The 48,410-nt window shown below is 43.3% G+C and carries 35 protein-coding genes; 10 read left to right on the forward strand and 25 right to left on the reverse strand.

Going from position 1 to position 48,410, the window contains the following annotated elements; all coding sequences use genetic code 11:
- Positions 1-196: 196 nt before the first annotated feature.
- The 17 genes from P1X15_RS30750 to P1X15_RS30830 all read right to left on the reverse strand — a co-directional run bounded on the left by P1X15_RS30750 (position 197) and on the right by P1X15_RS30830 (position 27,788).
- Entirely contained in the window at positions 197-730 is a 534-nt protein-coding gene (locus P1X15_RS30750; RefSeq protein WP_277341939.1) for a hypothetical protein, read from the reverse strand.
- Positions 693-1,055, reverse strand: coding sequence for an RHS repeat-associated core domain-containing protein (locus tag P1X15_RS30755; protein ID WP_277341940.1), 363 nt, complete (start codon positions 1,053-1,055; stop codon positions 693-695). The genes P1X15_RS30750 and P1X15_RS30755 overlap by 38 nt, the downstream gene beginning before the upstream one ends.
- A gap of 338 nt (positions 1,056-1,393) precedes the next feature.
- A complete protein-coding gene (locus P1X15_RS30760; RefSeq protein ID WP_277341941.1) occupies positions 1,394-1,834 on the reverse strand; it encodes a hypothetical protein in 441 nt (146 codons plus the stop codon).
- 729 nt (positions 1,835-2,563) lie between these two features.
- Positions 2,564-3,751, reverse strand: a complete 1,188-nt coding sequence (locus tag P1X15_RS30765; RefSeq protein ID WP_277341942.1) for a DUF2911 domain-containing protein — start codon at positions 3,749-3,751, stop codon at positions 2,564-2,566.
- Between the two features lie 472 nt (positions 3,752-4,223).
- Positions 4,224-6,548 carry a glycosyl hydrolase family 28-related protein gene (locus tag P1X15_RS30770; protein ID WP_277341943.1) on the reverse strand — a complete coding sequence of 775 codons (2,325 nt, stop codon included), beginning with the start codon at positions 6,546-6,548 and terminating at the stop codon, positions 4,224-4,226.
- A 43-nt stretch (positions 6,549-6,591) separates the two neighbouring features.
- Complete coding sequence (locus P1X15_RS30775) at positions 6,592-7,989, reverse strand: hypothetical protein (protein ID WP_277341944.1); 1,398 nt, start codon at positions 7,987-7,989, stop codon at positions 6,592-6,594.
- Positions 7,990-8,030: 41 nt separating this feature from the next.
- Positions 8,031-9,359 carry an enolase C-terminal domain-like protein gene (locus P1X15_RS30780; protein ID WP_409049721.1) on the reverse strand — a complete coding sequence of 443 codons (1,329 nt, stop codon included), beginning with the start codon at positions 9,357-9,359 and terminating at the stop codon, positions 8,031-8,033.
- A gap of 138 nt (positions 9,360-9,497) precedes the next feature.
- Complete coding sequence (locus P1X15_RS30785; protein WP_277341946.1) at positions 9,498-11,858, reverse strand: GDSL-type esterase/lipase family protein; 2,361 nt, start codon at positions 11,856-11,858, stop codon at positions 9,498-9,500.
- Between the two features lie 10 nt (positions 11,859-11,868).
- Positions 11,869-14,211 carry a c-type cytochrome gene (locus tag P1X15_RS30790; RefSeq protein WP_277341947.1) on the reverse strand — a complete coding sequence of 781 codons (2,343 nt, stop codon included), beginning with the start codon at positions 14,209-14,211 and terminating at the stop codon, positions 11,869-11,871.
- Complete coding sequence (locus tag P1X15_RS30795; protein WP_277341948.1) at positions 14,196-15,152, reverse strand: sugar phosphate isomerase/epimerase family protein; 957 nt, start codon at positions 15,150-15,152, stop codon at positions 14,196-14,198. The genes P1X15_RS30790 and P1X15_RS30795 overlap by 16 nt, the downstream gene beginning before the upstream one ends.
- Before the next feature lie 31 nt (positions 15,153-15,183).
- Complete coding sequence (locus P1X15_RS30800; protein ID WP_277341949.1) at positions 15,184-16,596, reverse strand: alpha-L-fucosidase; 1,413 nt, start codon at positions 16,594-16,596, stop codon at positions 15,184-15,186.
- Positions 16,597-16,630: 34 nt separating this feature from the next.
- A complete protein-coding gene (locus P1X15_RS30805) occupies positions 16,631-18,652 on the reverse strand; it encodes an NPCBM/NEW2 domain-containing protein (RefSeq protein ID WP_277341950.1) in 2,022 nt (673 codons plus the stop codon).
- 3 nt (positions 18,653-18,655) lie between these two features.
- Positions 18,656-19,984 carry an SGNH/GDSL hydrolase family protein gene (locus P1X15_RS30810; RefSeq protein ID WP_277341951.1) on the reverse strand — a complete coding sequence of 443 codons (1,329 nt, stop codon included), beginning with the start codon at positions 19,982-19,984 and terminating at the stop codon, positions 18,656-18,658.
- Positions 19,985-20,150: 166 nt separating this feature from the next.
- Positions 20,151-20,705, reverse strand: coding sequence for an InlB B-repeat-containing protein (locus tag P1X15_RS30815; RefSeq protein WP_277341952.1), 555 nt, complete (start codon positions 20,703-20,705; stop codon positions 20,151-20,153).
- Positions 20,706-20,722: 17 nt separating this feature from the next.
- Positions 20,723-22,471, reverse strand: a complete 1,749-nt coding sequence (locus P1X15_RS30820) for a RagB/SusD family nutrient uptake outer membrane protein (RefSeq protein WP_277341953.1) — start codon at positions 22,469-22,471, stop codon at positions 20,723-20,725.
- Positions 22,472-22,485: 14 nt separating this feature from the next.
- On the reverse strand, positions 22,486-25,953 hold the full coding sequence (locus tag P1X15_RS30825; protein ID WP_277341954.1) for a TonB-dependent receptor: 3,468 nt from the start codon (positions 25,951-25,953) through the stop codon (positions 22,486-22,488).
- Positions 25,954-26,540: 587 nt separating this feature from the next.
- Complete coding sequence (locus tag P1X15_RS30830) at positions 26,541-27,788, reverse strand: FecR family protein (protein ID WP_277341955.1); 1,248 nt, start codon at positions 27,786-27,788, stop codon at positions 26,541-26,543.
- Between the two features lie 258 nt (positions 27,789-28,046).
- On the opposite strand from P1X15_RS30830, the gene P1X15_RS30835 reads away from it, so the two are divergent.
- Complete coding sequence (locus P1X15_RS30835) at positions 28,047-28,646, forward strand: RNA polymerase sigma factor (protein ID WP_277341956.1); 600 nt, start codon at positions 28,047-28,049, stop codon at positions 28,644-28,646.
- 800 nt (positions 28,647-29,446) lie between these two features.
- On the opposite strand, the gene P1X15_RS30840 is transcribed toward P1X15_RS30835, so the two are convergent.
- Positions 29,447-29,659, reverse strand: a complete 213-nt coding sequence (locus P1X15_RS30840; protein ID WP_277341957.1) for a hypothetical protein — start codon at positions 29,657-29,659, stop codon at positions 29,447-29,449.
- Between the two features lie 113 nt (positions 29,660-29,772).
- On the opposite strand from P1X15_RS30840, the gene P1X15_RS30845 reads away from it, so the two are divergent.
- The 8 genes from P1X15_RS30845 to P1X15_RS30880 all read left to right on the forward strand — a co-directional run bounded on the left by P1X15_RS30845 (position 29,773) and on the right by P1X15_RS30880 (position 39,805).
- The gene (locus tag P1X15_RS30845) at positions 29,773-30,366 is read left to right on the forward strand and encodes an RNA polymerase sigma factor (RefSeq protein ID WP_277341958.1); all 594 of its coding nucleotides are present in this window, start codon (positions 29,773-29,775) and stop codon (positions 30,364-30,366) included.
- A 42-nt stretch (positions 30,367-30,408) separates the two neighbouring features.
- On the forward strand, positions 30,409-31,497 hold the full coding sequence (locus tag P1X15_RS30850; protein ID WP_277341959.1) for a FecR family protein: 1,089 nt from the start codon (positions 30,409-30,411) through the stop codon (positions 31,495-31,497).
- 134 nt (positions 31,498-31,631) lie between these two features.
- The gene (locus P1X15_RS30855; protein WP_277341960.1) at positions 31,632-35,117 is read left to right on the forward strand and encodes a TonB-dependent receptor; all 3,486 of its coding nucleotides are present in this window, start codon (positions 31,632-31,634) and stop codon (positions 35,115-35,117) included.
- A gap of 19 nt (positions 35,118-35,136) precedes the next feature.
- Complete coding sequence (locus P1X15_RS30860) at positions 35,137-36,570, forward strand: RagB/SusD family nutrient uptake outer membrane protein (RefSeq protein WP_277341961.1); 1,434 nt, start codon at positions 35,137-35,139, stop codon at positions 36,568-36,570.
- A 267-nt stretch (positions 36,571-36,837) separates the two neighbouring features.
- Positions 36,838-37,392, forward strand: coding sequence for a hypothetical protein (locus P1X15_RS30865; protein WP_277341962.1), 555 nt, complete (start codon positions 36,838-36,840; stop codon positions 37,390-37,392).
- Positions 37,393-37,563: 171 nt separating this feature from the next.
- The gene (locus P1X15_RS30870) at positions 37,564-38,142 is read left to right on the forward strand and encodes a hypothetical protein (protein ID WP_277341963.1); all 579 of its coding nucleotides are present in this window, start codon (positions 37,564-37,566) and stop codon (positions 38,140-38,142) included.
- A 164-nt stretch (positions 38,143-38,306) separates the two neighbouring features.
- Entirely contained in the window at positions 38,307-38,930 is a 624-nt protein-coding gene (locus P1X15_RS30875; RefSeq protein ID WP_277341964.1) for a hypothetical protein, read from the forward strand.
- A 335-nt stretch (positions 38,931-39,265) separates the two neighbouring features.
- Entirely contained in the window at positions 39,266-39,805 is a 540-nt protein-coding gene (locus P1X15_RS30880) for a hypothetical protein (RefSeq protein WP_277341965.1), read from the forward strand.
- Between the two features lie 410 nt (positions 39,806-40,215).
- Here the strand turns inward: P1X15_RS30880 and P1X15_RS30885 are convergent, their stop codons facing one another.
- The 6 genes from P1X15_RS30885 to murA form a co-directional block, all read right to left on the reverse strand.
- Positions 40,216-40,950, reverse strand: a complete 735-nt coding sequence (locus tag P1X15_RS30885) for a PLDc N-terminal domain-containing protein (RefSeq protein WP_277341966.1) — start codon at positions 40,948-40,950, stop codon at positions 40,216-40,218.
- A gap of 78 nt (positions 40,951-41,028) precedes the next feature.
- Positions 41,029-41,253, reverse strand: coding sequence for a hypothetical protein (locus tag P1X15_RS30890; RefSeq protein WP_277341967.1), 225 nt, complete (start codon positions 41,251-41,253; stop codon positions 41,029-41,031).
- 55 nt (positions 41,254-41,308) lie between these two features.
- Positions 41,309-42,556 (reverse strand): MFS transporter, encoded by a 1,248-nt coding sequence (locus P1X15_RS30895; RefSeq protein ID WP_277341968.1) that lies wholly within the window; start codon positions 42,554-42,556, stop codon positions 41,309-41,311.
- Between the two features lie 13 nt (positions 42,557-42,569).
- The gene (locus P1X15_RS30900) at positions 42,570-44,360 is read right to left on the reverse strand and encodes a DUF1080 domain-containing protein (protein WP_277341969.1); all 1,791 of its coding nucleotides are present in this window, start codon (positions 44,358-44,360) and stop codon (positions 42,570-42,572) included.
- Positions 44,361-44,550: 190 nt separating this feature from the next.
- Positions 44,551-45,408: a hypothetical protein gene (locus tag P1X15_RS30905; RefSeq protein ID WP_277341970.1), complete on the reverse strand. Its 858-nt coding sequence runs from the start codon at positions 45,406-45,408 to the stop codon at positions 44,551-44,553.
- A gap of 15 nt (positions 45,409-45,423) precedes the next feature.
- Positions 45,424-46,731, reverse strand: coding sequence for a UDP-N-acetylglucosamine 1-carboxyvinyltransferase (gene murA, locus P1X15_RS30910; protein ID WP_277341971.1), 1,308 nt, complete (start codon positions 46,729-46,731; stop codon positions 45,424-45,426).
- A 165-nt stretch (positions 46,732-46,896) separates the two neighbouring features.
- Between murA and P1X15_RS30915 the strand changes: the two genes are divergently transcribed.
- Entirely contained in the window at positions 46,897-47,493 is a 597-nt protein-coding gene (locus tag P1X15_RS30915; protein ID WP_277341972.1) for a pseudouridine synthase, read from the forward strand.
- Between the two features lie 177 nt (positions 47,494-47,670).
- Here the strand turns inward: P1X15_RS30915 and P1X15_RS30920 are convergent, their stop codons facing one another.
- Positions 47,671-48,126, reverse strand: a complete 456-nt coding sequence (locus tag P1X15_RS30920; RefSeq protein ID WP_277341973.1) for a GNAT family N-acetyltransferase — start codon at positions 48,124-48,126, stop codon at positions 47,671-47,673.
- Between the last annotated feature and the right edge of the window lie 284 nt (positions 48,127-48,410).

A 48,410-nucleotide genomic window follows, 5' to 3' on the forward strand; every position in this document is an offset into this window, starting at 1 on the left:
CTTCCTTGAAGCGCTCGAAATTAAAGGATTCGTCAGTTTTCATTGTGTCTATAAGTTAAAACTAAGTTACTTATTTTCCCCCTTTGATTCAATTTGGGGTGACACAGTTTAGTTTACAATCTCAAATGAGTTCATAGAAAAATTTGTTTGATTATTCGTGCCTTTTATTTGAATCTCCTCCACTATCTAATTTTTGCTAGTTATTATATTTATAAAAATCAATCTTTCTCCCTCCATATGAAGTTCTTTTTTGGTTTTTTGGGCGAACTCTATTTTCATTAATCACAGCTCGAATTTCAAGTGGATCCCTAGAAGTACCTTGTAACCCTGACGCTTTTGTTGGTCTATCCTTTGTGTTACCCATATCTAAATCATACTGATGTCTCATCTCATGAACAATTATTTCATAGGGACTAAATGGCACTTTTTCAGTTTCTTCAACGCTTTTCAAGCGTTTTGATGATAAATTCAAAAAAGTATATGAACCTATTTGTAGACTGCCAAATTCTTTGGGAATTCCAAAAGGCTGTACACTACTAGAACCATCTTGATTTTTATTTTCTTCAATAAAATGCTCTAATTCACTATTTCCTAATTTCTTCAATTGATCTTTCAAAACTTCATCATTTGACTTTAATATCTTTTGATAAGACTTCAAAAGCATCCCTAATGTATAATTCCCCCCTCTCCAATTATACTTTTTTTGTATCATCCCAATAAAAGTTCCCATCTTTGTAAGCTAGTGTTCTTGATACATTCACATTTTCATTTCTTATTACAAAAATAATTTTTCTTCCATCGGAATCAACAGCTCTAAGAGGCATGTTAGCGACATAAGCATAGGGAGAGATAGAGTAATATTTCTCGGCCAACGGATCCACCCCAAACCATCTCCCCACTGCCGCATCATACTGCCTTGCTCCATAATCTAGCAAACCCGTCTGAGGCTGTAGCTCCTTGCCATTGTACAAATACTTATTCACCAATTGTAACGAGTCACTCGTAGTGGGTAAAAGTGGTATTTGCAGCCCAAATCGGAACGCCGAAGCGAGCATAGTAATCGCTTCTTTGTAGTACTTTGTCTGAGTCTGTTACAACAATCCTGGTATTGCCTAAGCGGTGCGACGTTTCGCTGGTCATTCAAGTAGTATTGATATTCCCCCGTGCTACTTGTTTTATAGATGTATTGGCCTTCTCCAGTTGCTAGCTTTGGAAAATAGATCTTTTATGTCAATGAACGCTTTGCCTCGCTTTGAGGCGGTAAATACTTAAGCTACGGGCTAGAAACCCTTCTCAATATCTCTCACTCGTCAGAGCCGAGCGAGAACAGGGGACTACCACAATGGGGGAATGCTACGACGAACTATGGGAAATTCTGGCCAACGGAAAAGTATTATTCACTTACAATTAAGACAGTTCCTTTTTCGCAACAATTTATATATTCTATATTTTCTAGCTGTCTGGCAATTAATTTAATAGGGTTACCTTTTTTTTCTAAACCATATCCGTGATTGAGTATAATAGTATCATTGGAGCAAAAAGCCTTTATACTAAATATGGAATCAAACCCGGAAAAATCTCTTAGTTCATACGCATCCTTAGGAATCTGCTTTTCTTCACAAAAACCGTAAACAAAGAAAAGTTCTCTATCAAATTTCATTCCTTCGTCAAATCTGTATCCCTTAAATTCTATTTTGGTTAATTCTATTTGGCACCCTGGTAATTTGTAATGAGTAAAAATATATTCTGGTATAAGAATAATATATAAAATGAATAAACTTAAAAAAGCAAAAAAAACAATCGTTGTATTTTTTAAATTAAAGAACTGTTTCATTTTTATTTTATTTTTTATTGTCCCACATAGAACCTCAAAAATAATTAATCCTATTTTTTGTACCGGATTGTATGGCTTTATAGCTAAGAGGATCTTCTCCGTGTGTAGGTAACGAATTTAATAAATTACCACTAAATGCCCATATCAAAGCGGCTCTCCAAACAGTATTTTTCCCAAGGTTATAAGCACCAAATCCATTCAGCATAGTGTTCGTTGAAATATATCTATGGTCAGTTTTTTAATATTTCATACTCCTCCTCCCCTTGCTTTAAAAGCATATTCAATTGCAGTAGGATTTACATTTAAAATGTTGTTAATGCTGATAGGGGCAATCCATCGTCCACGGTTTAACGTTTGTGACGAGAAACACGAAGGATTTTCAAAACCTCGACCGTATCCAATTAGAAAATTGGATAGATGTTTGACAGCTTTTCTTTCATACCGACTCAACAAGTTTAGCTTCTATTCTCTATTATTAATGCCAGGAAAATCTTAAGATAAGCATAAGGGAGAACAAAGCGGCTTTATAAAAAGTTTTAACATGCACCTATTTCAGGTAAGATTAAAAACAGAAATCAGAGGCGCAAAATTAAGACACATATCATCACCATCGAAACACAGAGCGCGAATGATTTTTCCTAGTTAAAGAGCTTGGACTACGTGAAATTAATCTTCGCCATTTCATTTACCATCCCTGCCTAATCCCTAAGAAGTCAGGGAGTTAATTTTCTATTGCCTGACGATTTCAAAATCTGCTGTGGCAACAACATCATCCCACATAAATATAAGTTGACCTCCTTTTTGAGTTTCTTTCAGCTCAATTGTAAACTGTTGCTTGATATCGCTTGATTTTTGGATGGGGATACGTACCGCTAAGAGCTCTTTTGTCCGATCCGGATCGGTGGGCCAATTTTTGAGATCAGTACTAAAAATAAGTACCCATTCTCTCATTTTGGGAATGCTATATATACTATAGACGCCTTTGGGGAGCACTCTTTTTTCGATTTTTATGTCGTTTCCCAGCGTGATCGTTGTTCGACCATTGGCTCCGGTTCGCCATAAAGAATCGTAAGGAACCACGCCCCCAAAAATGGGTCTGCCTCGTTTATAGGGCCGTCCATAGGTCAGCGTAATTTTTGACTGCTGGATGCTAGCCTGTAGGGATTCGGTCGGCGAGGGAATCCCAATACCTGGTGTTTTGCTCATTCGTTTGGCCATCGCATCGATGTCAATTGGAGGATGTTTAGTTACATAATAATTCCAGGGTGTTCCTATACCATCCAGGCTTTCTATTCGACTATCCTGGTTCACACTAATGGTAGTATATTCCAAAAAGGGACCACCAAATATTATTTTATTCTTGGCTCGGTAACGAACCCCAATATCGTAGACGCCGATGTTATGATTGATCATTTTCAAAGGGAGTGTTTGCAATCCAGACCTCGCTAGACGTTGACACTGCCATTCCATGAGGGAGATTAAGGGAACCCAACCACCAACAAAATCTATTTTTCGAGTTGGGTGGTGAATCAATTTTTCCGAATTTCTACCAACTTCCGAATTATAATAGGTGCAGGTATCATTCCGGCAATTCATGTTTAGTCGATACTCAAAAGCACCCGACTTTGCTTCAAAGGGAAGTGAGCTGTTAATTGGGCTCATGGCGTTTATATTGAATTCGCGGATGCTGCCGTCGGGGTAAAAGTGTATACTGAACTCACCGATGTAATCTTCGGGAACCCGGATAAATGCTTTACCGTACAAGTGATTATTCATCATCGTGTAGGTTTCCACCAAAACCGTATCCACACCCATTCGTCCAATAAATGAGGCTGTATAGGGCCGGTTGTTCTGCCCAATACAGGCTAAAGCGGCTAGAAGTGCCCATAGACTTAGATATATTCGTTTGTAGTTCATATTGAAATTAAATTCATGTGGTGTTCAACTGTCATTCAGTTAAAGTCGTTACGATCAAAAGTAGCGATTCTCATAGTAGAAAGATTGTAAAAATGCGACATTGAGTACTATAAAATCTGGTAGACCGAATACGAAATACCGCCCGAATCAGCTTCACCGACACCTACCCTCAGCGTCTTGTTCAGCCAGGCGCAGGTGGTCTTTTAAATTAATTAAGTACATAATTTTTTGCGTAATTTCATTAAATTTGTCTAAGAATTAAGTTTTGCTAGATTGATCTTAATGCATATTCCCCTTTTTTAATTTACTAGATTTCCATTTAATCCTAAGAGCTTTGTTGAGAGCTTGTAGTTAACAAGCTATAATCAAACAAATAAGCGGGTACGTACATCTGGACCGGGCCATTCATTGACGCGTTTTGCAGGATTACCTTAACGTAATCGATCGCAAAGCTCCCCTGTATGTTGCGACTTCATTTTAAAACGGGGCTAATACCATCATTCAGAATTAGATACGCTTTTGAATTAAGGTTTACATTGGCCTCCACCCGTTGCTCCACATCACTATAATGGTTATTGTGAATAAGTACATTGGATGTTTGACTGCCAGTTCCGCCAAGTGATATGGCATTTTTGGCGATACGTATTGTGTTATCGTCAATAATGACGTCGGTTACGGAGTTCGGGTTTCCACCGGGAGAGGTACGGATATAGCTAAAGTCGCTGAGATGATTGCGCCTGAGAAGCGTACCGATGTTCATTCCCGAATTTCCGTTGCCGATTATATTAATGCTTTGAAAACCCGAGTGCCGATCATTCGTCCCAAACCAATGGCTATAATTCCCTTCCGAGAGTTGGCAATTGACAATATCAACATACCATTCTGGCTGTTTTCCATGATATAGCAACGACCCTCGTCCCACGATTCCATTACAGCGTCGCATCTTTAACCCTGAGATGACAGCGTTTTGCACGGACCCGTAAAACTGAAAGGCTCCGGCATCACTGACCTCATTGTTGATATAAAACAAGTTTTTTCGGATGGTAGTAATGCTAATTATAGAACCAGCATCCGGCTCAACCAGAAATGGCTGATTCAGTCGAATGGAATCCAGACTATGACTGACGATACGTCTGTATTGTCCGGTACCTTTGCCATCAATAATAAACACGCCACCCCCAATCCATTTATTCGGTGTCCACTGATAGGTATCGGCTCCATGGGGTAATGTAATAATATCTTTGTAGACACTTTTTATCGGCCCCGCATAACCGCCACTACCGCCATCCAGAGTCATGGCCTCGCGGTCGTTTGTGTAATTAAAGGGAATCACATTGCGGGCTTCATATAGATTGCGGCTTTCGTCGATACTGGCCGCATAGCCATATCCATCGGCTTGTTTATAGCAATCTTCAAAAATCAGCCCTTTCGGATGAATGAGCATATACGGTTGATTGATACCTGTGCCTTCGCGGGTAAATTTACAATGCTGGATAAAACCACTCACCGCAAAAAAGGTATACATCCCGCTCGAATTGAAATCGCAGTTTCGCAGTTTAATGTTCTCCCCCCTTAAAATGATACCCGTCTGGCTCCACCGGCTCTGGATCTCCGCTTCTACAATGTCCCGATTGGCTTTAATCTGGTAAAGCATGCCACTCATTTCGGCCGACTGTCTGACGATTAAATTTTCCAGGGTGATATTCCCCTGTTCATTCGGAGGGCCTGTAAGCAGTATAATTCCCCAGGCTCTGGATGCCCATATATTCAAGTCCTTAACAGCAAAATGGTGCGTGCCAGTAATTAGACTGTTGGGTAGTTCGCCTGTATCCCAGTTTAGTGGATTAAAAAAGAGTTGGGTAAGCTCTTTTGATTCTCCTTTCAGCATCGTGTAAGGCGACAAAATCAGTTCTCCGGTTAGCTTGTAACGCCCTCTGGGAACATATACCGTACCTCCCCCGTTTTTTTCTGCCGCATCTAGGGCGGCCCGAAAGGCAGCCGTTTCGTTGTTTTCGCCATTGCCTTTCGCGCCGTAATCGGTTACGTTAAAAACCTGTTTATCCCATGCATTCGTCGGTTGATTCCCGACGGTTAGCGTAAGTGGTTCGCTCCAGGCCGTTTTGCCTCCCTGACCGTTATGGTAATACAGCCAATATTCGCCAACGGGTGTATTTTTCGGGATCGTAACACTTACCGAATAGGGATCGAAAACCTTCTCTACATCCATCCGAACTACCTGACGGGTATCCATTGATAGTAAGACAACCTGTCCCTGATAGCCTTTTCGCCATAGGTTTTTGCCCTGAATGCGCAGATAATCGCCAATAACGGCCTTCTGGCCAGCTTCGCTGATCACCCAGTTTACTTTGGGAGCATTCAGGTAGAAGCCAGTCGTACCGTTGTTGTCATCCGTTAGCCGGACGCTATATACGCCTTCTCTCTCCTTATCAGGAATAATGAATTTGACCGATTGGGCATGTTGCTGAAGCTTATCGACTTCGGTTACATTGTTTTCCATAAGTCCATTTACTTTTCCTTTGATTTCTGCTATCAACCCATCTTCTCGGGGTAATGGAACATAAGACGGCATATCCTGATTAACCGGGTCATCGGTAAGTCGGCTTACTTGTATGGTTTTGATATGATCCAGGTATTCTCCTCGTATCAAAACGGCATCGCCCGGTAAGGTTTCGGCCGTCGTTACCTGGAATAATTTAGGAGATATATTGGCTGTTACTGTCTGCGCCTTGGCATACATCGTAAAACAACAGGCGACAAGGGTCACTAGGCCCTTCATTTTATAAGCAATGGTTGTTCTCATGGCTGAGATAGAATAAGGTTTAGTAGCCATACTTTTTCAAGTAAGCGGGTAGCGGTGTGTCGAAATAATCCAGTAAATAATTATCAGCAGAGCCGTTGACAAGATCGTTGATCTGAATCACCTCCAGATTATCCAGATCAACATCCGCGTTGGTAAACTTTAATGCCAGGCTTCCGTAGGTGATTGGGTTTTTGACATCAGTCCCCTTGATCAACGATGCGTTGTCATAAACCACATCAAAATCCCTGTCTAATAGCCTGATTTTCAGTGTATGCTTTTTGCCGTCTATGAAATTCGGTATGGTTACCGACTGCGTATAGGTAACGGTTCCTGATTCGTATTTCTCAAAAAATAGTTTGTTTTTATCGCGAAGCGATACGGCATAATACCTACCCAGGTGCGTATAAGCGGAAATTTGCTGATTCCGTACCTGGATCATTACTTCTTCAGGTAATTGATTGCCGACATGAAATGTAAACTCAACACTAGTTTCATAGTCGGCCCATTTTTTGTCGCCCAGAGCATACAGGCCATCGCCTGTTTTTCGCCAGTAACGGCCTCCCGCTTTAGCATAGGGCAGGTAGGCAAGTTTTATCCCGTTCCACACTGGATTATGACTACTGGCGGGTATATTCGAGAGGCTGCCGTCATCAAAATTTTCTCGCAAAAGGGTTCCTGGCTTTATGGGCGTTTTATCCGTCCAGTTTTTCTCCGGCGGGATATACGTTTCTTGGTACTGGTAGGTCCAGTTCTCAAACGTGGCCTGCATTTGTCCGTTAGCCCCTTCTGAATAGCCAATCTGAGACTTACTCCCCGAACAGGCATAGACGCCCACTAGTGATTCGGTACCGACCTCAGCGATAACCGAGCCCCCTTTTATCCAGTTGCCATCCGAATTTTTAGAATACCCAGTAAATACCGACCCCTGTCTTACCAATTTCACCTCAATTGGAAAAGGGAGATTTCCCATACGGGTGTAGGAAGTGGCTGTGCCGTCGGTTTTACGAGACATGAGTAATAAATCGCCCGTTGAACTGACTTCTAAATGAGCGTTTGCTGCGGATGGGCTGATACTTGAGCGTATCATAATCCCTGTCGTGCCAGAGGCAAAGGATTTAATTTTTACCGTTATGGTCGCTTTCGAGCAGTCGTCAAACGGGAAAGCCTGTTTTTGGTACGCAAAACTGTACGAATCAGCTTCGCCAAAACAGTGCAGGGTATTTTGGGTACTGATTGATAGCGTAGTTTGACTAAGGTTTAGGGTTCCGTCGGCCTTTTCGCCGAAACTACCGAATGACCATTGCGGGGTGGTTTTTGTACTACTGTTTTTGCCCGAAGGTATTTTCTGGCCAGCAATCGGCGAATAAGCCGCAATGGCCATTGCCATCCCCAGCCAATAAAGAGCGATTGGTCGCATAAGTAAAGTCGTAAGGTTTATTGAACGCACTTGATTAGCTATCATCCAAACAATGTTTCATAGTGTGGCGACGGTAGAAATATGCCCCCGCTTCCGTCAAAGAATGAGTGTGGTGTGAGATAGACACCGTTCACCGACCTTGTCCAGACAGCGCCCGCCCTAGGATGATAGCCTGTAAGTTTGTCCCAGTTTTTGAAGTACTGATATCCATTTGTTTCCTGAAGCCCCACCGTCATGCCAGGGAAAGGGGGTAAACGGGCCGCCACATTTTTATTCCAATCGACCAGAATTGGGTTTACGGTCAGGTCGGCGCAAAAACAGGGAATCTTTTTTTCGAAGGCCAATTGCGTAATTTTCATGGTCATGCTCAACGTTTTGGCAATCGCTTTTACGGCAATGGCCGAATAGCCAAGCTCGATCCGGTGGGCTACATCGTCTACCGTATGCGCACTTTCATCAGCCGCCACCCGCACGCCTAAATCGCCAACGTAGGTTTCATTACGCTCCTCAAAAGGCTCTTCGATAACCGCAATCTGATCAAAGGCACCGATTTTTCGGGCGTGATCCAGAAAGCGTAAAAGTGTTTCTTTTTTTTCATACCGTCCGTTTGCATCAAAATAGTAGGGTATTTTTCCGTTTTTTGTAAAGGGCGTTTCATAATGGCCAATGGCTTTATGCACAGCTTCCAGAAAAGCAATGTCTTTTTCAATCATTTCCTGCTGCGTACCTGCCGACCCTGTTTTGAGTTTCAGAATAAAGTACCCCTGATCGGCAGCCTGCTTAATGGTTTGTGCCGAAGTGCCGACACTGAACGACGGGATACTGGCTACCTTTTGATGTCGGTACGAGAGACCAGACCGGTACGTCGGAGGAATCATCTCGTCGAAGTTGGTAATACCGTTTTCGGCGGCATACAGCAGCCAGGCTGCGTTGTCGACCGAAACCAATGCGTTAAGGGCAAAGGTTTTGCGGAGATCCGGATTACCCGTGATTTTTTTGCCATACTCCAGTACATCAGGCAAGAGCCAGTCAAGTAGTTGCAAAGGATTATGAAAGGTCTGGCCTTTAAGGCGTTGCAGGGCATGTTCAGTCATGGCATACATCAACGCATTCCCGGCACTTTCTGAATGAGCAGCAAATACGCTGGAGTCCGACCAAAGTACGCCCTGTGTACCCAGTCCAATTTTTCGGATACCAGAGTCACTTTCCAGAAGGCTGGCAACCTGCCAGCTATCGCTAATGGCACTGCCTTTAAAGCGGTATGGAGTTAGGGGTTCACGCTCAAAATTCGAACTGACATTTTTGATTTTTATCTTTCCAGTCGTCGGTTTAGGATTTTCTACATCGGCCAGAATACGGTCATGGCTCATTCCTGAACCGACCACGCCCAGAACGCTACTGGTCCTGATAAAATCCCGGCGATTCATGTTGTTGGTTAGCATGGATAGAAACAAGATTTCGGGGGTTGATTAGAATTTTTTTGTATGCAAAGCAACTGTATCCACTACTTATCGGCTGGCCTTTACGGCTTTCAGAATAAAATCAACAATGGGTTCTGGATTGACCAAACTGTGCGGATGATGACCGATGCCTGGTTTGTGAATGACCGTTATGGTACCGCCTAATGCCTTTATTTTTTGTTCGAACAAAGCCGTATTTTCATCCACAGGCACAATATCATCGGCATCCCCTACAACGTGTAGCATCGGGAATCTCCCGTTTACAAGAGTGGCTACCTGATCCAGCGGATTGTTCTTAAACGACAGTGTTTCTTCCTCGGTCGTGTAGCCATAGTCCTTCTTGAATTTTTCCCAATCGCCCAGACTGCCTTTGCTTTTCCCTTTGCCTCCCGGCCAGCTTCGCACATCGAGCACCGGGGCATCTGCGTATACACAAACCACTTTGTCCGGATTTCTAGCGGCCCTGTTATAGCTGTATAATCCCCCTCGACTCATGCATTCCAGCACCGCTTTTGGAGCCAGACCAGCGGTTGTCAAAAGCGAATAGTAGGTATTCCAAAGGCGCACAGCCTCCTCGTTGCCGTACAATTCGGCCACATCGAGGTAAACGATATGGTAGCCCCGATCCAGCAATGCGATGTCTGTTTGAGGCTCATGCCCCCAGAACCTTGCCCGCCAAACCCAGGGCCTGCCTTCGGCCACTATCCGAGGTTTTACCACTTTCGCAGTGCGATTTTCAACCGTAAACTCAGCACAATCGTATCCATAAAACGAAGTGACTTTGTAGGGGACGTTCAGCTTCGGGAAGATGTCAAAATCCCGGATGGCTTTGCTGGTAATGGCTTCATACAGCCGATTGGCAATGATCGTCTGGCCTTGTGCCGACGGATGGAGCTGATCAAAAAACACTGAGTCACGATTGAGCGTAATCGAATGTAAATCAATCATTTCCAGTTTTTCATCAAAAGCAATCTGCCGAATACGCGGAATGATTTGTTTGGTAATGACAGCATCAGGTTGCCGGGTCGTATCGGTTAGATATGACGCTACAGGCATCAGCAGGATAATTCGTGGATGTGATGGCAGGTCACGAAACGACCGGATAAGGGTCTTATAATCGGTAATAAAACTATCGGCTATCGATGCGCGATAAACCAGTCGACTATCGTTGGTGCCCAGCTTAATCGTCACAATATCCGGGTTGCTTTTGAGGGCTTCCTGATACCGGACGGTGGCCATGTAGGAATTATCTTTGGTTTTCATGACTGTTTTCCCGTTCATGCCCGCGTTTATTACCTCATAATCGTACCCTAGTAAACGCTGTAATTGGGCAGGGTACGATTCGGCGTGTCGGTATTTCAGCCCTACTCCTTCGGTAATACTGTTACCTACGCAAACAATCCGAATGCGCTGGGGGGCTTTGTTGCTAATGACACTGTATATACGTCGTTCGATATTGTCGTATACCTGTCTTGCTTTGTCCATGGGTAAACCCTGATGCCTGGCAGGCCGATTAGGATCGGTGGCGCTCAACCAGGCATCCTTCATGATGTCTTTTCGTTGAGTCACCAAACACAGAATTTCTTCCCCTCGTGGGTGGACGGTAAGGGCCGCCTGTACATCGGGCGCATCACCTACCTGTTGACCTAAATACGCAAGCACCGATCTAGCCATGAGCCAATGGCCCAATTCGGTGGGATGGATTCCGTCATTGGCCAATTTGAAGCCGGGATCGCTTTTTCGCTTGTCTTCCAGATAGTTCTTCATGGGAAAATGAAGATCGGCCACTTCCCATTTCAGGGAATCCCGTTGTGCCAGTAACCAGTCAGCATAGCGATCCAATACCAGATTATAGCCCTGTGTACCCAGTTTTTTGTCGTCATGAACCGGGGGCGTAAGGAAAATTATCCGTTTGGCCCCCGCTTTTTCCAATTCACGATGAAGCCATTTCATTCCTTCCCGGAACGCCTTGAAGCGAGTTTCATCGAAGGGTAAATAAATACCATCATTCATGCCATAACAGGCAAATACGACATCGGGTTTAGTCTGAGCCAATACGCGGGTCAGCCGATTATGCAAATCGGGGCGGATAAATTTTTCACTGGCGGGGTTAGGTTCACTAAGCCCCGAAACGGTTTCGCCCGACAAACCCGCAGGAATAAATTCGTAGTGTTGTTTTGGATAATGTGCAATAATAAAGGACTCTATATCAGCCATATAACTACCGGCATACGTAATACTATTGCCCAAAAACAGGATACGTTTCGTCCCTTTCGGAAAAGGTGGTTTCTGTTGCCCTAAAGCATACGAACTCAGGATGATCGCTAGCCACAGCAGGGCGGTACGAACGAGACAAAGTAACTTCATCCTTGTTAGCTTGGTAATTTTTTGATGGTCATGATAAGTCATTTTCAACATTTTATTCAGGAATAGCATTTAGTGTATACCAGGCTTCTGTTGACCAGAGTTGTTTCCCCTTGTTGTTCCGCAAACGGTCTGACAACCGAAAATAAACTACATGCTCTTTCTTTAAACCGGGTATTTGCAGGGATAACCGGGTTCTATCGTTGGAAAGGATGATGTGTTTGACCACCATTTCTTCCTGATCCAACTTAGGGCCACCGTAGGATGATGTGGGTAAATACCGCCATTGCTCAATGTGAAAATCGGCTAAGCTGACATTAAGGTCGGCGCTGAGTGGCTCCGTCAGTTCAATCTCAAAACCATTGGGTTTAGCCCGGACAGCCAGCATGTCAAACGTGGTCTGGCCGTTATACGTCATCCGTTGCAGGCCGTATTTTCGTTCTTTCCAGCTCCATCCGCCACCTTCCATTCCTAGCTCGCCTACGTACAGGGCACCATCAGGACCCCAGCGTAGGCGGTTGACGCCCGCTTCAAATCCCTGACTGAACCGGAAAACAGCGCCCTGATAAGACCCGTTTATTTTTTCCAGAAAATCCCGTTTAATACCGCCATGCGTCACATCGCCGTGCAGCATCTGGCCTTTATACGGACCGTCCTTTATGAGGGTAGGTTCGGATGGGGAATTGGCAATTTCATTCTGAGGAAGCCAAAGGGTGGGTGGGGTCATAACCGGCAATTCCTTCCCATCGGGAGGAATTGCCCACCCCATTCCATGAAATTCGCCCTGTTTAAGATGAATGAGTTTGTTGCCAGGTAACCATTGCCCCTGATTATCCGTGATGAAGATTTCATTGTCGATCCCCATGCCAATACCATTGGGTGTGCGCAAGCCAAAGTTGACCCATTGATAGCGTCCATCCGGGCTGATTCGGATTGTCCGACCGCGATCGGGGGTTTGCTTTACGCCTGGTTTGAGCCGCATGGCCATCGACAGGGTTACGTAAAAATATCCCTCCTTATAAACCAACCCGAACGCAAACTCATGAAAATCGGCGGTTACCTGCCACGTATTACAAATAGCCCGATATTCGTCGATAACCTCATCACCATCGTGGTCGATAAGCTGGGTGAGTTCGTGTTTTTGTAAAACATAAATCTGCCCGTTAACCACCTCAAGACCCAGTGGCTCGGCCAGCCCGGCTGCTATTCGCTTAATGCTTACCTTCGACGAATCGCCTTGTAGATGGTCGAGGAGATAAACGCCCCCAACCGAATCCCAGGTCGAGACCAGCAATCGGCCGTCTGGAAGAAATGCCAGTCCACCCACACGAGGGCGAAAATCCGGTCTGTGTAAGGTCGTCAGGTTATAACTCGGATGTACGCCCTCTACATCAGCGCCATCGCCGGGTCTGGTTGGTTTTCGTACATTCACTTCGTTCGCCACAGTGGGTGTTGAAACCTCTGTTTTGGTTGCAGGCTTTAAGCTGAAAACATAATCCAGAATGGTTTTTAGCTCATCGTCGGAAAGCTGCGGATGTGGGTTCATGACCCCAGTACCCCAAGCTCCCGTCCCCCCTTCTTTGATCTTTTTGACCAGGCGTTGTAGATCCTGCTTAGCCTCATACCGCTGGGCGATATGAACAAACGAAGGGCCTACATTGTCTTCAGTCAGTTCATGACAGGTAAAACAGTCGCTTTTTCCCATGTAATACTGTCCCTTATGATCAAACTGTTCTTCGATAATGGGGCGTTTCTGGGCAGGAAGTTTTCCGAAGAAGATCGTCGTCCGGGTAGTGCCGTTGGCGTTTAATCGAATAACCTTATCCGGCGACTTTAGCATCACGGAAGTTCTCTCAGGCAAACCCGATACCCGGAATACTCTTTCCAGACCCGGCTTCCCTGAACTACCGGTTATGAATTCGGGACGCTCTTCTACCGTTACCGTATCGGACGAAACCAGCACCAGCGCATAGGTCAGATAAACCTGGTTTTTTACAAAGTGGTAGCCCTTGCTGATAACCTGCGTCAGTACGTTCTTCCCGGCCGATTCAACGCTCCATGTTGTAGCATGCTGCGTATCCGAAAAATAAGCCGTTCCAAAAGAGGAAGGTTGTATGGTTTTTTTATCGGTATAGGCTGCCCCATCCATTGATACTCCGCCTTTCCACGCTTTATAAACGGTGCAGGTAGTGAGATCGTAGGCCAGATACATCTCCAGGTTAAGCGCCAGCGTGAGCATTCGTGGCTTTTTGTCCAATACAGAACGGAACACCCAAGGGTCACGTGGTCGGTTTATGGCGTTTTCAGTACGTGAGCTACCCGCCCAAAACAAAGCAAGGGCAAGCCCGGCCAACGCTACTACGCTACGTTTTCTGCTAACAGTTAGGATTGTTGCCATAGCTCTTGGATTTTACGGACATCCCGGTTAAGAACAGGAATGATTTTTTTCATCTTTTCGGTGACGCTCAAGTCCTTATCAGCTTCATTGAGTAACGGATACTCGAAATGGAGCGAAAAGGGTCGGACAAGGTTTGCCTCCTTTATGCGTTGAAAAAAAGTTTTAAAATTGACCATTCCTTCGCCAATGGGCGCGTATTTTGTCCGAAGCCTGCCATCCACTACTTCCCATTTGTAATCTTTCAGCGGCAGAGAACCAATCTGGGGAGAAACGACGCGGAGCGTATTCGCCCAGGAGTTAACGCCCTCGGCCTGAGCATGGGCGGTATCATATTGCAGACTAACCAGCCTGTTGTCCAACTCCTGAACAAGATACCAGATGTCCCAGACAGACGCCCCCAGATTGGTGCCCTGATGATTTTGATACCCGGCCTGGATGCCGTATGTATGATTCAGGTCGGCTAGCCGCTGAAGGGTACTTTTGTGTTTCTGAAACGTTTCCTGTATGCTCAGTTTAGGGTCATACGACAAATATCCCATACGATAATGCTTGATACCCGCTTGGGAAGCGGTTTTTAGGATTCGTTCGGTCATCGGGTTGCCCGGATCAACAATAGAGGTAACCATCATCGGTATGGCAAGCCCTTTTGCTTTGGCGATCTCAACGATTTTTGGGAGATCCCGCTCCACATTTTCCGGTAGAACATGGCCTCCTCCCCGTACTGTGAGGTCTATCCCGTTGAAGCCAGCAGCGACTAACGTATCGGTTAACGCGTCGTAGTCCATCCACTCCAACCCTTTCGAAAACATGTTGATGTTAATAGTTGCATGGGGCATGGCTGCTGCCGAATCGGGAGTCGAAACAGGCCGCCGATAGCGGGCGGTGGTACCGGTTGCCAGCAGCATAGCCGTAAAGTCCCGGCGGTTGATTGTTATGGACATAGTTTTGGGGTATAAACTTGCGCTCTTTCGCTCAAGATAATTTCAGGACCCATACGGGCTCACCGGCGAGCTGTTTTATAATCTGCTTAGGAATAGTCACGTCAATCTGATCGCCGTTTTTGTTCCATTTAAGGGGCTTTTCAACACCCAATAGGTGTATAATTGTCCCCTTGGTCACCGCTGTTGCGGGAACCATCAGTTTTTCCGGCAGCTCATTTTCCTGGTCATCGGGCAAATACGATACGTACCGAATAGAACCTTTCCCGGTGTAAGCCCATTTATCCTGCCGATAAGGCGCAACAGGCTTGGTACCATAAATCGACTCCCCGTTGACGGCTATCCATTTGCCAATGTCGGCCAGTCGATCATATACTTCCTTGTGCCATTCGCCATCTGGTCCAGGGCCGATGCCTAACAGCAGATTCCCGTTTTTAGCGGTAATATCCACCAGGAGTTGGACGAGCTTTCGGGCGGGTTTAAACTGTTCATCCGGTATATACGACCAGGATTTGCCCATCGTCATACAGGTTTCCCACGGATAAGGAATGTAATGATCCGGTACTTTTTGCTCAGGCGTCAGGTAGTTGACATAGTCCGGCTTGCCGTGTCGATCAACGATAATCACACCGGGCTGATCATTGCGGGCCATCGTCACAATGGGAGCCATATCCATATTTGCCCAGCTCCCATCGAACCACAACAGATCAACGGTTCCATACCCCGTCATCAGTTCCTCAATCTGGTTGTAGGTAAAATCAGTAAAGCGTTTCCAGCGATCCGGGTATTTGGTTCGGTCATAGCTCTCGTTCCGATCTTTAGGCGGAAAGTAAGACCACCAATAGTCTTCCGAATGCCAGTCTGGTTTCGAGAAGTAGGCACCTATCATGAAATTTTCCTTCCGAAAGGCGTTGAAAATCTCTTTGGTGATATCCCTTTTGGGGTTTTTAGAGAAAGGCGTTCGGGGACTGGTAATTTTATAATCGGTGTATTTGGTGTCATACATCGAAAAACCGTCATGATGTTTGGTGGTAAACACCATATATTTCATGCCAGCATCTTTTGCGGCCGCTACCCATTTAGTCGGGTCAAACCGTGTCGGATTAAACTGGGTCTGAAGGTTTTCATAGGCTTGCTTATAGGTATACCAGTTAGCGGAATGAGGCCCCTTTCGCTGCGTGAAGGCTCTGTCTTCCGGGCAAAGTGACCAGGATTCCACAATGCCCCATTGGCTGTAGGTGCCCCAGTGCATAAAAAGACCGAATTTGAGATCCTGCCAGCTCGCTATTTTCTTCTGAACAAGTATATCCTTAGGAGTCTTGTAAGTTTTTTCGGCATCATAGGCTTGCGTTCCCTGTGCGTCTACAGGTTGAAAAGCGAGGAGTCCCCAGGTCAAGAGCGTACCTAAGCCCAGAAATAAGGATTGGTGTAAGCGTATGTTTTTCAACGAAACGTGTGTTTAGTGTTCTTGTCTGGACAGTTTACTGAATGCGAATTAGGGCCACGCCGTGCGACGGAACCGCCATCGACAGTGAGCCGTTAACCTTGCCCAACTCCTTCCGGAGCCAGAGATCTCTTACCGAATGCGCACCGGTCAATCCGATGTCGGCCCATGTAAGGGTCATCTCGCCTGTCTGGGATGATTTATTGAAAAGAGCCACTGTCTTCGAGCCATCTTCCATCTCCTTTACCCAAATCTCCTGTTCACCTGAACCCCCAACTCGTTTTGGGAAATTACCCAGTGGGTCCTGGTTCACCTCGATCACTTCGGGGTTTGTCAGGATTTCGAGCGATGCCTGGCTGATTCGTCTGATGTCGGCTGTAATGAACAGGGGGGCACTCATGAGCGCCCATAAGCTCATTTGGCTCTGATATTCAGTATCGGTACAGCCTCGGGAGTCTGTTTTGTCATTTCCAGAATTGCCTTTTCCGTAAATGCCGATAACCAGCATATCGGGATCGACCCAGCCACCTGGCTGCTGTGTACTAGCATTTACAATGGCTTTCTCAAAGCTTTGGATGATCCCCACATCCCGTCCTTCTATGTACCATTGGTCGCGTAGGTCGCCACCGATCCGCCACAAATGAGCCCCCGAATCTTTTCGGCCGGAGTAAACAATGGAGCGACCTGATTCTTTCAACAGCTTGCCCATCAATCCATACAGTTCTTTCGCCCGCTCGCCCGGAACCGAGCAGCCATCGTATTTTACATAATCGATTCCCCAGCTCGCCCAGGTTCTAGCATCTGACTCCTCGAAGTTGAGCGTACCTGGATAACCTGCGCAGGTGGTTGGGCCGGGGCTGGAATAAATGCCGAACTTAAACCCTTTGGTATGGAGATAGTCGCCAACAACTTTCATCCCGTTCGGAAACCGGAATCGGTCTGGTGTAATGTTGCCACTAGAATCCCGGCTTCCCTGCCAGCAGTCGTCCATATTAATGTATTGGTAGCCCACATCCCGGAGGCCGAACTGTTCCATGGCATCGGCCAGTTCACGGATAAATGGTTCGCTAATTAAGCCTTCCACGACATTCCAGGAGAGATAACCCATGGGAGGTGTGAGGGCCAATTGATCCCCAACCAGGAGTTTAAGAGACCGCTGCGCTTTGCCATGTTTGTTGGTAACCGTTAACTGCAAGGTATAATCGCCTGCTTTTTGAACCTGGCCACGAATGATACCCGTGTTTTTGTCCAGCACAAGTCCCGGTGGCATTCCCGTCACCTGAAACGTCATTGGTCGCATGCCGGTGACTGCCACTGGGTAATACAGGGGCGTATTCGGGCGAATGCCCACCTTCATGGCTCCATTGATACGAGGCTGAGGGTAGCGTTCATTCTGTTGACGTATAAACGCCAGGTTCTTCACAATGGCGGCCTTGTCTTCCGGCGACCAGATGGTTTTGGGCATCGCACCCGAATAGGTCAATTTGGCATCCACCCAATCAACGTGCGTATTACCGGGGCCGCCAGTCACTTTCAGAAGTAATTCTTTGATACCTGCAAGCTGTACATGCACCGGTTTGGCGTTTTCGCCATACTTCATTAGTCCGCTTTCCCAAAGGACTTTCCCGTCGCCAATCACATAAAAGTTAGCCGTGGATTTTGTCTTATCGACCGTATCGACCCGGAAAGCGGTACTGCGATCATCAATGCCCACCTCTGCCGAAAATTCATCCACCTTCCCATCCAGTTCCAGATACAATCGACTTTCGGTACGGGTATGGATGCCATACATAAACTGGCGTTTATTGATTTTCAAATCGGCGCGTTCGCCCGTAACCTGGGGTCTACCTATCGTCTGTGTCAGTTTATTGAGATCCAGATAGTCCAGCAAAATAGTTCGCTTATGGTCTTTTGTCTGTGCGCCCACGCCCAAACTCATCAGTAGACAAAGCATCAATAATCCGGTTTTCAGAACGAACAATAAGGGTGTATGTGAATGCATTGGAAGATAGTTAATAGGCTGATTATACATTTGTATTGTCATGGGTATACTGTTCATTGTTTATTTGTTTAGGAGCTTTCCGGTTATCAGGATACCAATTGGATACCAGTCATAGTTTGCATACTTGGCAGGATCGTCATCGGGTTTCATAACCAGCTTTTTCTCCAACTCTTTATTGGTGACTTTTATCTCTACTGTGTGAACACCCTGGGGCAGCTTATTCAGAAAAATATTGTGCCGATGCCAGAAGCTGCAGTTATGATTGAAGCGCTTTACTTCCTGAAGCTGACCGTCAATCGTTACGTCAATAATTCCCGTTCCAGGGCCTATGATGTCATAAATACCCAGCTCGTTTCCCTCAAATCGAAAACGTGAAATCGCCCCGGGTTTGCCTTTATACAGGCTTGGAACCGGCCCCGCCAATTTGTCTTTTTGCTCATCCGAAAATTTTTCCCAGTTGCCTTTATGTTCGGTCTGGGCGGGGGTTAATAGATGACTTTCCTGCCAATTGTCGGGTCGATAGGGCATCAGAAGTGTATGCGGTTTCGGTAGCGATTTTTTGTTCATTTTCTGTAATTCCCGAATGACCGATCCAGCATATACGATATGCCCGCTTTCGATGGGATGGTAGTCATCACCTTTCTTCAGAAAAACGTTGGCATGAGGATGCTCCAGAGGATTGGCCGAAAGGATCAGTTTGCCAGCTAAGGCTAATCGGACTACGTCCAGCCCCATATCGATAGACGGAATACCGTAATGGCTAGCGATTTTCTCATGGTCGATCACAGCTTCCATTCGTTTACCCGTCAACATCAATGTATCGCAAAATCGCAGGGCGGTGGTGTAAACGAAGCATATATCCGTATTGGGAAGCGCCTGCCAAGTTTTCCGTACGATTCCTTCCATAGCCAGTATCCTCCGGTCTATCGACATTTCGTTTTCGTCATTCACGGCAAATTCAACAAACAAGAGGTCGGGCTTTTCGTTCAGCAAGTCGTCGAGCCGGAATACACCGAGTACCGAGCCTGTCCCTCCAACGGCGTAATTGGCCTGATGGAAAACGGTATTTGGATACGTAAGTCTAAACCAGTTGAACGTTAGGTCGCGCCAACCGTTTTGTGCGCCGGTAATGCTTCCACCCAGATACGCTATTTTTACTTCCTGCTGGGTGTCAATTTTGTAAAAAATGTTTGGCAGGCCTCCCCGCCTATGGAAAACCTCTCTGTTTCGAATCTGAGCGTCTATCGCTTTAGAGGCTGTTTTGACGGGCTGAGCCAGTACCACCAGGGTGTTCAACATAAGCGTACTCAGTAACGCCAAGGTGGTACTGAAAAATGCCCATGAATGGCTCGCCCGAAAGCTTGCCAGAGAATTTTTAGAATCAGTCATTCACGTATCTGTAATAAGTTTTGGCAATAGTCAGACAGTCCAACCCAAACCGTTTTTAAGACGGCGGTTTTGAGAAATGCTCCTGCCTGAATTTGGACGAACGGGATTGAGAATCTGGTTTGGCAACTGGGAATATGCCAGTCAATGCTACCGACAGCAAGCGCTATCAGACGTCATTGTTCCATTTTGCATATAAAGTAATATCTCCAGATACTTTATCCTTAGTAAAATTAAACGGGATAGTCAGCGCCTTATCCTTATACCATCCTTTGAAGGCATTAACCACTTTAGGGTCCATCCAGAAAGGTTCCAGCGGGTTTCTGGCGTAGTTGTCGGCAATAACAGATTGGGGGCTCGGAACGGGTTGTCCGCCCCGAGAATCGAATGTTACCGTGTATCGTTTGCCCGTTCCGGGTGCCCATTTGGCAATGAGTTCGATGTTGGCATTGACCCGGGCATATTCATAGTCGAACAGTAACGAAGGGTCTTTTGCCCAATACCAGCCTATAAGGTCATAGCCACTTTTTGTCGGATAATCGGGCAGTTTCACCCGGTCGTTCAGGGCCGTTTCGACGGTTAAAACGGCGGGGGTTCCTCCATCGCTATTGAAGGTGACAACGACAGTTTTTGGCGTCAGCGTCTTTTCTTTGCAGGAACCCAGTAAGCCGATAGCTATGAGTACTACTATAAAAGGTGCAGTAAATTTTAGTATTTTTTTCATGTGAGTTAATGTCTTAGTTAGTTCCATCCTGGGTTATAATCGCCCTTAAATCCTGGATTTAGCAGGTATTCTGTTGCTGGGATCGGAAACAGCAACCATTTCTCATTCCAGCCCGCAGGAACCTGCAACACATTTAATCGGACTCCTTCCCACTGGTTGGTAGTCGTATTAAATTCCAGGGATTTATTATTGCCTTCGGCCATCAAACGGGGGTAGACATCCTGAATAATGTACTGTAAAATCGTACGACTGTTGTCTTTGTATCGCATACGTCGGACATCGAAAAAATTCCGCCCTTCACCATATAATTCGACTACTCGTTCATCATAGATTTTAAGTCGGAAGTCTTCTTTGGAATTTACCTCGCTGATAGCCAGATTTTTAGGAACAGCACTAACGAAAATGGCCGATGTCCTAGCTCTGGCTCTCACTTGGTTGAAGGCATCTATGGCTTCGGCAACAGGCCCTCCTAGCTCGTTCATGGCTTCGGCTTTAATCAGATAGATTTCAGCCAGACGGATGTAAAAATAATCGTTGCCATTGTTGCTCAGCGTAAGCCCACGGGAATCAATGTATTTAGTAGTATTCGCAAAAAAACGACTTGGATTTACATCGGTTGCCGAATTTCTGATTTGCGGATAGGTGGTCATTTCTACGCTTTTACCGGCTGTTCGAGAAGCCACATCATTGACGTAGCGGGTAGGAATCATGGTGTTGCCCATCCGAAAATCAAGCGTGCCGTCAGTGCCTTTGTAGTTGCCCTGTGTGTATAAATCATATACCCAGGGGGTAATGCCGTAGGTGGCACTAGCCAAACCGTCTGGGGCAACACCACATACTTTGAAACGGTTGGCTGGGGCAAAAAACGTAGCAAAACTGGCTCCGTTCGAGCCCAGTGATCCAGCCGAGGCATCGGCGGTATACTGAATCCCGAATATTACCTCCTTATAGGCGTCATTTTCTTTTGTGTTGTCAAACAGATCAGCATACTTAGGAACCAATTGATAGCTGCCACTCAGAATGACACTATCGGCATAGTTTTTTGCCAGTTGGTAATAAGCAGAGGATTCGCTGGTTCGTTTCGCCAAATCCAGATAATTAGCGTAGGTCAGGTAGGCTTCGGCCAGTAAGGCCTGTGCTGCTCCTTTGGTCACACGCCCACGCTCAGCGGTCGACATCCCATTGGCCTTTGGGCAGGTTGCTGAGGCCAGCTTAAAACCGTCAAATACCAATTTATAGACATCATCGACCGACGAACGCGGGGCGTTGTAGTCGCCAGAGGAAGTCGTTGATTTCGTGACAATTGGGACTTTGCCAAAAAAGCGTACCAGATGAAAGTAGGAAAACGCCCGCAGGAAACTGACCTCACCGCGATACCGGTCTGCATTCGCTGTATTCTGAAAGCTGATTTTCTCCAGATTTTCAAGCAAGCTGTTGGCATTGTTAATTACTTTGTAATTTCTGGAGTATAAACTTTTGACATAGTTGCTCGAAGCATCGTATTTATACGTTCTTTCGGCATCTACACTTCCCAGACCTACGATTTCAGTGCCATTGGTTAGGGGCAGATAAATGCCCCCTTCCGCAAAAATATCGGCCATCGCCCCGTACAACCCGTACAAAACCACAGGTACATCACTTTCCTTGGTAAGCACCTGATTGGGTACAGGTGTATCGAATATTTCCTCTTTAAGGGAGCAGCCAACGCTCAATAGGGTTAAGGCAAGCACAATCCCAGCTAAGGATGCTTTAGTATTGGTTTTCATTTCTGTTCGTTTTTTTAAAATCCGAGTGTCACACCTGCCGAATACGATCTAATCTGGGGCATAGAGCCCAAGTCAAACCCTTGTGCCATTGAATTAAATCCATAACTATTGATTTCAGGATCGAAACCAGTGTATTTAGTAATTACAAATAGATTAGTACCAGTAACGTAGACTCTCAGTTTCTGGATACCCTTAATCATACGAGTTGGTAATTCATAGGATAATGTAACCGTTTTCAGCTTGATAAAAGAGCCGTCTTCTACGATGGTATTGTTCGGACGTTGATAGAATCGGTTATTGACAAATAGCGGTTTGGGGTATTTATTGCTAGTGCCTGGTCCTGTCCAGCGGTTATTGTAAACTTCCCGGGTAGTATTGGGAGGATTAGTAGTTACTGTCAGGGCATCCGTCTGGATACGATACATATTTAGAATATCATTGCCCTGACTACCCATGATGAATACAGAAAGAGACAGTCCTTTGAAGGCTAAATCATTCGTTAAACCATAGGTAAATTTGGGATACGGATTACCCATGATGGTCATGTCGTCGGTCGTAATTTTGTTGTCCTTAACGCCATCTGGCCCACTGATATCCAGGAATTTCCATCCGCCTTGCACCTTGTTTGGATCGGCCGGGCCAGCATCCACTTCGGCGGGTGTCTGGTAAATTCCGTCAACTTTATAGCCATAAAAAACACCAATGGGATTGCCTACCCGCGCAATGGTCCAGAATTGGTTTTTACCCATACTAGCGTTAAAGATTGGGCCAAACAGGTCGTTCATACCTCCCAGGTCAAGCACTTTATTCCGGTTGATAGACAGATTGCCCGAAATATTCCAGGTTACCGCCTTTTGCATGGCGATGGCTTTTGCTTCAAATTCGACCCCACGGTTCTCGATAATCCCCCCATTCGTCTGTAAATAACTAAAGCCTGTATAATCTGGAATTGCCCGGTTAAACAGTAAGTTTGTGGTTCGCTTTTTGTACAAATCAACGTTGAACATAAAGCGGTTGTTGACGAACCCGCTTTCAAGACCAATGTTCACCTGCGCTGTATTTTCCCATCCGAGTTCCGGATTGCCAATGGTGCTCAGGTTATAGCCAGTGGTTACCGACTGGTTAAATGAGTATTTAGAATAGGTGTACTTATACTGAGAAGCTCCAATTGGAACCGATTGATTTCCAGAAATGCCCCAGCTTCCCCGTAGTTTCAGGTTGCTGATGCTGCTGACGGATTTCATAAACTTTTCATTGTGAATATTCCAGCCTACGCCCACCGATGGGAACGTTGCCCATTTATGACCTGCGGCCAGCCTGGACGAACCATCAGAACGGCCGGTGAGGGTGAGCAAAAAACGTTCATCATAACTGTAGGCAATTCTGGCCAGAAATGAATTCAAGGCACTTTTCTCGAACTTGCCAACTGGTGTTTGAACTGTATTGGCCGATTGAGGTGCATAATATGTCAGTTGGTCGCTGGCAAATCCTGTTGTTACGCTGGCGTAATTTCGAAGTTGCCAATCCTGATGTGAAAAACCGCCTACGGCATTCAGTCGGTGTTTGCCAATTGTATTGGAGTAATTCAGGGTCAGATCACTCAAATAACTCAGCTGATCGCCTTCGCCACTATAGGCATATCCTTTACTGGCAAGACCAATTCGGGTATCCATAGGCTGATACATGTTCCGCTGAATACGCTTGTAATCCAACCCAACTCGGGCGTTGGCAGTTAAGCCATTAAGAATCTGAAACGTAGCATTATTGTTAATGTTGAAATGGTAGGTGTTGGTTATATCCTTGACATTCATAATCAGCGTAAGCGGATTACCACCTCCATTCGCCCCTCTTAAATTGACGAGATCACCATACGCATCATAGGGATTGTTCAGTGGAGCGGTCAGTAAGGCATTAATGATTGAACCATTCACATTTCCATTCGAATTGGACTGCCCAACGGCCTGATTCTTAATCATTTCCCCGGACACACTTACCCCAAACTTAAATCGTGTACTTACTTCTCGATCCAGATTTAAGCGCATGGTGCCCCGTTTGAAATTTGAGGCATACTTTACCGACCCATCCAGATCAGCGTAGCTTCCAAACACTGAATATTTCATTTTGGGATTTCCGCCTGATAAGGTCAGTGAGTGCGTCTGACCAAACGATTTTTGAAGCACCAGATCTTGCCAGTTAATGTCGGGCATGGTGGCATAGTCCAAGGCCGTAAAATAAGGCTTAGTAGCATTGGGATTCGTGTTTCGGTAGGCTTCATTCCAAAGATCCATAAATTCCCGGGTACTTAACAGACCCATATCCCTGGGCTTATCTCCAAAATCCATTCTGGAACTGTATTCCACCTTATCCCGACCGTTCTTCCCACGTTTGGTAGTGATCATAATAACCCCATTGGCACCCCGTGAACCATAAATAGCCGTTGCCGACGCATCTTTTAGAACTTCTATGGATTCGATATCATTGGGATTGATAATGGATAGCCCACTGGCACCCCGTATATCTGTAATCGTACCTTCACTACCAGCCGTAATCATGGAATTATCGGTGACCAGCGGGAATCCATCTACGACAATTAAAGGCTGGTTATCACCTGTCGTAGAGGTACTTCCACGTACTCTGAATGTCATTTCTCCCCCTGGTGTCCCAGTATTGGCCGTAATCTGGACACCAGCAACCCGACCCTGCAAAGCACCATCAAAAGAGGCATAGGGTCTTTCCTGAGCACCTTCCAGACTTACTTTAGAGGCTGCCCCAGTAAAATCGCTTTTTTTCAGTTCTCCATATCCTACTACCACCACTTCATCCAGTACCTTATTGTCTACGACCATTTTAAGGTCGATGCGGCTCTTATTGCCTACCTGAACTTCCTGACTTTGGAAGCCAACAGAGCTAAATTTTAAGATACTGTTTCTGTTGGGTACATTTATCTTAAAATTGCCGCCAGCATCGGTCGTTGTTCCAGTTTGGGTTCCTTTTACCACCACATTGACCCCAGGCAATGCTTCTTCTTTTTCATCAATCACTTTTCCCGTAATGGAAATATCGGCATTCTGAACAAGCTGTATCTTATCCAGAGAAAGCGTTAGCCCTGGTCTGTCAATTGTTGAATAAGACGAAGGCTGCGGTTGTTTATAAAAGCTCTCTGGATTGCTTATCGACGATTCTGGCTCTCTTTTCTTTACGATAATCGTTTTGTCAACTAATTGATAGGTAAGCAATTGATTAGCAAAACATTCATCCAAAACATCCTTAATCGATGCATTTTTCACATCTAAACTTACTTTCTGGGCCTTTTTCAGCATTTCCAAATCGCAGACGTATAAATAGCCCGTTTGCGTCCGAATAGTCTGTAGAACTTCCAGCAGGGTGGCGTTTTTTTTCTGAATGGATATCTGCTGCGCAAACGATGCTTCTGCAACGACTTGCAAGGTAGCCACCAGAAAAATCAGTACGGTCAGTTTCATGATTCGGATCAGTGAACTTCGATATACTCTAGTGCCTTGGGAATGTAACACCTTATAGTTATGTATATACGTTTCCCAAAGGCCAGCTTTGACCTTGTATAAAAATTTCATACTTTTGTATGATTGGGTTAATGGTTTACGTTCGTTTTATCAAATGATGTCAAGATTAATCCAATATCTACCAGGTACGTCGCGAGCGTACCTGGTTATCCTTAGGATTTTTCGGAGGGAGTACGAGTGATTTTCAGTGCTTCATGCTAGCTATAATTTAAGGGTTATGGAATTATTGTAATGTCATGCCCAGTGGTTGTTAGCCCGACCTTTATGGGAACGACCTTTATGTACGACTGAGTAAAAGCTCAATCAGTTAAGAATTACATCAATCTATTGCCGTCTGGAACAAAAATTATGGAAGCTGAGCAATAGTGAACGATTTCTTCCCTTTTTTGCCGTGTTAGTATCAGCTTTATAATGTTTGTTCAATAAGTGGTTGAGTACCTAAAAAAGCAGGTAATAGATTAAACATTAGCCAGTTAAATCTCAGACACTTATACCTATTTATTGCTTACTAAAGAGTCCGTAAATCCTCAATTAGAAGGTTTTATAATAATTTTCCTATCAACTACGGTAAACTTAATTCCTCCGGTTAGTTCAAGCATTTTCAGAACTTCAGCTACGTTATTCTTCCGTGAAATAGCCCCTATGTAAGATTTGTTACCTACATCGCCATCAAACTGCACTTCCACATTATACCACCGGGCAATCTGGCGCATAATGTCTTTTAGATTGCCGTTAAATTCAAACCGCCCTTCTTTCCAAGCAACCATACTTTCTGCATCTACGTTTCTGACCTGTATTTCAGGCTTTTCTTTACCTCTCAATACCTGCGCTTGCTGACCAGGAGTGATTATTTTAGAAGCATTTCCCTGAGTCAGTTCCACCGATCCCTCCAGCAGTGTGGTGCGAATGGTTAGCTCATCGGAATAGGAGGATACGTTAAAATGAGTACCTAATACATTGATTTCTAAATTTTCACCATTTACTTTCTTTTCTGCGAGTTGTACCGTAAATGGCCTGCTTTTATCAGGATGTACTTCAAAGTACACTTCTCCACTCATTTCTACCTGTCTTTTAGTACCCGAAAACGTTGTCGGAAATCTCAGACTGGAGCCCGCGTTAAGCCAGGCCCGGGAGCCATCGGGTAATACGACTTTATATTGTCCGCCCAAGGGAGTGATTAGTGTATTATACTCAACCTTTTCCGCGTTTTTAGTATAAATTAATTCTCCCTTGCTCGTGTTGATTTCTATTCCTGATGCCCTTAGTAACTGTCCGCTACTAACGGCGTCAAGCTCCAGAATCCGTCCATCCCCAAGTGTTAGCTGTGCTTTATCTTTCCCCGGAAGTAACTCTTTCCCGGCTTCGATGGTAGCTAATGCAGTGTCTTTCTGAATAAACTTACCCTCATACCAACGGTATCCCGCAAAGCACATAATACCTATGAGACAGGCCGCGGCCACTGTAGATGCCCATGCGCTAAATGACCTAAAAATCGTTGTCTGCTTCGTAACGAAAACATCCTGACCAATTTGGGGTACTAAGCGTTTGCTAGCCTCTGAGGTGGCACCAAAGATTGATGACAATATATCATCCGCTACTTCTTTGGAGAGCTGATGCGAATAATCTTCTTCTCGAATCGCTTTACTAATTAACTGCTGTATCTGCTCATTGTTCTCGTTTGCACGGAGCACCTCCATTAGCTCTTCTCGTTCAGCAGGAGTAGCCGTCTTTTTATAGTAGCGTAGGAAAAGATAATCAAGTCGATCGTTTTGCATTGATGGGGCGCTAAATTCTGATTCCACTTATAAAGACTCCGCCAGAATGATTATGGGGGACAACAAGAGTAAAAAAAGTTGATTAAATATGAGGATACTAAGGGGAGTCTAAGAAACAGCCTATAAGGGTGAAATCAGTTTAATCGGGAAAATCCCATTTGGTCGGTATAAGTCGACACTATAGCACTATTTTTTATTAAAATTATTATATTTGCAAGCTAATGATAATAAACACTAATTTAATTTTCCAGCTCGACCTTGGAAGCGAAGGAATCAAATGTATCAGAAGACCAACTAGCCCTTATAGCAAATGGAGATGAGCAGGCCTTTACTCGACTGTTTCATCAATACAGGAATAAAATTTATTCCGTAGCATTACGGCTAACCGAATCTACTTTCATGGCGGAAGAAGTGGTGCAGGAGGTATTTCTCAGGATTTGGATAAAACGGGTCAGTTTACTCGAAATAAAGGACTTTGAAGCTTATCTGTTCATTGTAGCACGTAATTACGTTTTTTCAGCTATAAAGCGGACAGCTCGTCAGAAAAACATTGAAGAAGTCTGGATAAATGATTCCCCTACCTTCGAAAACAGCGCAGATTGTGTAATCTTGACAAAAGAATATGAGGAGGTGATTCGGCAAGCAATAGATCTTTTGCCTGCTCAACAAAAACAGGTTTATCTGCTTAGTAAAGAACAAGAGCTGAAACGAGAAGAAATAGCCCGCCTTTTACAAATATCTAATGAAACGGTAAAAACTCATCTTTCCCGTGCAATGCGACATATTCGTGCCTACAGCATTGCAAAACTTGAGATTCAGTACTTTTGGCTTCTTCTTTCTATACTCTTGAAGGATTGACGACCAAATCCAATTATCCTTAAGGCTCTATGCAAGCCAAATTAATGTATTTATCTCATTGACTTTCTTGATACGTGCCGTTTCGGCCTTTAGATTTGAGCAATCGTAAAACTCCAAGAATATTTGCGAAGCCACTCAAAGAAACCCAAATAAAATAGTAGTTTCTCTTGACTTACACCCTGGAAGCGTAACCAACTACGCAGAAGCGCTCCAATACTTTCGAGTGTGTGCAATGAACTTCATAATTTAACGTGAGTTATGGATATAGGTGCTTTTTGAGGGGGCTTAGTGTGATAAAAACAATATCCTGTTCGTTGGTTTTGAGCACAAAGCCATGTGAGTAACAGAAACAACCCTGGTAACAGCCCAGGCATTCGGGCCACAAAACACTCATAGCTTATCAAAGTTGGGAAATAACTTCTTAACTGCGCCAGTACCCAATCTTGATAATAGTAGCGAAAACATTTAGAGCCGGACCGGAGTAGTGATAGAAGATTACAATGGTTAACATTTCACTGTCACTTAGTTCACTTGAACGAACTTTAACAAGTTTACCCTCTTGAAGTTACCATTGGGTAAGAGCCTTACAAAAATCATCACAGACCATGAATAGTTCGATGAGTTTTAATGCTTTAGATTCGCAGAGCATAGGAGTAGAAAAAGGGTAATTTGTGAGGTAGCACCACAAACATCTTTATTACTCCGAGTCTACACTCTTATTATCCGATATTTACAAATTAGTCTATCTATAATTCACGCTAAGTTATAAATTTAAGTAGCTATCCAGTTAGTGGGGAGTATTATATCTGTTGTGCGTCGGAGACGCGGTACCGTTTTTTGCCCCAAATGATAGTTTGGGGCAAGCGATTCAAGTATCTTTTGCTCGTCCGTTTTGCGTCGGAGACGCGGTACCGTTTTTTGCCCCAAATCATAGTTTGGGGCAAGCGATTCAAGTATCTTTTGCTCGTCCGTTGTGCGTCGGAGACGCAGTACCGTTTTTTGCCCCAAATCATAGTTTGGGACAAGCTATGGAATTTTATTTAAAATTTTTATAAAAAAAATCATAATCTAAAGGTTAGGTTTATTGGTTTGATGTCTCGTGTCATTAAAGGTCCTATTTGAACGCATGAAACCCAGACCCAAAGACGAACTCACCCAACAGCTCTGGCAAGATTACCGCGCAGGTGCTCCCTCTGCGTTGGCACAGTTGATGCAATTACACTACACTGATTTATTTCATTGGGGTATGCGTCTTTGTCCTGAGCGCGAAATAGTGAAGGATTGTATTCAAGAGCTTTTTTTGAGTCTCTGGCAAATTCACGCTACCATTGGAGAAGTCGAAAATGTGAGGGCTTATTTACTAAAATCCCTCAAAACCAAACTATTAAGAGAGCTCTCTAAACAGCACAACCATTTGTATGAGCTTAACGACGAATACGACTTCGACGTACTGTTTTCGCCAGATATGCGCATGATTGAAGATGAGTATGAAGTATATCAACTCAAACGATTACAGCAAGTATTGGATCAACTTCCACAGCGTCAAAAAGAACTCATCTATCTACGATTCTACCAAGACCTAAGCTACGACCAAATTGCCGAAACCATGCAAATAGGCCGACAATCGCTGTATAATTTACTTCAAAAGGCTCTCACAAGTTTAAGAAAGCACTGGCAAGTGGGCCTCAACTTATTATTATTAGCGATGTGGGTTAGATAGTAGGCCTTTTGGTATCTTATTGATAAGCATTACACCACTCAAATGAAAAAATACGAAGAATATACCGCCTTAGATTTCGTCAAAGACGACTCTTTCCGAGATTGGGTTCGGGGCAAAGGGCGTGATGAAAGTTTTTGGATGCACTTTTTACAACAGCATCCCGAAAAAAAGGCGGACATTCGCCAGGCCGAGTTGCTCATTAGAGCCATGAATGTGGCGCCCGAATCACTTTCTGAAAAAGAAGTGCGCCAGGAAGTCAGCCAATTTTTAGAGAAAATCACTAAATCTTCTGACCAAAACGTAACGGTATCTACTCGTTTTTGGTGGCAACGCCCTTGGTATCGATTTGCAGCAGTGGTAGCGTTAGTCATTGTGGCCTCAGGTACTTGGTGGATTATGAATAAGAATCAAAAAACTGAGTTAAGTAGTCTATCTCTCCCTCTCAGCAATTCGCTGGCCGAAACGGTAAATGAAACCGAAGGCTCCTTAATGTTGACACTAGATGATGGCTCCACTGTAAAACTCAGCCCGCATAGTCGGTTAAAATACGCCCCCAAATTCACGGGCGAAATCCGCGAAGTGTTTCTGACGGGCGAGGCGCTTTTTGAGGTAGTGAAAAAAAAGGAACCTTTTTTGGTACAAACAGGAAAGCTAACTACCAAAGTATTAGGAACAATTTTTACCGTAAGAGCTTATGAATCAGACAATCGCGTCACTGTCCAAGTACGATCGGGCAAAGTCTCGGTCTATTCAAATGATAAGAAGACTCCTACCGCAATAACCACTACTAAGGGCGTAATTTTGACGGCTAATCAAGCAGCGGTTTTTGAAGAAAAAGAAAAACAACTTAGCAAAACATTGGTGGTAGAACCTATTGTACTGCGCCCAGAGGTGATTATCAATCACTTTTCTTATGACGAAACCCCGCTTTCACAAGTTCTGAAACAATTAGAACAAGCTTACGGTATTCATTTTCAGTTTGACAATGAAAACCTTAAAAACTGTAAAATCACTGCAACACTTTCCAATGAATCTCTATATGATAAACTTCATTTACTCTGCAAAATCACGGGGGCAACCTATGAGATTGTGGACGGACAAATCATCTTTGACGCCCAAGGATGTATCTAAAAGAAAAATCGGCAGTGGTACCAGCACCGCCGATTTGGATTTAACTTTTTTCAAATGTGTGTCTAAGCTATCTAAAAAAAGATGGTAGTGAAGATTAATGTCTCAAAACCAATGTTATAAACCCAGACAAATTTATGCAAAACCTTTTTACTGGTCAATTTTGGCTTCGAATTATGAGGTTTACTTTGACGCAACTAATAGTTGCTGTGCTATTTTTGAGTATATCCCATGCCCACAAAATGCACGCTCAGGAACTCCTGAACCAACGACTCACGCTAAGTTTTGAAAGCGCTGAAATCAAAAAAGTACTACAGCGAATCGAAAAAACGACGAATGTGCAGTTTATGTACAGTTCTAATGTGCTCCAAAATACTCGACGAGTATCCCTCGCGGCTCACAATGAACGCTTAGCAGATGTACTTGAGAGCTTACTCACGCCACTAGAAGTGGCCTATGAAGTAGCAGGAAATCGCATCTTACTCAAAAAAGTAAAAGCCGAAAAAACCACCAACTCCCCCCAAACATCTATCCACCCAAACGTCTTCGCCCCCATCGACCGACAAATATCAGGAAAAGTAATCGATGAAAACGGGGGAGGACTGCCCGGAGTAAGTGTGGTAGTAAAAGGGACATCTAAAGGTGCCATCACCGACGGCGACGGAAAGTACAACCTCAGTATCCCAGAAGGGAGCGTTACCTTGGTGTATAGTTTTGTGGGATACGAAGCGCAAGAAGTCGCAGTGGGAAGTCGCACTACTGTAGATGTTACTTTGAAAGTGGACGTAAAAGCCCTGAGCGAAGTCGTGGTGGTGGGCTATGGTACCCAAAATCGGAAAGATGTAACAGGCTCTATCGCTTCTATCAGCTCACAAGACATCAAAGATATGCCCGTCACCAACGTCGCTGAAGGAATGGCAGGTAAATTGCCCGGTGTTTTGATTCAACAAACCACTGGCGCACCTGGCAATAGCCCGTCGGTCAAAATCAGAGGATTTGGGTCAATCAGTGCCGGAAATGGCCCTTTGATTGTGGTAGATGGCCAACCCCTCAACTCAGGCGACCTTACCAACGGTAGCGGCCTTAACCTCATGAATCCCAACGATATAGAAAGCGTGGATGTATTGAAAGATGCCTCCGCGACTGCTATTTTTGGTTCAAGAGGAGCCAACGGTGTAATGATGATTACGACCAAGCGCGGTAAAGCGGGGCGCAGCCGTATCAACTTTGATTATTATACAGGTATCCAAGAAATCAGCAAAAAAATGGATATGCTAAATGCCCAGCAATTTGCGGAATTTAGCAAAGAAGCTTCCAACAACGCTTATTTAGAGCGCGTAGCGGGTGCGCAAGCTTCGGATCCCAACAGCGTACGCGCTGCAGGAAACCGATATCGTTATCCACGTGGTGAATACCCCGGTATCGACTTTGACAACCCTGCCGCTTTGACATCCTACGACTACCAAAGCCTGATTTTTAGACAAGCGCCTATCAGTAGTTATCAGCTTTCGGGCTCTGGCGGAACCGACAAAATCCAATACATGGTTTCGGGAAACTATCTAAAACAAGACGGTATCATCAATACTTCGGGACTGAAACGCTATACGTTTCGTTCTAATATCGACGCCCAATTGTCACCTAAACTGAAAATTGGAATGAGCGTTAGTCCTTCTTTTACTACCGAGCGCCGCGTCAATTCGGATGGTCACTGGGCAAGCAATGGCGTCATCAACGCCGCTTTATCACAAGCGCCTATCATTCCTATTTACCAAGCGGATGGCGTGACTTACAACTCCCAAGCTTCGATTGCAGGGGCTTATGACTGGGCAGGCGTTACCAATCCCGTGGCCAACATCACCGAACTTGACAATACCGCAAGCACTTTGCGTTTGTTAGGTAATACTTACGCAGATTTGACCATTTGGAAAACTCTCAAATACCGCGCTACGTTTGGCGCTGACTTAAATTATTTCCGTCAAAATCAATTCCAGACATCGGCCATTCCTCTGAACCAATTGTTGCCCCCCAACGCCAATTCAGGCTCTTCAGCTACGCGTCAATCAATCAACTGGGTCACGAGTCATACGTTAGGTTATAATGTCAGCTTTATGGCCGACCACTACCTTGATGCTTTGGTGGGTTTTGAAGCACAAAAAAATGACTTTGAGTCCAATAGCGTCAACGCTAACCGTTTCCCTAATGATATTGTACGTACTGTCAATGCAGGTGTTATTATCGGTGGTAGTTCTCTGCGCGATCAGTGGTCGTTGGCCTCTTATTTTGCACGGGTAGGTTATACTTACAAAGACCGCTATTTGGTCAATGCCTCCATTCGTCGCGATGGTTCATCCCGTTTTGGAGCCAATCAGCGCTACGGTATTTTCCCTTCAGCCTCTGTTGGTTGGCGCGTCACGGAAGAGCCATTCATGAAAAACATTCCGACCATATCAGAAATGAAACTCAAGGTAAGCTATGGTTTAGCAGGAAATAATGCTTTCTCCAATTATGGCTCTATCGGGATTTTGGGGGCAGATAACTACGTGTTCGGAAATGCCCTCGTCAATGGTTTGGCTACTTCTACCATCGGTAATGACAACCTAACTTGGGAAAAAAGCCGTCAAACTGACATTGGTTTGGAGTTAGGTTTATGGAAAAATCGAATCTTTTTCACCGCCGATTATTATTCAAGAATCACCACCGATTTGTTGCTGTCGGTACAAGTTCCCACCCTTACAGGTTTCTCAACGGCTAGCCGTAATATTGGTAAAGTCGAAAATAAGGGAATGGAATTTGGCCTTGTGACTCGTAATACCACTGGCAATTTGAAATGGACGACCGATTTGAATATTTCGTTTAACCGCAACAAAGTATTGGCACTCGGACCCACAGGCGATGCCATCAGAAGTGGTACGGGCGTAGGCGAGACCAACATTACGGTCATTGGCAAACCACTTGGCAACTTCTACGGCTACCAGCAATTGGGCGTCTTTAAAGACCAAGCCGATTTGGACAGCTACCCACACGACGCCACCGCGCGCCCTGGTGATGTGAAGTTTGCAGATATAAACAACGACGGTAAAATCAACGCTGACGACCGCACTATCATCGGAAACAACCAGCCTGACTTTATTTATGGCATGACCAACACCTTGTCTTTTAAAGGCTTTGACCTTGGTATTACGGTTCAAGGCGTGCAAGGTGGTCAGATTTTAAACTTGAGTCGCCGTTTTATCGAAAACTTAGAAGGAAATCAAAACCAATTATCGACCATACTCAATCGCTGGCGTTCACCGCAAGACCCTGGCGACGGGATTGTACCTCGCGCTAATCAACGTACTACTGGCAACAACAACGCCATTTCGAGTCGTTGGGTAGAAAGTGCAAGTTATTTCAGGGTTCGTAACATCACCTTAGGCTACAACTTGCCTAAAGTAGCCCTTGATCGCATCAAAATCCAGAGCCTTCGCCTATATGGGGGTATCCAAAACGCCTTTACTTCCACCAAATACCTAGGCTTCAATCCTGAAGTGAGTGGTTACGAAAACGCCCTGACGGGTGGGGTCGATTATGGCTCTTATCCCTTGGCCCGTACGTACACCATAGGTTTGAATATCGGTTTCTAATCCTCAAAACGGTAACACAATGAAAAGAAGATACATATACCTTACCGCCGTCGTACTAAGTTTGAGCGGTTGTAAAGAGAGTTTTTTGGCACTTGCCCCTATTTCTAATACCAGTACTGCTACCTTTTATAAGACTGGCAACGACATGGTGATTGCCCTCAACGCCACCTATGGTTCACTTCAATCCTCGGGGCAATATGGCAGTTACTACGTAGTTTCGGAAATTCCTTCCGACGACACCACGCCTGTATTGTCTGGCTCGGTGACCGACCAAGACGAATTTGATAAATTTTACCTCCGTACCACCAATCCTTTCTTAGCTACTCGCTGGAACGACGGCTACCGTGGTATTTACCGTGCCAATGCTATCCTCGACCGGATTGGAGCGGTCACAATGGACGAAAACCTTAAAAAGCGGGTCATTGGCGAAACCAAGTTTTTGCGGGCGCTGATGTACTTCAACTTGGTAAGGGTATTTGGCGATGTGCCTTTGGTATTGAAAGAAACAACCGACCCCGCCGAAGGATATAACTATGACCGAGCGGCGGTAGCTGATGTATATTCCCAAATCATCAAAGATTTGACCGAAGCCGACGCAAGCCTTCCCGACCGATATACGGGAGCAGATATAGGCCGCGCTACCAAAGGTGCCGCCAAATCATTACTCGGAAAAGTGTATTTGACTCGTAAACAATATGCCGAAGCTGCCACAAAGCTCAAAGAGGTGATCGACAGTGGCGTGTATGATTTGTTGCCCAACTACGCCGATGTATTCAAAGCCACTAATAAAAACCATAAAGAATCGATTTTTGATATTCAATACAAAAAAGGTTCTATCGGAGAAGGCAACGGCCTCCCCAATGCCTACGCGCCCGAAAACTCTGGTAATTCGGTAGTGCAGTTTGGAGGAGGAGGAAACAACCGTCCTACCGCCGATTTTGTGAATGCCTACGAAGCGGGAGATTTGCGACAAAATGCCTCAATGGCAACAGGCTATACCAATGCCCAAGGAGTACGTGTTGAGTACAACTATGTTCGTAAATATTCGGATGTGCCTACTGTCAGTGGTGATTCGGAAGACAACTACCCTGTGTTACGTTATGCCGATGTATTGTTGATGTATGCAGAAGCACTCAACGAAACGGCCAAACCTGCGGAAGCATTGCCTTTCCTCAATCGCATTCGTCAAAGAGCAGGTTTAGCCGCAAAAGGCACTTTAACCCAAGCTGAAATGCGCCTAGCTATCGAACAAGAGCGCCGTATGGAATTGGCATTTGAAGGGCATCGTTGGTTTGATTTGGTACGTACCGGCCGCGCCATTCCTGTACTTACGGCCAAGGCACAAGCGATTGGTATTAAAGCCAATCTAACGGAGAACAACCTCGTTTTTGCCGTTCCACAAAGCCAAATAGATATTAATCCTTCAAAGATTAAGCAAAATCCGGGGTATTAATGTTGGCAAGGAAAGCCTATTACTCGGCCATTTAGACTATATCCATCATTATTAGAAATACACCAATAGCAGTCCTATGACATGGGGCTGCTATTGGTTTTTGGGGCAAATAAGGCTTTCTTATAAAACAATACAAAAACTAGCGTAATATAAAAAATATGCAAAAAACTTATGACAATATTCGTTATTTTGCAAGAAAAATTGACATAAAAAACACTTAATACTTTAATTTATTTCACAAATATGCTTAGTAAATCATGCCTCCAAATGTTAACAGAAAAAGATGAGTATGGTCTTTCACAAAAATTACTAACTAAACATATCTCACCTCTATATCAGCATTTCATATCTAACTATAAACTAGGGTTAAAAGGAATTCAAAAACAAAAACTTTTTTATGACAATCATTTGATGTCTCTAACTTCTATTGGATTTTTTATAACCATTGCTGATAAGCTATATGAAAATTCTGTTTATTATTTTTTTTCAGAAGAGGAAATTTTAGAAGAGTTATATAAATATTTAAACAATCCCTTAGATTATCATTTAGAAGGTTTTATTCTAATTGGTAGATTTGATATAGCTGACTCTATTTTATTGGGTATAGAAGGAGAACATGTTAATGAAATATGGTCTCTCAATGGCGACTTAGGACATGAAAGGCCTGAAATTCAAATGATTAGTGAAGACATTTTTAGTTTTTTTCGTTTGTGCAAAGAGGTAATCATTGAAATGAGTTTAAAAATGAGAGATATTAACACATCACAACTCTACCGTAACTGGGGAGAAGATTTTTGGCGGGTACGGGAAGAGAGGGATTAAATACGTATGAAATCATAATAAAAAGTAACAAACTATAATTTATTTTTCTACTAAGTTCACAATAAGGGCTTTTGTAAAGCACATACAAATACTAGTGGGGCAGCGATTATTAATCATCAGTTGCAAGCTTTTTATTTGTTTTAATTTCCTAAACTATTAACAAAAACAAATATGAAAAAAATCGGATTTGAAATGTTTAAAACACGAAGTTTAGAAGACAAAATAGATATTTTTAAATTCGAAACAGCTAACCATCTAAAAGTCCCTCCTTTATATAAAATATTTATAGAATCTTTTCAAATTACTAGAAAAGGGGCTATAAACACCAAAGACTTTAGATATTATGATAATAGGTTAGACGATATAAGAGATTTCGGAAAATTTAGTTATGAATCAAATGAGGAAGACATTTTAGTAGGGGAGTTTTTTGAACTAAATGAACTTATGCCTATTATGGCGGATATATATTCCAAAGAAGATGAAATTTGGAAAATGGGATTGTTATTAATTGGAGATAATGACATGAATCAATCGTTTATGGTTGGGATAAATAATGATAATCAAGATAAAATATTCTTAGAAAGAACAGATTTACACCCTCGATTTATCTTCTTTGCGAACAATATATTTGAATTTGTAAGAGGATTCACTATTCGTCCTAAAGAACTGTATCTTAATGGAAATAAGCTTTCTCAACTCTACTGCAACTGGGGAGAAGATTTTTGGCGAGTACAGGAAGAGGGGGATTAAATACGTATGAAATCATCATGAAGATTGACGAGCTATGATACCTATCCTAGCCATTATTTATACTATGGCAGCAGGTGCTTCATATACTGGGGCACATTAATAATTCACCCACATAATTTACGAGATTTCTTGCCTGAACACACTTGATAATATAAATAAAAAATATGAAAAAGACAGCATTAGAATGTCTCAAAGTCAGATCGGTGTCAAATCCATTTGACTTTAAAAAATATGAGGATAATAATTCTCTATCATTACCTCCTATTTACAAGGCTTTTTTAAATACTTATTATATTGGTAGTGAGGGGTTAATTGAAGGAGAAAAAGTTTTTGATAATTCTTTTAAGAGGGCTAATGGTTTTGGCAATCTTACCTATGAATCTACACCTAACGTGATTTTATATAATTTTATTGATATTTCTCAAGTCTCATTTTTGATGGAATATATGTTTGAAAAAACAGATAAAATCCTTGAAATGAATCTTATTCCTATTGCTGAGTGTTTTGGACAAGAGATATTAATGGTTGGATGCGGAGAAGACAATAGAGATAAAATTTTTTTGGAAACAAATAAACCTATTGACTATGAAGGCGAAGAACCCAGATTAATATTTTTAAGTGAGAATATTTTTGAATTTCTTAGAGGGCTAGTTTGGGAAGTAAACATTGATAAATTTCCCAAGAATTTAAAAGATACCTCTCAACTCTACCGCAACTGGGGAGAAGATTTTTGGCGAGTACGAGAAGATATACCCGATAATTCATCATCAGAGCGCTCTGTAAAGTAGTGAGTGTTTCTGCCACATTAGGTTTATGATAGTTTCCAAGTGTTGGAGCATAGCCTTTTCTATATCCTCAAAGGACTATGGGAAAAAGGTAGAAAAAATGCATTGTTCAATACCATTACACCAAGGAAATAAATTAACGAAAAGCCAATCTAAAAAACTTAGAAAGTCCATTAAACGCAATCATCAAGACTCTCCAAGTTTGGAAAAGAACGCATAACGCCGTATATACAAAACATTGGCCCCTATGTTAGGGGTAGCTAATATCCCTAACTAAAGCACCAATCGAAAGTTTTGATTATTGATGATGACGCTGATTTACGTAAAACCCTAAAAAAATGAACCGAGAAGACCTAAATTACAGCTTAGATATGTGGATGGAGGAAGATTTGCGTTTTTTTTCTCCCTTTAAACAATCTATTGGAGTAACAAAACAATGTTTTATTAAAGCCTGTGAAAAACAGAATTGGCCATTTGGTATTGGTGGAGAGCCTTTTAAGGAAAAATACTACGGTTGGTGTCAACGTGTTGAACCTACAGAAAAAGAGGTTATTTCATTAGTAATTGAGTGCTCTCATTATACTCTCAATTGGTTTGAGGACAAACAATACAATCCTAAAGCTCACATTTCTGATGATTGTCATTATATTATATATTTTGATTTTTGTTATGATCGTGAATTTATGCTGGATTTTGCCATTGCCTTCTTAGAAGAAAATCCTACTTCCTATGCGGAAACTCTTTGGGCTAACGATACAACCTATTTTGATGAATATACTTTGGCGGATTTGTATGAAATCAAACGATTAGGGTATGCAAATAATTGGGCATGGTATCGACGCGGAAAGCCAGATGATGAACCTGAGAACACCCTCTAATTCTTTGGTCTATCTCTCAATCTAAAAAAATCGAACGAGTAAGCTTTTAAATATAGTCACCAATATCAAAAAACAGATTTGCGGTAGTAGGTCTGTGTGTAAAAAAACTTAAAACAACCAATTACCTCAAACCCTCTATTCATGCGTTCTACTGTTTACACCTTTATTTTTACCACTATTTCTCTAGTCTCGCACAGCGTGAAGTAGCCCAATACACACCTCACGGCACGAGATTCTATGCTGCTTTTTCAAGAAAAAAAAATCATTTATTACCTTAAAAAACTTAAAAATCTATCCGTAGATGCATTTGACAAATGGATGTTTAATAATCTATTTAAAGTAATTTATGATATTCATGTGAAGCAAAAACCCGTTATTGCCGGCTAGGTATTATGAAGTACTGTATTTTCTTAAGTATTAATTTTCGAATATTCGCTTTTAATTTGCTTAAAAATCTTTCTTTTTAGGTTTCTTTCATGATTATCCATAGATTCTATTTCGGCGATTAGATTTTGTAATTTATCCTTTGCCAAAACAGCATTCCCAGACACTTTTAAATATTTTGCATATTCAAGTCTTTGATTATAATTAGAAAATCTAACATCTAATTCCCGAAAAATAGCGCCCGCTTTATCATTATCTCCTATTTCATAAAAAGACCATGCAAAAGCGGCTTTTTCATTAGAATTCTTAAAAGATTTATCTCCTACAATTACGTTTCCATGTTCTATGACTTTTTGATAATTTTGAAGATAAAAGTTCACTCTAATTAGCTTCAATAGTAGCTCTGTATCGTTCTTATAAATACCTTCTAAACAAGATTCATAAATTTCTGCTGCTTTCAAATAATTATCATTTCGCAAATATTCATCAGCCAACTCTATTCTTTTTGAAACTGTATTAGAAAAAACTATTTCTCTTTCTAATTTTTGTATTTTATAATTATTTATAAAACCTCCCTTTACCCCTTCTGCTAAACTCTCCACATTTCTTCGGCTATAAAAGGTATCAAATAGATAAATTATACTTCCAATTACAGGAAAAAAAATAATAATCCAAAACCATTTTTGGTGCTCATTTCTTTTGTAAGCTAAATACAAACAGAACATTTGAATCAGAACAATCGGCGTGTACAATTCAGGCATTTTCCTTATTCTTTTGAGAGGTAATTTTGATATAGATTTCTCAGTTTTTATTTTCAGATAGCGCCCAATAGGGCATGTTTACTTAAGCTTTTTGTATGCCATAGTCTTTTTTCGGAATCCCTTGCGAAGGATTTTACGATTGTCCAGAGCATCTTTATCAATAATTATGGAACAAAGATAAATAGAAACTCCAAAAATTGCAGCCTTTACACAATCCAATAAATAATTAAGATTTTCTTCGTACACAAAATAATAATGAGGCATCAAGCTTCCTCCCTGCTCTTCGATAGTTGCTTGATTCAATCGAATCAGTTGCTGTTTTGATCACCCTAATGCTTTAAAGGTTTCTTTATAGGGTTTATCCTTCTTTCAAATTTACCGTTTTGGTAGGGTCAATTTTTAGCCAAAGCAGCGCGGCCACAAATAAGCACCCCGCAATGAGATACAGAGGGATATTGAAGTTTTTGGTGCTTTCGACCACCATACCAAAGATAATAGTGATAAAAAAACCGCCCATTTGTCCCGCGAAGTTCATTGAACCTGCCACTGTGCCTGCGTTGCGCTTGCCAATATCTACACACACGGCAAAAGAAACAGGCAGTGCCAAATCTTTTGTAAGTACACATACCGCCAAAAGATAGCCCGAAAGCTCATTGTTGGTGGTCAATCCCGCAGCCAAAAAGAAAAAACTTGACAAACCTAAACCCGTAATGGCGACGGCTCTGCGACCTATTTTAAGTCCATATTTTTTAGACAAAACATCACTCAGAAGTCCACCTACCACACAGCCAATTGCCCCCAAAAAGTAGGACAGTGAGATAAAATTCTTGGATTGTTCTTCGGTCATTCCACGCCCTTCTTGAAAGTAAGTGGAAGACCAATTGGTAAAGAAATAAGCCCCGTAAAAAAACAAATGACACATGAGCATCAACGCCCAAATGTCGGGATTTAGGATAATTGTCTTCCACGGAATAGCATGATCCATTTGTTTGAGGTTCCGCCCTGCTTCTATTTCTTCTACTTCTTCAGGGCTAATGCCTTCTTTTTGGGAAGGCTCGTCTCTAAACCACCAAAACCAACCGATTGCCCATACTGCTCCTACCAACCCAAGCACCCCAAACGCCCAACGCCACCCTAAGGCATGAACCAGCGGAATCACCAACAACGGCGTAAGTGCGCCGCCGATACGCCCAGCCGCCCAAATCACCGACTGCGCCCGCCCTACTTCTACCGCTGGAAACCAACGCGAAATAGCAATAGTGGCGTTGGGATAAGCCCCAGCTTCTCCTACGCCAAACAAAAACCGAACAATCAATAAATACAAGAAATTAAAAGCTGTACCTGTAAGGGCAGTAAAACCTGACCACCACAGCACCACGCGTGTCAAAACACGACGGGGACCAATGGCATCACCCATGGCCCCCGTCGGGATTTCAAATAAAGCATATGCTAATGAAAATGCCCCCAAAATCCACCCAAACTCTTCGTTGTTTAAACCTAAATCTGCTTTGACATACTTGCTGACGACATTCATGCAAACGCGGTCAAGAAAAGTGATAATCGAAAGCGCAAACAAAAAAGTTAGGGCACGGTAGCGATATTTCATGAGTTGAGTTTAGTTACCACATCAGCGAATAAGTAATCTTCGACGAGGCGGGTACTATCAACTCTTGTTCACTACCTATACTTCTTACAGCCGCTCCGTCAGCCTGAATATAGTAACTTTTATCCACAGCAAAGGTATTATCATTAATTTTTATGATTTCTTTACCCGTAGCAAGGCGGCATTTGAGCGTGGCAGGGATAGTACCTGTCAATCGAAGCTCACGCGTAAAAAACTTACTCTCTGCATCAGGACGAATTTGGTCTTCCACTTTGATACCAGCTAAATCATACTTAAAAGTAGGACGCCCAGCCGCATCTATATCATATCCTCTTTGACGAAAGCCATCCGTCTCACCATAGGCTGTAGGCCAAGGGGCTTGGTCGCTCGAAAGAAGCGCTAAAGTAGGTTGATTGTTTAGATTAAGTACACTTCCTTGCGGAATACTCATACCATTACCACGGTCGTTCCACATGGGAGTTACGTCCAAAAAGTCTCCTTTCCACACGCGAGCCAAGGCTCCTTTTTCGAGATTGATAGCATAATGAATACCCGTAGGCTCGCCCACTGATATACCATGAGATACGCTTTCATTATTGATACTGAAAAAACTGCGGTGTACGGTAGGCTCACTGCCTGGTTTTACCAAAATAGGATTGGTAGGATTGCTCATATTGACAGAGCCTAAGGCATGTAACTCTACGGCACGGTTGAAATCACTTTCTACCATGAATCCAAGCGAAGATTTGGCCCAATCGGTGTTTTTATTATAAACAAACTCAAAAGGAAGCTCACCCGCCGGAAGAGTCGCTTTGGCTTGTCCATCCCACCATTTCCACTTCATCAGCTCTTGATTGTTGATACGAAGGGTAGCATTTCCACCATTGTTGACCGTTTGGAAACGATATTCACCCGCTACTGGGATTACGATTTTACCCACAAAACGAATCAAATATCCATTGGGTTTACCCGCCATGTCATAGGCAAGTTTGGTAACAGTCCCTTCTTTAACAGGCTTTACTTTGGCATAATCAGGCTCCGCCATCATCACCCCGTCGTATACCGTATATTTAATATCTTTCAAGGCAGGGACTTGAGTGCCGTATTGTTTTACCACCAAATTGCGGAAAGCCACGCTTCCATGATCGCCTTGGATAAGTAAAGGGCCTTTTGCTACTTCACCTTCCATACCACCACGAGTAATTCCCGACAATTCTACGTTTTCCTGTACTATCTGTCCATTAAGCTCTATTTTCAAAACTTTGGCATTGGCGATTTTTTTACCATTGGCATCAAAACGAGGTGCCTGAAACGAAATTTTTATTTTTTGCCAAAGACCCGGCGCCTTGCTAGCGTTCATGCGTGGCATATAACCTTCATAGCCTTTTTGGCCATTTGGACGGCTTTCATCCCAACGCTCATAAATAGCGCCCAAATCATGGACGTGAGGCTGCTTAACACCCCAACTATCAAATAATTGGATTTCGTAACGTCCCTGAAGATAAATCCCCGAATTGGAGCCTTTGGCCATCATAAATTCAACCTCCACATCGGCATCGCCATGTTCGAAGTTAGAAATTAAATCAAATTCACGTCCGTATTTACCCCTTGGATGGATACAAGCTAGCACGCCTTTGCCCGGAGTGGTAGTCATGACATTATTTTGATTCAAATCAGCTGTGGCATTTCCCACAATCGACCAATTGGAAGAGGGATTTTTGAAGGCACTCAAGTCATCAAGAGAGATTGTTTGTGCCTGAGTAATCACACAAATGAGACTAAAAAAGGGAATTAATTTGCGTATCATTGTTTAAAAATTTTGTACCGCTTGGTACGTATGATTGGGTTCTAATTATTTGCTTACAAAATGAAAAAAACTGAGCACTATTTACTTAAGTACTAATGCAAAAATAGACTTTCCAAGTTTTATACTTATAAGTTTGATAATCAGTAGTTTTACAAACTTGGAAAGTCTTGCAAAATGAAAAAACTGAGCACTATTTACTTAATTCTATCAGTTCATTTACTTTTATTGTAGTAATATAACGAGCCGCCTGCCCCGCCGCTAGCTGAAAAATAGCCGCATCGCCCCAACCCAGCCCATTCATAGGCGCAGGGCTTGGCATAGTTGAAAAACCAGCATGAATTACCAACACTGTATTCTTAGCATCAATGGGCTGCTCTGCTGCTAGTTTCAAGGTGTTGTTATAGCGGTTGGCCTCATCATACACATAATAAGTTAGGTCTTTTGACGGTTGTACAGCTACTGCCAAATTCATCAAATCGGCCGTCGTAGAGCACCGACAATATTCACTCGTATATACTCTTCCCACCGGTACTTCCAATACATGAAGGGCTTTTCCAATGTCTACAGCGTCTTTTTTACCTTGGTCATTGAGCTGACGGGCTAAATTAGCATCACAAGATTTCCACCAATTTGGTTGTGTGGATGAAAATTGGTCAGCCCCTACATCAGCCGCCGCATGACGAAAAACCAACGAATACCCTCCTTTCTGTAATGCCTTCAGAATGCTAGCTCGTGGCGTAACCACCATTTTCATGACTATACTATCGCCTAAATCACGCTCATTTTTTACCGTCATGCGATAAACACCAACGCTAGCAGGTGCAGTATAAACCAATGAATCTTGGGAGTCTTGAATGGCAGTTCCGCCGGAAATGGTCCAAGTCACGCGCTGATTGAATTTAATACTTACCTTCGATGAAGGAGCTACAATCATTGTTTTACCGTCAAAACCAATCGCATATAGTGGTAAGATGGCATCTTCTTTCTTACACCCTGTTAGGATAAGAAAAACAAAGACAAATACTACTAAATAGGACAGGGTTTTCATCACCTAAAACTGATATTATAATCTCACAATTTCGGCACCGATGGCATTCAGACGCGTGTCTATGTTTTGATATCCACGGTCAATTTGTTCGATATTATCAATAATACTCACCCCTTTGGCCGACATGGCCGCTATCAAAAGCGATACCCCTGCTCTAATATCGGGCGAAGTCATTCGGATACCGCGTAATTGCGTAGCACGATTGAGTCCCACTACAGTAGCGCGGTGCGGGTCGCAGAGGATAATCTGCGCGCCCATTTCGATGAGTTTATCCACAAAAAACAAGCGACTTTCAAACATCTTTTGGTGAATCAGTACAGTTCCTTTTGCCTGAATCGCCGTCACGAGTACAATACTCAACAAATCTGGGGTAAACCCTGGCCAAGGAGCATCGGCTACCACAAGCATCGAGCCGTCTATGAAAGTCTCTACTTCGTAGCGGTCTTGTGCAGGAATAAAAATATCATCTCCTCTAAACTCCATCTGAATGCCTAATTTTTGGAACACACCAGGAATCACTCCCAAATCAGGCACCGAACAGTTTTTGATGGTCAATTCGCTTTGGGTCATGGCCGCCATTCCGATAAACGACCCGATTTCAATCATATCGGGCAGCATACTATGCTCCGTACCATTCAGTTGGGCTACCCCCTCAATAGTGAGTAGATTGGAGCCTACACCGCTGATTTTGGCCCCCATGCGGTTAAGCATTTTACATAATTGCTGCAAGTAAGGCTCACAAGCGGCATTATAGATAGTGGTGATTCCTTCCGCCATTACGGCAGCCATTAGGATATTGGCCGTACCAGTTACCGAAGCTTCATCCAGCAGCATATATACCCCTTTCAATTGGCTAGCATCCACCTGATAAAAGCCGCCATCATTGGGGTCATAATCAAATTTTGCGCCCAACTGCTCAAACCCTAAAAAGTGGGTATCTAATCTACGGCGCCCTATTTTGTCGCCTCCAGGACGCGGAATGCGCCCCTTTTTAAAACGTGCCAACATCGGCCCCAACAACATCACCGACCCCCGCAATGCCGCCGCTTTTTGTCGGTACATTTCGGTTTCCATAAACTCAAGATGAACATCCGAAGCTTCAAACCGAATCGAACTATCGCTCAATCGCGTACGCTTTACGCCCAAATCTCCCAGCAAATCAATGAGTTGATTTACATCTCGAATATTAGGAATGTTATGAATGGTAACAGGCTCTTTCGTCAACAACACCGCACACAGAATCTGCAATGCCTCGTTTTTGGCGCCCTGAGGCGTAATCTCGCCCTTCATTTGACGACCACCTGCTATTTTAAATGAAGCCATATTAAGAGAATAAACTTTAGGAGTTTGGGATGAGAAATCAATAAATCAAATGTTGGGTACAAAGCTATCAATTTTTAAAAAAATATGGCAAAAAATCAATAACCCATCTACCGCTATCATTCAAGACTTACCGCTATTTTTACACTTTCTTGATTCCATTTTCTTATGCCTTCTTCTCATCGGTATTTTATTGTCAACAAGCCATTCAATATGCACTCACAGTTTGTAGGAGCGGAAGGCGGAATGATGTTGGGAGATTTAAAATTTGATTTTCCACTTGGTACTCATTGTATTGGACGCCTCGACAGCACTTCGGAAGGGCTGCTGATTTTGACCACTAACAAGCAAATGACTCAATTGCTTTTTAAAGGTACGCGCCCTCACAAGCGCACCTATCTTATTCAGGTATATAAAAATATATCTCTCCAAGCGCTACATCAACTACGCGAGGGGGTTTTAATAAAAGTCCGAGACCAAGGCATTTATAAAACTGCCCCCTGCCAAGTAACCGTCGTTGAAAAACCCGCCGATTTGTTTGAAAGCGGTTGGCAATACCCTGACCATATTCCTAGCACGTGGCTAGAAATTACGCTTACGGAAGGTAAATTTCGACAAATCAGAAAAATGATGTCAGCCGTCAATCATCGTTGCCTTCGTCTGATTCGAATTTCTATCGAATCCCTAACTCTCGGTACACTCCAGCCTTTTGAAGTAAAGGAAATTTCGGAAGAAGAGATTTTTCAGAAATTAGGATTTATTTAAACAAAAAAAGTCTCCGCCAATTGACAAAGACTTTTCACCATTACCCAGTTCAAATATAAAATTTCCTATGATGTTACGGATGCTATGAAGATTCAAACCTACTAAAATGTCTTCACCAATAGCTAGAAGTATCCATGAAACGACGAAGTTAAAGGATGAATGGTATATTTTTTACAGCTAAAGTGTAGTTTGGTCTAGACCACAATCAAGGCGGTATAAATCAAAACCTTCGCTCCAATAGTCCTTCACCACTTCACGAAGTTGCAATCCAAATTTCTCATAAAATTGATATACCAATTGCGACGTCCTGACCGATACCCTGCTGATACCTTCCATTTGTTTCATCCTTTCTATCCGAAAAACGGTCAGAGCCCTGCCATAGCCCTTGCCCTGACTCTGACGTGCCACCACATCCCACGATATAACAGCCGTAATACCGTCTTTGCCTAAATTAATACCACCACACGCCTGTATTGTCCCTTCTACTTCAAGCACATAGTATTGCTCTAAATGATGATTGAGATAATCAATAAAATCTTGTTCTTCGTTTACGGCAAAATATTGAGGAATATTTTCTCTTAATATTTCTAAGAGGCGTTCTCTGTCATCCATACAATAAGGACGAATATTCATAAAATTTATATTTAAAAGTATTTTTTAATGCAACAGTAATCCGACCATTAATGCGTCCAAAACAGCGCACACTCCGAAATTCATCCCATTTTTTGCCAAATTTATCCCATTTTTTCATTCTACTTATGAGGCTATTGTAGTTTGCAGTGAATTAATTACTCATGTTACGCACAAGAGTTAGCTAATTCTTCAAAGTAATTAAATTTACGAAAAAAAGCGAAATGGAATTTCTATCTCCAATATTTGATTTGTACAGTGATTACCTGATAGTCAATCAAGGCCAA

Origin of the sequence: Runella sp. MFBS21, from assembly GCF_029433105.1 — a bacterium.
In the GTDB taxonomy this organism is placed as follows: domain Bacteria; phylum Bacteroidota; class Bacteroidia; order Cytophagales; family Spirosomataceae; genus Runella.

Excerpts from the sequence above, each read along its gene's own strand:
- P1X15_RS30750 (WP_277341939.1), bottom strand. The coding sequence starts at position 730 with ATGGGAACTTTTATTGGGATGATACAAAAAAAGTATAATTGGAGAGGG.
- P1X15_RS30755 (WP_277341940.1), bottom strand. The coding sequence starts at position 1,055 with ATGCTCGCTTCGGCGTTCCGATTTGGGCTGCAAATACCACTTTTACCC.
- P1X15_RS30760 (WP_277341941.1), bottom strand. The coding sequence starts at position 1,834 with ATGAAACAGTTCTTTAATTTAAAAAATACAACGATTGTTTTTTTTGCT.
- P1X15_RS30765 (WP_277341942.1), bottom strand. The coding sequence starts at position 3,751 with ATGAACTACAAACGAATATATCTAAGTCTATGGGCACTTCTAGCCGCT.
- P1X15_RS30770 (WP_277341943.1), bottom strand. The coding sequence starts at position 6,548 with ATGAAGGGCCTAGTGACCCTTGTCGCCTGTTGTTTTACGATGTATGCC.
- P1X15_RS30775 (WP_277341944.1), bottom strand. The coding sequence starts at position 7,989 with ATGCGACCAATCGCTCTTTATTGGCTGGGGATGGCAATGGCCATTGCG.
- P1X15_RS30780 (WP_409049721.1), bottom strand. The coding sequence starts at position 9,359 with ATGAGCCATGACCGTATTCTGGCCGATGTAGAAAATCCTAAACCGACG.
- P1X15_RS30785 (WP_277341946.1), bottom strand. The coding sequence starts at position 11,858 with ATGACTTATCATGACCATCAAAAAATTACCAAGCTAACAAGGATGAAG.
- P1X15_RS30790 (WP_277341947.1), bottom strand. The coding sequence starts at position 14,211 with ATGGCAACAATCCTAACTGTTAGCAGAAAACGTAGCGTAGTAGCGTTG.
- P1X15_RS30795 (WP_277341948.1), bottom strand. The coding sequence starts at position 15,152 with ATGTCCATAACAATCAACCGCCGGGACTTTACGGCTATGCTGCTGGCA.
- P1X15_RS30805 (WP_277341950.1), bottom strand. The coding sequence starts at position 18,652 with ATGAACAGTATACCCATGACAATACAAATGTATAATCAGCCTATTAAC.
- P1X15_RS30810 (WP_277341951.1), bottom strand. The coding sequence starts at position 19,984 with ATGACTGATTCTAAAAATTCTCTGGCAAGCTTTCGGGCGAGCCATTCA.
- P1X15_RS30815 (WP_277341952.1), bottom strand. The coding sequence starts at position 20,705 with ATGAAAAAAATACTAAAATTTACTGCACCTTTTATAGTAGTACTCATA.
- P1X15_RS30820 (WP_277341953.1), bottom strand. The coding sequence starts at position 22,471 with ATGAAAACCAATACTAAAGCATCCTTAGCTGGGATTGTGCTTGCCTTA.
- P1X15_RS30825 (WP_277341954.1), bottom strand. The coding sequence starts at position 25,953 with ATGAAACTGACCGTACTGATTTTTCTGGTGGCTACCTTGCAAGTCGTT.
- P1X15_RS30830 (WP_277341955.1), bottom strand. The coding sequence starts at position 27,788 with ATGCAAAACGATCGACTTGATTATCTTTTCCTACGCTACTATAAAAAG.
- P1X15_RS30840 (WP_277341957.1), bottom strand. The coding sequence starts at position 29,659 with ATGATTTGGGGCAAAAAACGGTACTGCGTCTCCGACGCACAACGGACG.
- P1X15_RS30845 (WP_277341958.1), top strand. The coding sequence starts at position 29,773 with ATGAAACCCAGACCCAAAGACGAACTCACCCAACAGCTCTGGCAAGAT.
- P1X15_RS30850 (WP_277341959.1), top strand. The coding sequence starts at position 30,409 with ATGAAAAAATACGAAGAATATACCGCCTTAGATTTCGTCAAAGACGAC.
- P1X15_RS30855 (WP_277341960.1), top strand. The coding sequence starts at position 31,632 with ATGCAAAACCTTTTTACTGGTCAATTTTGGCTTCGAATTATGAGGTTT.
- P1X15_RS30860 (WP_277341961.1), top strand. The coding sequence starts at position 35,137 with ATGAAAAGAAGATACATATACCTTACCGCCGTCGTACTAAGTTTGAGC.
- P1X15_RS30865 (WP_277341962.1), top strand. The coding sequence starts at position 36,838 with ATGTTAACAGAAAAAGATGAGTATGGTCTTTCACAAAAATTACTAACT.
- P1X15_RS30870 (WP_277341963.1), top strand. The coding sequence starts at position 37,564 with ATGAAAAAAATCGGATTTGAAATGTTTAAAACACGAAGTTTAGAAGAC.
- P1X15_RS30875 (WP_277341964.1), top strand. The coding sequence starts at position 38,307 with ATGAAAAAGACAGCATTAGAATGTCTCAAAGTCAGATCGGTGTCAAAT.
- P1X15_RS30880 (WP_277341965.1), top strand. The coding sequence starts at position 39,266 with ATGAACCGAGAAGACCTAAATTACAGCTTAGATATGTGGATGGAGGAA.
- P1X15_RS30885 (WP_277341966.1), bottom strand. The coding sequence starts at position 40,950 with ATGCCTGAATTGTACACGCCGATTGTTCTGATTCAAATGTTCTGTTTG.
- P1X15_RS30895 (WP_277341968.1), bottom strand. The coding sequence starts at position 42,556 with ATGAAATATCGCTACCGTGCCCTAACTTTTTTGTTTGCGCTTTCGATT.
- P1X15_RS30900 (WP_277341969.1), bottom strand. The coding sequence starts at position 44,360 with ATGATACGCAAATTAATTCCCTTTTTTAGTCTCATTTGTGTGATTACT.
- P1X15_RS30905 (WP_277341970.1), bottom strand. The coding sequence starts at position 45,408 with ATGAAAACCCTGTCCTATTTAGTAGTATTTGTCTTTGTTTTTCTTATC.
- murA (WP_277341971.1), bottom strand. The coding sequence starts at position 46,731 with ATGGCTTCATTTAAAATAGCAGGTGGTCGTCAAATGAAGGGCGAGATT.
- P1X15_RS30915 (WP_277341972.1), top strand. The coding sequence starts at position 46,897 with ATGCCTTCTTCTCATCGGTATTTTATTGTCAACAAGCCATTCAATATG.
- P1X15_RS30920 (WP_277341973.1), bottom strand. The coding sequence starts at position 48,126 with ATGAATATTCGTCCTTATTGTATGGATGACAGAGAACGCCTCTTAGAA.